Source organism: Fretibacterium sp. OH1220_COT-178 (assembly GCF_003860125.1).
In the GTDB taxonomy this organism is placed as follows: Bacteria; Synergistota; Synergistia; order Synergistales; family Aminobacteriaceae; genus CAJPSE01.
In genome coordinates this window covers 1-56,220 of record NZ_RQYL01000014.1, presented here as the reverse complement: position 1 = coordinate 56,220, position 56,220 = coordinate 1, and the positions used below count along the sequence as shown (strand labels likewise).

At 61.9% G+C, this 56,220-nt stretch carries 56 protein-coding genes (1 of these 56 only partly in view); 21 read left to right on the top strand and 35 right to left on the bottom strand.

Annotation, left to right across the window (positions count from 1 at the left end):
• Both EII26_RS07040 and EII26_RS07035 read right to left on the bottom strand, forming a co-directional pair.
• Positions 1–317 carry the 5' portion of an ABC transporter permease gene (locus EII26_RS07040; RefSeq protein WP_124888442.1) on the bottom strand. 316 nt of this gene lie to the left of the window's left edge, so only the first 317 of its 633 coding nucleotides appear in the window; its start codon is at positions 315–317; the stop codon falls past the left edge of the window.
• Positions 310–1,539, bottom strand: coding sequence for an ABC transporter ATP-binding protein (locus EII26_RS07035; RefSeq protein WP_124888441.1), 1,230 nt, complete (start codon positions 1,537–1,539; stop codon positions 310–312). Before EII26_RS07035 ends, EII26_RS07040 begins: the two co-directional genes overlap by 8 nt.
• Before the next feature lie 53 nt (positions 1,540–1,592).
• On the opposite strand from EII26_RS07035, the gene EII26_RS13120 reads away from it, so the two are divergent.
• Complete coding sequence (locus EII26_RS13120; RefSeq protein ID WP_158612197.1) at positions 1,593–1,745, top strand: hypothetical protein; 153 nt, start codon at positions 1,593–1,595, stop codon at positions 1,743–1,745.
• Positions 1,746–1,911: 166 nt separating this feature from the next.
• On the opposite strand, the gene EII26_RS07030 is transcribed toward EII26_RS13120, so the two are convergent.
• From EII26_RS07030 to EII26_RS06995, 8 genes are all read right to left on the bottom strand, one after another.
• Positions 1,912–2,895: a lipoate--protein ligase gene (locus EII26_RS07030; protein ID WP_124888440.1), complete on the bottom strand. Its 984-nt coding sequence runs from the start codon at positions 2,893–2,895 to the stop codon at positions 1,912–1,914.
• 278 nt (positions 2,896–3,173) lie between these two features.
• Positions 3,174–3,653 carry an Lrp/AsnC family transcriptional regulator gene (locus EII26_RS07025; RefSeq protein ID WP_199735113.1) on the bottom strand — a complete coding sequence of 160 codons (480 nt, stop codon included), beginning with the start codon at positions 3,651–3,653 and terminating at the stop codon, positions 3,174–3,176.
• A gap of 112 nt (positions 3,654–3,765) precedes the next feature.
• Entirely contained in the window at positions 3,766–5,223 is a 1,458-nt protein-coding gene (gene gcvPB, locus EII26_RS07020) for an aminomethyl-transferring glycine dehydrogenase subunit GcvPB (protein ID WP_124888439.1), read from the bottom strand.
• A 2-nt stretch (positions 5,224–5,225) separates the two neighbouring features.
• A complete protein-coding gene (gene gcvPA / locus EII26_RS07015; protein WP_124888438.1) occupies positions 5,226–6,536 on the bottom strand; it encodes an aminomethyl-transferring glycine dehydrogenase subunit GcvPA in 1,311 nt (436 codons plus the stop codon).
• A gap of 20 nt (positions 6,537–6,556) precedes the next feature.
• Positions 6,557–6,964 (bottom strand): glycine cleavage system protein GcvH, encoded by a 408-nt coding sequence (gcvH, locus tag EII26_RS07010; protein ID WP_199735111.1) that lies wholly within the window; start codon positions 6,962–6,964, stop codon positions 6,557–6,559.
• Between the two features lie 118 nt (positions 6,965–7,082).
• Entirely contained in the window at positions 7,083–8,294 is a 1,212-nt protein-coding gene (locus EII26_RS07005) for an aminomethyltransferase family protein (RefSeq protein ID WP_124888437.1), read from the bottom strand.
• 269 nt (positions 8,295–8,563) lie between these two features.
• Positions 8,564–9,763 carry a DUF3798 domain-containing protein gene (locus tag EII26_RS07000; protein ID WP_446718755.1) on the bottom strand — a complete coding sequence of 400 codons (1,200 nt, stop codon included), beginning with the start codon at positions 9,761–9,763 and terminating at the stop codon, positions 8,564–8,566.
• A 144-nt stretch (positions 9,764–9,907) separates the two neighbouring features.
• Positions 9,908–10,873 (bottom strand): type I phosphomannose isomerase catalytic subunit, encoded by a 966-nt coding sequence (locus EII26_RS06995; protein WP_124888435.1) that lies wholly within the window; start codon positions 10,871–10,873, stop codon positions 9,908–9,910.
• A gap of 225 nt (positions 10,874–11,098) precedes the next feature.
• On the opposite strand from EII26_RS06995, the gene EII26_RS06990 reads away from it, so the two are divergent.
• From EII26_RS06990 to EII26_RS06980, 3 genes are read left to right on the top strand one after another with little or no spacing between them, the layout of a single operon-like run.
• Positions 11,099–12,106, top strand: a complete 1,008-nt coding sequence (locus tag EII26_RS06990) for an extracellular solute-binding protein (protein ID WP_199735109.1) — start codon at positions 11,099–11,101, stop codon at positions 12,104–12,106.
• Between the two features lie 24 nt (positions 12,107–12,130).
• Positions 12,131–13,738, top strand: coding sequence for an ABC transporter permease (locus tag EII26_RS06985; RefSeq protein WP_124888457.1), 1,608 nt, complete (start codon positions 12,131–12,133; stop codon positions 13,736–13,738).
• A 5-nt stretch (positions 13,739–13,743) separates the two neighbouring features.
• Positions 13,744–14,475, top strand: a complete 732-nt coding sequence (locus EII26_RS06980; RefSeq protein ID WP_233572651.1) for an ABC transporter ATP-binding protein — start codon at positions 13,744–13,746, stop codon at positions 14,473–14,475.
• A gap of 115 nt (positions 14,476–14,590) precedes the next feature.
• Here EII26_RS06980 and EII26_RS06975 read toward each other — a convergent pair whose 3' ends face one another.
• Positions 14,591–15,538 (bottom strand): Rpn family recombination-promoting nuclease/putative transposase, encoded by a 948-nt coding sequence (locus EII26_RS06975; RefSeq protein WP_124888433.1) that lies wholly within the window; start codon positions 15,536–15,538, stop codon positions 14,591–14,593.
• Between the two features lie 276 nt (positions 15,539–15,814).
• Here EII26_RS06975 and EII26_RS06970 point away from each other — a divergent pair, with 276 nt between their 5' ends.
• Together EII26_RS06970 and EII26_RS06965 are read left to right on the top strand one after the other, a co-directional pair.
• Positions 15,815–17,035 carry a right-handed parallel beta-helix repeat-containing protein gene (locus EII26_RS06970; protein ID WP_158612196.1) on the top strand — a complete coding sequence of 407 codons (1,221 nt, stop codon included), beginning with the start codon at positions 15,815–15,817 and terminating at the stop codon, positions 17,033–17,035.
• Positions 17,036–17,470: 435 nt separating this feature from the next.
• Positions 17,471–17,833 carry a hypothetical protein gene (locus EII26_RS06965; RefSeq protein ID WP_148092550.1) on the top strand — a complete coding sequence of 121 codons (363 nt, stop codon included), beginning with the start codon at positions 17,471–17,473 and terminating at the stop codon, positions 17,831–17,833.
• Between the two features lie 45 nt (positions 17,834–17,878).
• On the opposite strand, the gene EII26_RS06960 is transcribed toward EII26_RS06965, so the two are convergent.
• The 6 genes from EII26_RS06960 to EII26_RS06935 form a co-directional block, all read right to left on the bottom strand.
• Positions 17,879–18,526 (bottom strand): D-sedoheptulose-7-phosphate isomerase, encoded by a 648-nt coding sequence (locus EII26_RS06960; protein WP_124888430.1) that lies wholly within the window; start codon positions 18,524–18,526, stop codon positions 17,879–17,881.
• Entirely contained in the window at positions 18,523–19,512 is a 990-nt protein-coding gene (locus EII26_RS06955) for an ROK family protein (RefSeq protein WP_124888429.1), read from the bottom strand. The genes EII26_RS06960 and EII26_RS06955 overlap by 4 nt, the downstream gene beginning before the upstream one ends.
• A gap of 59 nt (positions 19,513–19,571) precedes the next feature.
• Positions 19,572–20,501, bottom strand: a complete 930-nt coding sequence (locus tag EII26_RS06950) for an ABC transporter permease (RefSeq protein WP_124888428.1) — start codon at positions 20,499–20,501, stop codon at positions 19,572–19,574.
• A gap of 1 nt (position 20,502) precedes the next feature.
• Positions 20,503–21,588, bottom strand: coding sequence for an ABC transporter permease (locus EII26_RS06945; RefSeq protein WP_124888427.1), 1,086 nt, complete (start codon positions 21,586–21,588; stop codon positions 20,503–20,505).
• A complete protein-coding gene (locus EII26_RS06940; RefSeq protein ID WP_124888426.1) occupies positions 21,585–23,147 on the bottom strand; it encodes an ABC transporter ATP-binding protein in 1,563 nt (520 codons plus the stop codon). Before EII26_RS06940 ends, EII26_RS06945 begins: the two co-directional genes overlap by 4 nt.
• 187 nt (positions 23,148–23,334) lie before the next feature.
• Positions 23,335–24,303 carry a BMP family lipoprotein gene (locus EII26_RS06935; RefSeq protein WP_124888425.1) on the bottom strand — a complete coding sequence of 323 codons (969 nt, stop codon included), beginning with the start codon at positions 24,301–24,303 and terminating at the stop codon, positions 23,335–23,337.
• A gap of 268 nt (positions 24,304–24,571) precedes the next feature.
• On the opposite strand from EII26_RS06935, the gene EII26_RS06930 reads away from it, so the two are divergent.
• Positions 24,572–25,018: a flavodoxin family protein gene (locus tag EII26_RS06930; protein ID WP_158612195.1), complete on the top strand. Its 447-nt coding sequence runs from the start codon at positions 24,572–24,574 to the stop codon at positions 25,016–25,018.
• An 84-nt stretch (positions 25,019–25,102) separates the two neighbouring features.
• Positions 25,103–25,813 carry an aspartate/glutamate racemase family protein gene (locus EII26_RS06925; protein ID WP_255415943.1) on the top strand — a complete coding sequence of 237 codons (711 nt, stop codon included), beginning with the start codon at positions 25,103–25,105 and terminating at the stop codon, positions 25,811–25,813.
• 588 nt (positions 25,814–26,401) lie between these two features.
• Here the strand turns inward: EII26_RS06925 and EII26_RS06920 are convergent.
• The gene (locus EII26_RS06920; protein ID WP_124888423.1) at positions 26,402–27,211 is read right to left on the bottom strand and encodes a class I SAM-dependent methyltransferase; all 810 of its coding nucleotides are present in this window, start codon (positions 27,209–27,211) and stop codon (positions 26,402–26,404) included.
• Positions 27,212–27,220: 9 nt separating this feature from the next.
• Positions 27,221–27,619 (bottom strand): PadR family transcriptional regulator, encoded by a 399-nt coding sequence (locus tag EII26_RS06915; RefSeq protein ID WP_124888422.1) that lies wholly within the window; start codon positions 27,617–27,619, stop codon positions 27,221–27,223.
• A gap of 255 nt (positions 27,620–27,874) precedes the next feature.
• Here EII26_RS06915 and EII26_RS06910 point away from each other — a divergent pair, with 255 nt between their 5' ends.
• Together EII26_RS06910 and EII26_RS06905 are read left to right on the top strand one after the other, a co-directional pair.
• Complete coding sequence (locus EII26_RS06910; protein WP_199735105.1) at positions 27,875–28,021, top strand: hypothetical protein; 147 nt, start codon at positions 27,875–27,877, stop codon at positions 28,019–28,021.
• Complete coding sequence (locus EII26_RS06905; protein ID WP_124888421.1) at positions 28,018–29,619, top strand: N-acyl-D-amino-acid deacylase family protein; 1,602 nt, start codon at positions 28,018–28,020, stop codon at positions 29,617–29,619. The genes EII26_RS06910 and EII26_RS06905 overlap by 4 nt, the downstream gene beginning before the upstream one ends.
• 61 nt (positions 29,620–29,680) lie before the next feature.
• On the opposite strand, the gene EII26_RS06900 is transcribed toward EII26_RS06905, so the two are convergent.
• Positions 29,681–30,055 (bottom strand): hypothetical protein, encoded by a 375-nt coding sequence (locus EII26_RS06900; protein ID WP_124888420.1) that lies wholly within the window; start codon positions 30,053–30,055, stop codon positions 29,681–29,683.
• A gap of 179 nt (positions 30,056–30,234) precedes the next feature.
• On the opposite strand from EII26_RS06900, the gene EII26_RS06895 reads away from it, so the two are divergent.
• The 4 genes from EII26_RS06895 to EII26_RS06880 all read left to right on the top strand — a co-directional run bounded on the left by EII26_RS06895 (position 30,235) and on the right by EII26_RS06880 (position 33,746).
• Positions 30,235–30,426, top strand: a complete 192-nt coding sequence (locus EII26_RS06895; protein ID WP_124888419.1) for a hypothetical protein — start codon at positions 30,235–30,237, stop codon at positions 30,424–30,426.
• A gap of 109 nt (positions 30,427–30,535) precedes the next feature.
• Entirely contained in the window at positions 30,536–31,867 is a 1,332-nt protein-coding gene (locus tag EII26_RS06890; protein WP_233572649.1) for an FAD-dependent oxidoreductase, read from the top strand.
• 745 nt (positions 31,868–32,612) lie between these two features.
• Positions 32,613–32,810 carry a hypothetical protein gene (locus EII26_RS06885; protein WP_124888417.1) on the top strand — a complete coding sequence of 66 codons (198 nt, stop codon included), beginning with the start codon at positions 32,613–32,615 and terminating at the stop codon, positions 32,808–32,810.
• Positions 32,811–32,828: 18 nt separating this feature from the next.
• Entirely contained in the window at positions 32,829–33,746 is a 918-nt protein-coding gene (locus tag EII26_RS06880) for an EamA family transporter (protein WP_124888416.1), read from the top strand.
• A 108-nt stretch (positions 33,747–33,854) separates the two neighbouring features.
• Here EII26_RS06880 and EII26_RS06875 read toward each other — a convergent pair whose 3' ends face one another.
• On the bottom strand, positions 33,855–34,697 hold the full coding sequence (locus EII26_RS06875) for an SDR family NAD(P)-dependent oxidoreductase (protein WP_124888415.1): 843 nt from the start codon (positions 34,695–34,697) through the stop codon (positions 33,855–33,857).
• Between the two features lie 117 nt (positions 34,698–34,814).
• On the opposite strand from EII26_RS06875, the gene EII26_RS06870 reads away from it, so the two are divergent.
• Positions 34,815–35,183: a MerR family transcriptional regulator gene (locus EII26_RS06870; protein ID WP_124888414.1), complete on the top strand. Its 369-nt coding sequence runs from the start codon at positions 34,815–34,817 to the stop codon at positions 35,181–35,183.
• A gap of 321 nt (positions 35,184–35,504) precedes the next feature.
• Here the strand turns inward: EII26_RS06870 and EII26_RS06865 are convergent, their stop codons facing one another.
• Positions 35,505–36,929, bottom strand: a complete 1,425-nt coding sequence (locus EII26_RS06865; RefSeq protein ID WP_124888413.1) for a pyridoxal phosphate-dependent decarboxylase family protein — start codon at positions 36,927–36,929, stop codon at positions 35,505–35,507.
• Positions 36,930–37,108: 179 nt separating this feature from the next.
• On the bottom strand, positions 37,109–37,564 hold the full coding sequence (locus EII26_RS06860; protein WP_199735103.1) for a GNAT family N-acetyltransferase: 456 nt from the start codon (positions 37,562–37,564) through the stop codon (positions 37,109–37,111).
• 51 nt (positions 37,565–37,615) lie between these two features.
• Between EII26_RS06860 and EII26_RS13610 the strand changes: the two genes are divergently transcribed.
• Positions 37,616–37,924, top strand: a complete 309-nt coding sequence (locus tag EII26_RS13610) for a methylated-DNA--[protein]-cysteine S-methyltransferase (RefSeq protein ID WP_124888412.1) — start codon at positions 37,616–37,618, stop codon at positions 37,922–37,924.
• 440 nt (positions 37,925–38,364) lie between these two features.
• On the opposite strand, the gene EII26_RS06850 is transcribed toward EII26_RS13610, so the two are convergent.
• The gene (locus EII26_RS06850) at positions 38,365–38,919 is read right to left on the bottom strand and encodes a hypothetical protein (RefSeq protein WP_124888411.1); all 555 of its coding nucleotides are present in this window, start codon (positions 38,917–38,919) and stop codon (positions 38,365–38,367) included.
• Between the two features lie 323 nt (positions 38,920–39,242).
• On the opposite strand from EII26_RS06850, the gene EII26_RS06845 reads away from it, so the two are divergent.
• Together EII26_RS06845 and EII26_RS06840 are read left to right on the top strand one after the other, a co-directional pair.
• Entirely contained in the window at positions 39,243–39,950 is a 708-nt protein-coding gene (locus EII26_RS06845) for a response regulator transcription factor (RefSeq protein ID WP_124888410.1), read from the top strand.
• On the top strand, positions 39,947–41,347 hold the full coding sequence (locus EII26_RS06840; RefSeq protein ID WP_124888409.1) for a sensor histidine kinase: 1,401 nt from the start codon (positions 39,947–39,949) through the stop codon (positions 41,345–41,347). The genes EII26_RS06845 and EII26_RS06840 overlap by 4 nt, the downstream gene beginning before the upstream one ends.
• Positions 41,348–41,518: 171 nt before the next feature.
• Here the strand turns inward: EII26_RS06840 and EII26_RS06835 are convergent, their stop codons facing one another.
• Genes EII26_RS06835 through thrC form a run of 3 tightly spaced genes read right to left on the bottom strand, consistent with a single transcriptional unit; the run spans position 41,519 to position 44,035 of the window.
• The gene (locus tag EII26_RS06835; protein WP_124888408.1) at positions 41,519–41,998 is read right to left on the bottom strand and encodes an ACT domain-containing protein; all 480 of its coding nucleotides are present in this window, start codon (positions 41,996–41,998) and stop codon (positions 41,519–41,521) included.
• Between the two features lie 4 nt (positions 41,999–42,002).
• A complete protein-coding gene (gene thrB, locus EII26_RS06830) occupies positions 42,003–42,989 on the bottom strand; it encodes a homoserine kinase (RefSeq protein WP_124888407.1) in 987 nt (328 codons plus the stop codon).
• The gene (thrC, locus tag EII26_RS06825) at positions 42,986–44,035 is read right to left on the bottom strand and encodes a threonine synthase (protein ID WP_124888453.1); all 1,050 of its coding nucleotides are present in this window, start codon (positions 44,033–44,035) and stop codon (positions 42,986–42,988) included. Before thrC ends, thrB begins: the two co-directional genes overlap by 4 nt.
• 231 nt (positions 44,036–44,266) lie before the next feature.
• Here thrC and EII26_RS06820 point away from each other — a divergent pair, with 231 nt between their 5' ends.
• Genes EII26_RS06820 through EII26_RS06810 form a run of 3 tightly spaced genes read left to right on the top strand, consistent with a single transcriptional unit; the run spans position 44,267 to position 46,981 of the window.
• A complete protein-coding gene (locus EII26_RS06820) occupies positions 44,267–45,232 on the top strand; it encodes a TRAP transporter substrate-binding protein (protein ID WP_124888406.1) in 966 nt (321 codons plus the stop codon).
• Between the two features lie 4 nt (positions 45,233–45,236).
• Positions 45,237–45,710 (top strand): TRAP transporter small permease, encoded by a 474-nt coding sequence (locus tag EII26_RS06815; protein ID WP_124888405.1) that lies wholly within the window; start codon positions 45,237–45,239, stop codon positions 45,708–45,710.
• The gene (locus EII26_RS06810) at positions 45,707–46,981 is read left to right on the top strand and encodes a TRAP transporter large permease (protein ID WP_124888404.1); all 1,275 of its coding nucleotides are present in this window, start codon (positions 45,707–45,709) and stop codon (positions 46,979–46,981) included. Before EII26_RS06815 ends, EII26_RS06810 begins: the two co-directional genes overlap by 4 nt.
• 238 nt (positions 46,982–47,219) lie before the next feature.
• Here EII26_RS06810 and EII26_RS06805 read toward each other — a convergent pair whose 3' ends face one another.
• The 8 genes from EII26_RS06805 to EII26_RS06770 all read right to left on the bottom strand — a co-directional run bounded on the left by EII26_RS06805 (position 47,220) and on the right by EII26_RS06770 (position 55,699).
• Positions 47,220–48,209 carry a dipeptidase gene (locus EII26_RS06805; RefSeq protein WP_124888403.1) on the bottom strand — a complete coding sequence of 330 codons (990 nt, stop codon included), beginning with the start codon at positions 48,207–48,209 and terminating at the stop codon, positions 47,220–47,222.
• A gap of 23 nt (positions 48,210–48,232) precedes the next feature.
• A complete protein-coding gene (locus EII26_RS06800; protein WP_124888402.1) occupies positions 48,233–48,949 on the bottom strand; it encodes a hypothetical protein in 717 nt (238 codons plus the stop codon).
• Positions 48,950–48,973: 24 nt separating this feature from the next.
• Complete coding sequence (locus EII26_RS06795) at positions 48,974–49,681, bottom strand: DUF5058 family protein (RefSeq protein WP_124888401.1); 708 nt, start codon at positions 49,679–49,681, stop codon at positions 48,974–48,976.
• Positions 49,682–49,758: 77 nt separating this feature from the next.
• Complete coding sequence (locus EII26_RS06790) at positions 49,759–50,943, bottom strand: MalY/PatB family protein (protein WP_124888400.1); 1,185 nt, start codon at positions 50,941–50,943, stop codon at positions 49,759–49,761.
• Between the two features lie 41 nt (positions 50,944–50,984).
• Complete coding sequence (locus tag EII26_RS06785; protein ID WP_124888399.1) at positions 50,985–52,376, bottom strand: MmgE/PrpD family protein; 1,392 nt, start codon at positions 52,374–52,376, stop codon at positions 50,985–50,987.
• Between the two features lie 64 nt (positions 52,377–52,440).
• A complete protein-coding gene (gene fumC, locus EII26_RS06780; protein WP_124888398.1) occupies positions 52,441–53,838 on the bottom strand; it encodes a class II fumarate hydratase in 1,398 nt (465 codons plus the stop codon).
• A gap of 304 nt (positions 53,839–54,142) precedes the next feature.
• On the bottom strand, positions 54,143–54,733 hold the full coding sequence (locus tag EII26_RS06775) for a FumA C-terminus/TtdB family hydratase beta subunit (protein ID WP_124888397.1): 591 nt from the start codon (positions 54,731–54,733) through the stop codon (positions 54,143–54,145).
• Positions 54,734–54,808: 75 nt separating this feature from the next.
• Positions 54,809–55,699, bottom strand: coding sequence for a fumarate hydratase (locus EII26_RS06770; RefSeq protein WP_199735101.1), 891 nt, complete (start codon positions 55,697–55,699; stop codon positions 54,809–54,811).
• Positions 55,700–56,220: the final 521 nt, after the last annotated feature.

The following is a 56,220-nucleotide window of genomic DNA, read 5'->3' as shown; positions in this document are numbered from 1 at the left end:
CTGTCCACGCCCTCGATGCCCAGGTAGGTGTTGCGGACGACGGGCAGCAGAGAGTAGACGAACAGCGCCATGACGGCGGGCGGCTTGCCCACGCCCAGGAAGGGGATCATGATGGCCAGCAGGGCCAGGGAGGGGATGGTCTGAAAGATGGAGACCAGGCCGATGACGACCCCCGAGATGCGCCTGAAGCGCGTCAGAACGATGCCGAGCGGGACGGCCGCCGCCGTCCCGGCGAGAAGGGAGGCGCCCGAGATCAGGAGGTGCTCCCAGGTCTTGAAGAGCAGCGCGGAATGGTTTTCCAGGAGGAACTCAAACATCGGAGACCCCCCCCTCCCTGGGCTCCTCCGTCGTCTGGAGGGTGTCCTCGGGGACCGAGTCCTCCGCCCCCCACACGTTGGTGTAGAGGTCCTCGACCAGAACCGCGCGCGTCACGACGCCGATCAGGCGGTTGCCCTCGTCGACGACCGGCAGGTAGCGGTGGTCCAGATGGACGATCCAGTGGAGGGCGTCCCGGATCAGGGTATCGCGGGCGATGTAGGAGGCCGGCTTCATGATCGTGTCGATCCGGTCCTGCATCAGGTCGGGCTGGCCGCCCTCCCGTCCGGCCCGGCGGGCCTGCTTCAGGCTGACCTTCTCGATGTCGAAGATGTCGACCACGCCCTGGATCACCCCGTCCGAGTCGGTCACGAAGAGCGTCTCCGCGCGGTTCCTCCGCATGATCCTCAGGGCGTCCCGGATGGACCGGCCGTTTGCGATCGAAACGGGATCCTTCGCCATGACCTCGTCCACGGTGCGCAGCGCCAGGCGGGCCTCGTTGAGTCGGTCCTCGCCCAGGAGGTCCTCCACGAACGCGTTGGCGGGGTTCTGCAGGATGTCCGCCGGCGTGCCGAACTGCACCACGCGGCCGGCGTCCATGATGACGATGCGGTCGGCCAGGGCCAGGGCCTCGTCCATGTCGTGGGTGACGAAGACGATGGTCTTTCCCAGCTCCTTCTGGAGCTTCTTGATCAGCCGCTGGAGGGAGTCGCGCGTGATCGGGTCGAGCGCTCCGAAGGGCTCGTCCATCAGGATGATCTCCGGATCCGCGGCCAGTGCGCGGATGACGCCCACACGCTGCTGCTGGCCGCCCGACAGCTCCGCCGGATAGCGTTCCAGGAAGCTCTCGTCCAGGTCCACGCGCCTCATGAGCCTCTTTGCCACGGCGCGCCGGCGGTCCTCGTCCCATCCCAGCAGACCGGGGACCAGCGTGACGTTCTCGTAGATGGTCATGTGGGGCATCAGGCCGATCTGCTGGATCACGTAGCCGATCCGTCGGCGCAGCCGCACCGCGTCCATGGACATCACGTCGTCCCCGTTCAGCAGGATCGTCCCGCTCGTCGGCTCCGTCATGCGGTTGATCATGCGCATGCAGGTGGTCTTTCCGCTGCCGCTGGTGCCGATGAAGACGATGAACTCCCCCTCGCCGAAGGTGAGGGTCACGTCCTCCACGGCGGGCCTGGTGCCCTGGTAGATCTTCGATACGTTTTTGAATTCGAGCATATGTCGGTCTCCTTTCCGGCCGGTCCCGGTGGGGGCAAAGCAAGAAGGGCGCCTTGTCGGACAAACGGCCCAGCTTTTTCGAAAGGGCGACGGGAACGATCAATCGTTCGGTTACGGGGGAGGAAGGAAAATTCGAACGGAACGGGACCGTTCGCCTCGAGTCCGTTGGCATGCTGGAGAGCAGCCGGCGCATGGCTGCCGTGTGAAACGCTCTTTCAGTACATCAAAAAGCGCTTGGGCGGAAAAGGGCCGAATGGCCTTGATCTGTTTGAATAAAAATACGGAAATCCTCAAGGGAAAAGGCAAAAGCGAACGGACGGCCCCCGGAGCAGGGGGCCGCCCGTATTTTCACGCAGGGATTTTTTCGGAGGGCTATGCGCCCGGCACGAGCAGCGTCAGAAGGTCCTCGGGCGTCGAGCCCGCGAACATCCCATGGGTCTCGAGCCCGACGAGGGCCGCCTCCAGGGCGGAACGCGTGTAGGGGACGCCGACGATGCGCTCCTGGAGGGGAGCGTAGTCCCCGCTGCCGAAGTAATCGCCGCGCAGCTCGCAGGCGACGATGGTCCCCTTGTCCACCTTGAGGTAGGCCTCTACGCCGCCCCAGGGAAAGCGGGCCTTCTTGAGCTCGGTGAACTCGGGCGATTCGCCGTAGTTCCAGTCCCAGGTGGCGTACTTTTCCCTCATGAGCGCTTCGACCTCGGCCCGGTCCTCGGGCGTCAGTTCCTTCGGGGTGAGCCCCTCGATCCGCTCCTCCAGCATGGCGATGAAGTCCGATACGGACCGGGCCTGAGGCAAAAATTCGCGAATGTTGCCCACCCGGGCGCGGACCGACTTGACGCCCTTGCTGCGAAATTTTTCCTGCGAGACCTTCAGCGCCTGGGACAGGACGTCCAGATCGCTGTCGAAGAGCAGGGTTCCGTGGTGGAGCAAAATGCCGCCCCGCCGGTACTGTGCGCCGCCCGACACCTTTCTGCCGTCGATGGCGATGTCGTTGCGGCCCGAAAGTTCCGCGTTCGCGCCGAGCGAGCGAAGCGCACGGATGATCGGCTCCGTGAAGAAGGCGAAGTTGAACTCCCCCTCTCGGTCCGCCATGACGAAGCTGTAGTTGATGTTGCCGAGGTCGTGGTAGACGGCCCCCCCACCCGAGTTGCGCCGCACGACGTGGATGCCGCGCTCCCGGACGAAGTTGGCGTTGATCTCCTCCAGCGTGTTCTGGAAACGCCCCACGATGATGGAGGGCTCGTTCTGCCAGAGCATGAAAAACTCGCATCCCTCCCGGGCGGCCTTCCGGCAGAGGTGCTCCTCCAGTGCCAGATTGTGCTGAGGGCGGTGGTCGTGGTTTTCGATGACGTACATGGTCTTCCTCCCAGGGGATGAAAATTGGTCCTTGATTTTTCCCGGATTTCCGGCGCGGACGAAGGCGAAACACCGATTGATTCCATTTCCAAATCGTTTGCAGGCGAGGCGGCCTTTGCGAGTCGCGGCGAATAAGCGGACAACCAGTGAACGAAGTGAACTGTGTCGGCCGCTTGGAGGCTTCATCAGACGTACCAAGAGGTTCGTCGGGCCGAAGGTTTGCGCAGCAGCCAAGTTGAGCAAAGACAACGAAGCATACGAATGATTTGAAATTGGAGTTACAGCATGTAGGGCAGGTTGAAGTTGAACCCCTTATACACCACGAAGGTCTCGGTGGACTGTATGCCGTCGGCGTGCGCGGCGAGCTCCGCGTTGAAGAACTCGAGCAGCCCGAAGTTCTCGTCCAGCATCACGAGCAGAAAGATGTCGAAGCTTCCCGTGACGACCATGACGGAGACGACCCCCCTCATGGACTCCAGCTCCCTGGCCTTGGCGACGAAGTTGGTGTTGGTGAGCTTGACGCCCACAAGCAGGGCCATGTGGCCGGGCAGGGCGTCCACGTCCACCAGGCCGCGCCGGCACAGCACGCCCGCCTGCTCCAGCTTGTTGATGCGGTTGCGCACGGTGCCCTCGGAGATGTGCAGCTCCTCCGCGATCTGCGCCAGGGGCTGGCGCTCCCCGCTGAGGCGCTTGATGATCTCCAGACTCGTCTCGTCGATTCGGATTCCGCTCTTTCGGTTGTTCGTCGTCTCGTTCATGTTCGTCTCGTTCGTTTTTTGGAGGAAGGGCGAAGGCCGCATCCTTTTCGCGATACGAAAATGCAGCCGTGTTCCCGGACGAGAACACGGCTGCGCACATGGATAAGATCGGCTACTCGCCCTTCAGAACCAGGTTCCTGGCGGCCAGCGTCTCGTCGGGACGCGCGACCATCGTGTTCTGCGGCGTGTTCGTGACCATCTCCGGATTCGACTTGGCCTCCTCGGCGATCGCCTTCATGGCGTCGATGAACCCGTCCAGGTCGTTCTTGGATTCGGTATCCGTCGGCTCGATCATGATGGCGCCGTCCACCACCAGCGGGAAGTAGACTGTGGGCGGATGATAGCCGCAGTCGATCAGGCGCTTGGCGATGTCGAGCGTGGTCACGCCGTTCTTCTGCTGGATCGCGTCGTTGAAGATGACCTCATGCAGGCTGTCCTGCGGGAAGGGCAGGTTGTAGACGCCCTTCAGGCACGCCTTGATGTAGTTGGCGTTCAGGACCGCGGCCTCGGTCGCGGCCTTGAGGTCGTGCCCCATGGTACGCGTGTAGGCGAGGGCCCGAACCAGCACGGCGAAGTTGCCGAAGAACGCCTGAAGACGGCCGATGGAGAGCGGCGAGTCGGTGCAGAGCGTGTAGCGGTCGCCCTCCTTGCAGATGCGCGGCACGGGCAGGAAGGGCTCCAGGGTCTCGCCCACCACCACGGGCCCCGCGCCGGGCCCGCCGCCGCCGTGCGGCGTCGAGAGGGTCTTGTGGACGTTGAGGTGCAGCACGTCGACCCCCATCTTGTGCACGTCGACATAGCCCATCAGGGCGTTCATGTTCGCGCCGTCTCCGTAGACCAGCCCGCCCTTCTCGTGGATGATCTTGGAGATCTCGGCCACGTGGTGCTCGAAGATGCCCAGCGTGTTGGGGTTGGTGAGCATGATGCCCGCCGTGTCCTCGTCCATGATCTCGCGAATGGCGTCGGGGGTCACGACCCCGTCCTTGTTCAGCTCGACCGGAACGGGCTCGTAGCCGCAGAGGGCCGCGGACGCCGGGTTCGTCCCGTGCGCCGTGCTGGGCATGATCACCTTTTTGCGCTGCCGGCCCTTGTGCGCGTGATAGGCGTGGATCATCAGCATTCCCGTCAGCTCGCCCTGAGCTCCGGCCGAGGGCTGGAGCGAGGCGGCCTTCATGCCGGTGATCTTCAGCAGGTCCTGCTCCAGCTCGTACATGGCCTTGAGGGCCCCCTGGAAGCAGATCTCGGGCATGAGGGGATGGACGTTGGCGAAGCCGGGAAGCGACGCCATGCGGTCGTTGATCTTTGGGTTGTACTTCATGGTGCAGGAGCCCAGGGGGTACATCCCCGTGTCGACCCCGAAGTTCCAGGTGGACAGGCGCGTGTAGTGACGAATGACGTCGACCTCGGACAGCTCCGGCAGCTTGGGTGCCGGTCCCGTCAGGGAGGCGTCCAGCTTGCTCTCCGGGACGTCCTGGGAGGGTACGCTGATGCCCATGCGCCCCTTGCTCGCGCGCTCCCAAAGCAGCGACTCTTTAAAGGCCAGGCCTTTGGTGCCGGGATAGCGGCTCATGATCAGGCCACCTCCTTCAGGAATGCATCGATTTCCTCACGGGTGTGGACCTCCGTCGCGCAGAAGAGCCACGCCCCCTTGTACTCCGGATAGTACTTGCCCAAATCGAGCCCGGCGACGAAGCCCTTCTTGGCCAGATCATCGTAGCGCTTCTCGAAGCCCGCCGGGGCCTTCATGGCGAACTCGTTGAAGAACGGCGCGTCGAAGAGCGGCTTGAAGCCCGCCTTCTCGAGCCCCGCCTTCAGGTAGGCGGCCTTGTCGTGGTTCAGCTTGGCGATGGCGTGGAGCCCCTGGCTTCCGGCGGAGGCCATGTACATCGCCGCCGTCAGGGCGTTGTGGCCGGAGTTGGTGCAGATGTTCGACGTGGCCTTCTCGCGGCGGATATGCTGCTCGCGGGCCGCGAGGGTCAGGACGAAGCAGCGCTCCCCGTTCTTGTCCGTCGTCTCGCCGATCAGACGGCCTGGCATGGAACGGACGTTCTTCATGGTGCAGGCCAGCATGCCCACGCCGGGCCCGCCCGCGTTCAGAGGGATGCCGAAGCTGCTGCCCTCGCCGCTGACGATGTCCGCGCCGCAGCTGCCCGGGTTCTTGAGCAGTCCCCAGGCCATGGCCTCGGAGAAGGAGGCGATCAGCAGGGCGCCCTTGTCGTGAGCGGCCTTGGCCGCCGCCTCGAGGTCCTCGATCACGCCGGCGAAGTTGGGGGACTGGACGATCACGGCCGAGACGTCGTCGGGGATCTTGCCGAGATCCGTGCGCCCGTCCGGCAGGACGGGAAGCTCCACCGCCTCGAAGCCTGCGGGGCGGAAGTAGGTGTCCATCACCTGGATGTAGTGGGGGTGGTTCAGGCGGGAGAAGGCCACCTTGGGCTTTTTCTTGACGCGGATGGCCATGATGGCGGCCTCGGCCAGGGCGTTGGCGCCGTCGTACATGGAGGCGTTGGCGACCTCCATGCCCAGCAGGTTGGCCGTCATCGTCTGGAACTCGAATACGGCCTGAAGCGTGCCCTGGCTGACCTCCGGCTGGTAGGGCGTGTAGGAGGTCAGGAACTCCGAGCGGCTCGCGAGATAGGGGATGTGGGCCGGGATGTGGTGAGGATAGCACCCCGCGCCCAGGAAGGCCACGCTGTCGCAGTTGGACGCTGCCATGGCCCCCAGCTCGGCCGTCAGCTCCCACTCGGTGCGGGGCTTGATGTCGATGGGGCCATCCATGCGCACTGCCGCCGGGATCGACGCGAAGAGATCCTCGACTTTTTTGACTCCGATAACATCCAGCATCGCCCGGAGATCTTCCGGGGTGTGGGACAGGTATCTCATGGGATACGCCCCCCCTTCCATCAATGATCGAGGGTCTTGACGTACTCTTTGTAGGCGTCGACCTTCATCAGCGCTTCAAAGTCCTTGTCGTCGGGCACCTCGATCTCCACCATCCAGGCCGCGCCGTAGGGGTCGGAGTTTACCAGGTCCGGGGAGTCCGCGAGCGCCTCGTTGACCTTGACGACCTTGCCCGAGACGGGAGCGTTGAGGTCGCTGACGGCCTTGGTGGACTCGAGGGAGCCGAAGGCCGCACCGGCCTTGGTGGTGGCGCCGACGTCGGGAAGCTCGACGTAGACGATGTCGCCAAGAGCACCCTGAGCGTAGTCGTCAACCCCGACGACGACTACGTTGCCGTTCTTCTTCGCCCACTCGTGGGTCTTCGTGTAGGACACGTCCGCCTTGAAATTCAGCTCGTCAAATGCCTTCACAGGATATTCCTCCTTTGTGTTTTGGTACTGTGTCTAAGGACTGGAGATGGAGAGCCCCCTCACCGGGAGCTCCGGACAGCCTCGTGCTCCGCGGTGCCGAAGGGGAGCACCCCGATTTTCAGATGGCGACGCGCGCCGTGCGGCCCGGGCGGATGTCGGAGACGATCTCCACCTCGATGCTGCGGCGGTCGTCCTTCAGCGTCACCTTGGTGCCGGGCTCGAGCTTGCGGTCCACCCGGACGTAGCCCGCCACCAGGCCCTTGGGCTTGAAGTCCGCCGGCTTGTCCGGGCTGGCGGTCCCGACGATCTTTCCGTCGACGCGGCTGCACGCGACCTCCAGGCAGCAGGTGGAGACCAGACCGATGTCCTTGCCGTCGAGCAGCACGCGAGCGCCGCTGTGGGCGTCCACCTTGCGCGGGTCGAAGCCGCAGTAGGGATAGGTGTAGCTCTCGGGCGGGTTGTCGTAGATGGTCGAGCCGAGGAACGTCTTGGTCAGCTTGCCCTCCTTGTCGCGGGGCAGGGCGAAGTCCCAGGGGGTGTTGACGAAGGGCCACGGGCCGATGTCCTGCTGGGAGAGCGGCAGAATAGCGCCCATGCGCAGGGAGTCGCGGGAGGCCAGGCCGCAGGGGAGGATGTCGTCCCCGCCCGCCTCGACCAGCATGTTCCACACGTCGACGGTCTTGTCAATCGGGCAGAGGATCTCGAAGCCGAGCTCGCCGGTGTAGCCGGTTCGGGAGAGCAGGACGGGAATGTCGCCGCGCAGGAGCACGTCCTTGTTCTTGGTCCCGTCGTAATCGCCGAGGAAACGGAAGTACTTGAGCCCGTCGAGGGATCCCTTGACCATGACCTTACGGAGGATCTCCACGGACTTGGGGCCCTGGAGGTCGATCTTGCCGAACACGCCGTCCTCGTTCTTGACGTCCGCCTTGAAGGAGCCCATGTGCTTCTTCAGGTGGTCGGCCACGATCGAGGCCCGGCCGGAGTTGACCACCAGCAGGTAGTCCTCGCGGTTCTCGTTCATGTTGTAGACGATGCAGTCGTCGACCACGTGGGCCTTCTCGTCGAGGATCATCGTGTAGCCGCAGGCGCCCTTGGCCAGCTTCTCGATGTTGCGGGTCAGGCAGAGCTGGAGGAGTCCGAAGGCGTCCTTGCCCGTCACGCGGACCAGGCACATGTGGCAGATGTCGAAGATGCCGCACTTCTCGATGACGAAAAGGTGTTCCTTGACGGCCCCGGCCTTGTACCACAGGGGCATCTCCCAGCCGCCGAAATCGGTCAGCTGCCCTTCCAGCTTGCGGTGCACGTCGTTCAAAGGTGTTTTCTTGATCAAGCCAAATCCCTCCTTAAATCAAATGTCGTTCGCCTTCCCGACCGTCACGCTCTTGCCGTTGCAGTCCCGTCCCCGACCACCGCCAAACCCGACCGCCACGCATTCGAAAAGAAGTCTGCGCAAGAAAGCGGAGAATAAATGTTTGAGAAAGAGTAAAGCTGATGGAGCCACGATGATATTTTATCACTAGACCGTCGGAAATGGCGAGGGCAGATTCGCGGGAGCTTGCGGAAAAACATGTTCAATTCAGTCTTTTATGGGCGGGGACGTCACTTGACGCGGAAGTACTTTTCCGGGATCTCCACGTCGGTCATCCCCAGGAAGCCTCGGCCGAAGACGTAGGTGTCCTCGTAGATCATGACCAGTTTCCTGTTGCGCACGCCGCTGCCCGCATCCGTGTAGTGACTGGCGTTCCACTTGACGCCGGGCGTGAACTGCGAGAAACAGGACATGAGGTCCTTCATGCTGCCGATCTTCGCCCTGCCCTCGACGACCTCCTTGGCGAACTCGGCCAGGGCCGCGCTGCACGTGTAGTCGATCGAGTAGGCCCAGCTGGCCATGCGCCCGCTGCCGCCCGCGGCGACGACGGCCTCCTCGACCTTCTTCAGGAGCGCCGGCCAGTTGCCCCGTTCCTTGGACAGGTCGATCCCCAGCGCGCCGGGGTAGGCCATGAGCGGGGAGTCGGATTCGACGAAGTAGCCGCCCAGCTCGGCGATGCGCTTCAGCATTGGCTCGCGCTGCGCGTCGTTGGTGCAGAAGAAGGCCGTGTCCTTGCCGTACTGCTCCAGCCAGGCCGGAACCTTCTCCAGGATGAACTGCTGCGCGCCCGCCACGCCCACGTCGCTCGTCGGGTCCGGGGCCGTCTCGAAGACGAACCGGATCCCCAGGTCCTTGCAGGCCTCCTCCATGATGGCGCGCCTCCGGGCCAGGGTCTCGTAGCTCATGTGCCGCGGGAAGGAGATGTGGACGAAGGTCTTGGCGCCCAGCTTCTGTGCGGCCAGCGGGATGAGGTATCCGCGGCTGATGTCGTCGCCGTTGATGGCGATGTCGGCCGCCGCCGTGATGACGGCGGGGTCCTCCTGGATGTTCCCGGCCAGGAGCAGGATGTCCGGGCGCCTCTCCCGGATTCTTCGGAAGGCCTCGGTGGTGCCCGGGATGGCCTGGTTGACCACGACGGCCTTCATCTTGGGATCGTCGGCCAGCCCCACCAGCTGACCGATGGTGGTCTCCATCTCGGACATGAAATTGTCCGGGTAGGTGACGTGGGTGATCATCCCCCCGCTCGCGCTGTCGCCGTACCTCCGGATCATCAGCTCGGCGCCCCGCAGGCTGTCCTCGCTCTGCGACACCGTCCCCGTCATGATCCCGATGTGGAAGGGCGCCGGATCGGCGGCGCAGGCCGGGCCGCGGCCCCCCAAAAGAAACAGCCCTGCGGCCAAAAGGGCTCCCGTTACGCATCTCAATTTCAATCGTTTCCCCTCCCCACAAAGTGTCGCATCGCCGGTTTTCTCGCGATGCTCCGCCATTATGGCAGATCGCCGCCGCGAAAGCGAGGGGCTGTCCTTTGGGTTGCAGACCTTTTCGAGTGGAGGAAGGGGTGACTGTTGGGGCTTCTATCCCCCCAGCGACGTGATCAGAAAGCGCGCCGTGCCCTCCAGCCCGAAGGGGCCCGCGTCGGCAGGGACGAAGAGGCTGGTGCCCCGATGGGCGCTCAGCTCGGCCGTCCCCGTACGCAGCGTCGCCTCCCCCTCCAGGCAGAGCAGGGAAAGAAAGGTCCGCCCGTCGGCGGCGCGCCCCCATCGTCCGTCCAGGTCCAGGACCTCGGCCCGGAAGTAGGGGCAGTCGGCCAGGCGCTCCAGCGAGCCGCCCGGGACGGGCGACGGGGGTAGGGCCCCCGGTGGGGTCGGGTCGGCGGGGCCCGGCGTCGTGACGTCGAGCGCCTTCTCCACATGGAGCGCGCGGGGCCTGCCGTCCGGGCCGGTGCGGCCGTAGTCGAAGACGCGATAGGTGAGGTCGGAGTTCTGCTGCACCTCGGCGATCAGGATCCCGCCGCCTATGGCGTGGATCGTTCCCGCCGGGATGAAGAAGCGGTCCCCCTTCCGGACCTCCGCCCTGTGCAGCACCTCGGTCAGGGTCCCGTCCGCGATGCGCCGCCGCATCTCCTCCCGCGGGATGTCCCGCGCGAACCCCATGTAGAGGAACGCCCCGGGATCGTGGTCCAGGACGACCCACATCTCCGTCTTGCCCAGGCCGTGCTCCACGCGGGCGGCGTAGGCGTCGTCCGGGTGGACCTGCACGGAGAGGGGCAGACGGGCGTCGATGAGCTTCACCAGCAGCGGAAACGGCTCGTCCGCGGCGTGCCGGTCGGAGACGATCTCCGGGTGCCGACGCACGAGCTCCGAGAACGGGCGGCCCGTCCAGGGGCCGTCCGCCGCCGTGGCGTCCCCCGCCGGGTGTGCGGACAGCTCCCAGCTCTCCGCGACGACGTCCAGGTCGGTCCTCCTGCCCCACTCGTCCTTCAGGCGGGTCCCGCCCCAGAGATAATCCTTGTAGACCGGGTTCAGCGTGAACGGCTGCATCCTGCACCTCCGCATCTCTTCGCCCCGGGCCGTGCTGCCCCGAGGGAGTTTCATCAAGGGGCTCTTATAAGCCTCTCTATCTTATCACCCCCTTATCACCCCGGCATGGTGCGCCGTCTTTTACGGTTGACAAACCGGAGTGTATTTGTACAATTTGAGTTGGGCTTAAAAAACAATTTTCTGCGAGACGCGGAACGTCTCGTCAAAAACAAGGAGGAAGTCGAATTGAAAAAGCTGGGTATCATTCTGGGTGCGGTTGCGGCGCTGGGGTTTCTGGCGGTGCCGTCGGTGCAGGCCGCGGAGGTGCTGAACGTCTATTCCTCGCGGCATTACGACGTGGACAAGCAGGTGTACGCCGACTTCGAGAAGGAGACCGGCATCAAGGTCAACGTGGTCGAGGGTAAGGGCGACGAGCTTCTGGAGCGGCTCACGCGCGAGAAGGACAAGCCCGAGGCGGACCTGTTCCTGACGGTGGGGGCCGAGAGCATCGCGCCCCTCATGGAGAGGGGACTGAGCGAGGGCTTCAGCTCCGCGGCGGTCGAGAAGAACATTCCCGCCCGCTACCGCGGTGAGGGGTGGATGGGGATCACCGCCAGGGCCCGGGTCATCGCCTATCCCCTGGATCGCGTCGATCCCTCCAAGATCACGTCCTACGACGACCTGACGAAGCCCGAGTGGAAGGGCAAGGTCCTGGTCCGCAGCTCGTCGTCGTCCTACAACGTGGCGCTTCTGTCCTCCTTCATTCAGCTGAACGGGGCCGATGCGGCCAAGGCGTGGGCTCAGGGTGTGGTCGGCAACCTTGCCCGGACCCCCAAGGGGAACGACCGGGACCAGGCCAAGGCCGTCGTGGCGGGCGAGGGCGACCTCGCGGTCATGAACTCCTACTACTTCATCCGCATGATGCGCTCGTCCGACCCGGCCGAGGCCGATGCGGCCAAGAAGATCGGGCTGATCTTCCCCAAGCCCGTGCACCTGAACCTGAGCATTGCCGCCCTGGTCAGGGGGGCAGGGAACAAGGACAACGCGGTCAAGTTCCTGGAATTTCTCTCCGGCGAGCACGTGCAGGCGCTCTACGCGGAGGCGAACGGGGAGTTTCCGCTCAACCCCTCCGTGCCCCTTCCCGAGGTCCAGAAGTCTTGGGGCGCCTTCGAGCCCCAGGAGCTGAATTATGAGACGCTGGGCAAGGCGAAGCCCGAGGCGGCGGCCATCTTCGATCAGGTGGGCTGGAAGTAGCCCCGGGACATCCACACGAGTTTGATGAATAAAAGCGCCGTTTCCCGTTTCAACGGGTGGGCCGTCTGCAGCACGATCATCGCGGCGATGATCGTGCTGCCCAATTTGAGCGTACTGCACCACCTCTTCGACGCGCCCACGCAGGTCTGGTTCCACATCCGGCAGCACCTGCTGCGGGATTACGTCGTCACCACCGTGCGGCTCACCCTCTCCGTCCTGGCCGTCAGCACCCTGATCGCCGTTCCGCTGGCCTGGTTCGTCACGGTCTACGACTTTCCGGGCAAGGGGCTTCTGTCCTTCGGGCTGGCCCTGCCCCTGGCCATCCCCCCCTACATCGCGGCCTACACCTACTCCGGCATGCTGGGGTACACGGGGTTCGTCCAGACGTTTCTCCGGGACACCCTCGGCGTCCGCCCGGATCCGCGCTTTTTCGACATCCTGTCCGAGGGCGGGGCCGTGTTCGTCTTCTCCCTGTTCCTCTACCCCTACACCTACATGATCGTCCGCTCCTTCCTGATGCGCCAGTCGGCCCAGCTCGTCGAAGCCGGACGGGTGCTGGGGGCCGGCATGGGCGGAATCTTCTTCCGGGTGGTGCTGCCCCTGTCGCGGCACGCCATCCTCTCCGGGGCGACCCTGGTGGCCCTGGAGACGATCAGCGACTACGGGGTGGTCTCCTACTTCGGCGTGCCGGTCTTCAGCACGGCGATATTCAAGTCCTGGATCTCCTTCTCGGACGTGCCGACCGCGCTGCGGCTCTCGGCGCTGCTTCTCGTCTCCGTGCTGTTGGTGACCTCCGCCGAGAAACGCTTCCGCTCCCTTCCGGTTGGTCCGGCCTCGGCCCGTCTCCGTCCCCTGCGCCCGATTCGAGCCGAGGGGCCGCTGAAATACGCGATTCTGCTCCTGGCCTACGGGGTCTTCGCCCTGGGGGTGCTGCTGCCCGTGGGGCAGATCGTCGTGTGGACCGCCCGGAGCTGGGGGACGGTCCGATACGACAATTTCTGGTCCATGGCGATCAACTCCGCCGGGCTCGCCCTGGGCTGCAGCGCCGTCATCGTGGTCCTGGCCCTGATCGTCGCCAACTACAACCGGCTCTTCAGAAACCGGCTCTCCCGGGCCTGTTCCCGGCTGGCCATCGTCGGCTATTCGATCCCCGGAACGGTGGTGGCCATCACGCTGCTGCTCTTCTTCCTCGACCTCGACAGGCGCCTCTCCCTCAGACTCGGCCGGACCCTGGCGATGGTGACGGCCGGCTACGTCATCCGGTACATGGCCATCGCGTACCAGAACATCGAGAGCGGGTTCGAGAAGATCGGGCTCCGCTTCGTGGAGTCGGCCCGTACCCTGGGGTACGGGCGCCTGGCCTGCCTGCTGAGGGTCGACCTGCCCATGATGAAGGACGCGCTGATCGGCGCCTTCATCCTCACCTTCGTGGACATCGTCAAGGAGCTGCCGCTGGTGCTCTTCCTCCGGCCCTTCAACTTTCACACGCTCTCGACGAAGGTGTTCGAGTACGCGCACGACGAGATGATCCCCGAGTCGTCACCGGCCTCCCTCGCCATCGTGCTGCTCAGCTGCGTGCCGATGCTCGTCCTTCACCGGATGCGCGAGCGGGGGCGGGGAGGGGAGCCGTGAGCGGAATGGGGCGGGTCGGCCGGGAGGCACTCATGGAGTGCAACGAAGACCGGATGTTGGAGAAAGGGGGCCGTACGGTTTTGACGCCGCAGGTCGCGCTCGAGGGAATTCGCTTTCGGTACGATCCCAAAGGGTCCCTCGTCCTGAGGGACCTTTCGCTCTCGGTGGAACGGGAGCGCATCGTGGCGATTTTGGGGGAGAGCGGGGGCGGAAAGAGCTCTCTGCTCCGCATCGTCGCCGGGCTCGAGCGGAGCGAGAGGGGCACGGTCCGAATCGGGGGCCGGCTGGTGGCCTCGGAGGAGGTCTTCTGTGAGCCGGAGCACCGGGGGGTCGGGATGGTCTTTCAGGACTACGCGCTCTTTCCCCACATGACGGTCTTCGGCAACGTGGGGTTCGGCCTGCGGTCGATGTCCCGCGGGGACCGGTCCGCTAGGGTGGCGGAGGTCCTGGAACTCGTGGGGCTGGCCGGCTACGAGCGGCGCTATCCCCACGAGCTGAGCGGCGGCCAGCAGCAGCGTGCGGCCCTGGCCCGCGCGCTCGCGCCGTCGCCGGACGTCCTGCTCTTGGACGAACCCTTCTCCAACCTGGACGCGGCGCTGAAGGAGCGGCTGCGGGGGGACGTCCGCGCCATTCTGAAGCGCTCCGGCGTGACCGCGATGTTCGTGACGCACGACGTCGAGGACGCCCGAACCTTTGCGGACGAGATCGTGCACCTGTCGGACCTTCAGCGGAGCTGATGGACGGAACCGCCCCCTCGGCAGCGCCGGCGGGGAATCCGAATCGACGAATGGACGGCCCCTCGGACAGGGGGGCCGTCCATTCGTCGATTCGGTGTTTTTTCGATGCAAGGAGTTACGGCCGGGTGTCCCTCAAGGCCTCTATCTCGGCTGGCGTCAGGCCGGTCGCCTGCACGATCTGATCGAGAGAGAAGTTCAGCGCCAGCATCCGCCGCGCGGTATCGGCCCTGCCCTCGGCCCTGCCTTCAGCTCTCCCTTCAGCCCTGCCTTTGGCTCTGCCTTCGGCCCTGCCCTCGGCCAGACCCTCGGCCCTGGCCGTGCGACGGATCGTCTCCTCGCTCGTCATCGCGTCCCTCAGCGCCTTGTAGCTGACGATGTAACGCTGGCGCTCCTCGCGACTCTGCAAAAACAAAGCCTCCAGATTCAGAGCCTCACCAATCATTGGATCTCTGATCATCGGGTCCGGCATCCTCTTCGCCTCCATTCCTGCCAGATACAAAAGCCAATACTCCAAACGATTTCGAGGTGCTCTGTGCTTGACGAACTTCGGAATTTCGAGGTAGACCAGCGTCAAATCGTCGCACAGCGTCTCTCCCGTCTCCTTGTCGCACAGACAGAACTCGCGGCGGAATCGTTCCCCCAAGAACAGGTTGAATGCCAGTATGTGAATGGATATCGTCCGTTTCAGGTCCAGGTAGGATCCACCGGCATTCATCTGGGAGGCATGCAGCGTGCTCAGGTAATAGGCGGAACGCTGGGGGTAGTCTCTCCGGTTCTTTACCTGCACCTCGACCTCCACCTGGGAGCCGTCGGCCATATTGGCGACGATATCCAGGTAGCATTCCTTGCCGTCCTCCCGCGAGGGGGAGCGTTCGCAATTCGTGTATTCAAAGTCGGTAAACCCCACACCGCCTTCGGGGAAGACAAGGGCGTTGACGAGATCCAAAAACAGGTGTTTTCGGTCCTCCCGTCCGAACAGAAATTTGAAGAAACGGTCGTTCAGACGGTAGACCCGTCCTCTGTCCAGCTCCTCTTCCAGCTGCCTGTCCGTGAGCGGCACCATTGCCGGATAAAACGCATCCTCGTGCCCCGTCCTCCTCGCCCCCCTCCGTCCCTGACGCCATTATAGCAAAAGGACCGGTTCCGCCGGCCGGTGTAGCACCCGTTCAAAACCACCCCGGCGGGGAAGGCGGATTGGAGCGATGCGTTCTATAATTTATCCGGGGAGGCGCTTTCATGGCGGTCCCTGTTTCGATGCGTCACGCTGCATCCGTGTGAATTCAGTCGAAGACGGAGGTGGAAAGGGGAGGGTGTGATGCGCTGCGTCAGTCCAGTCCGTTTGTGGGGATTGCCGGGCGTCTGGGGTCTTCTTTTCTGTGCGCTCGGCATGGCGTTCCTGGGGGCGGGGCGCACGGAAGCGGCGTACTTCGTCAGAGAGGACGGCCGGGGCGACGGCACGAGCTGGGAGAACGCCGGCAACCTTCAATCAATGCTGAATGCGGCCTCCGCGGACTTCGGCCGTGACCCTGCCCAAAGGCCCGTGGACGTCCACGTGGCGGCGGGAGCGTACAAGGGAACGACGCTGGTTTTGCCGAGGGGCGTGAAGCTGTGGGGCGGGTACCCGGCGACCCTCGAGGGGACGTCCGTCGCCGGCCGCGACCGAAAGGCGAACGTCACAATTCTGGACGGCGAGGGCAAACGCCGCGTCGTCGCGTGTCTCGGCAACGGGGCTCAGCCCGGGGACACTCGGCTGGACGGCTTCACGGTCACGCGCGGCCATGACGACTTCGGCGGCGGGATGGTCCTAGGGGGCTCCAGTCCGACGGTGGCGGACTGTACCTTCTCGGAAAACACGGTTTGGAACGGAGGCGGGATGGCCCTCTGGAAATCCAGCCCGATGGTGGAGCGCTGTACCTTCTTGGGCAACACGGCCAGCAGCAACGGAGGCGGAATATCCCTCTACGAATCCGCCCCGACGCTGGCGAACTGCACCTTCTCGGGCAACACGGCCAGCTACGGCGGAGGAATATCCCTTTACGAATCTGCCCCGACGGTGGTGAACTGCACTCTCTCGGACAACGCAGCCGACAACGGCGGCGGAATGCTGCTCAGGAACTCCAGCCCGACGGTGGTCAACACGATCCTGTGGGGGAACGGGGCGGACACAGAGGGGGCTGCGCTGTTCTTGTACAACCTCTCGGTCCGTCCGCCCGTGCTGCGGAACTGCGTGATGCCGTTGGGCGGGATCGCATCCGGCGATGGCAATGCCGTCGGGGTGGACTCGGCCGATCTCATCGGGGAGGACCCGAAGCTGGTCCCGTGCGACGCGGAGGGTGCCGAAACGCACGACCCCTCCAAGATCCGGTTCTACGCGCTGGGCACGGGCAGTTCGGCCCTTGGCCGGGGCCAGCCGGTGGGGAGCCGGATTTTGGGGGATTCCGGCAACGCACGCACCGTGGTTGTCCCCTCAAACGACCAGCGTGGATACGTCCGCCCGCAGGGCGGCAACACGGACATCGGTTCCTGGCAGGGGAACGATCCGGAGCCGGACCGAAGGTGAAAGGGGAGCCTCCCGCCGCTATAGGAGGGCCGGGCGCTCCGGCCGGCGCCGTTCGGATACAAGGAAATTTGCCGCATACGAACGGACGACTCGATTGCGGGCTGCGCGCTCAACTCCCACTCCAAAGCGTTTGTCCGCTTAAACGAAGTGTGCGGTTGATCACTAACGTGCGAGGAGGGATGCCGCGGGAGTCCCTTTGGATTGCCCCTGGTGCTTCGTCCTCCTTGAGAATGGACGGTTTGGGCTATTGCGCTCGTGAATGGGGAAACAGCCGGGGAACTTTTGTTTTGAAGGGAGAAGAGCATGAAAAAGAAGGCGTTTTTGGGCTTGTTTGTGTGCGTGGCTCTCGTGCTTGTGGCGGTTGGGGCGTCCCTTGCCGGGGAAGGCCGAACCCCCGCGAAAAAAGACGGCCCGGCCGGAGGAGAGGCCGAGCCCTTGGTGCGCGTACAAGAGGCGGAGGCGGTGCTCTCCGGCTATGCCGAGTATGACGAGTTCGTTGCCGATACGACCGAACCGCAGGTCAGAGTCGCATTTCTGGCCGAGGGGGACGTGAGGGAGTTCAAGGTGCTGTCGCTCCACCTCAAGGATGTGGACAGCAACGGCAAGGCGGACTTTCTCGTGGATACGCTGTATGCCCTGGACAGGCTGAAGCCGGAGCGTCCTCTGGTCGTTGCCTTGACGTTTTATGGTTCCACTCCCCATCACGGCATCTCCTACCTCGACTCGAAGGGGAAGACACGGTACTTCACCTTAGGGGAGAGCGGCATGGACGGCTCTCTTGAGTTGACGGAATTCTGAGGACCGGCTCGGCCCGCTGTCGGGGACGAAATTTTTGGCGGAGGCTCATTCCTCGAAAAACTCGGACTCGGCTGCCGCGCAGAGCAGGTGATAAAAGGCCAGGTGATACTCCTGGATGCGGAAGGTTCGGCGGTCGGGGGCGATGAGGGCGCAGTCGGCGAGCGCCGCCGCCCGCCCCCCTCCGCCGCCGGTCAGGACCAGGGTCGCGAGCCCGAGGACGCGGGCCGTCATCAGGGCGCAGCACACGTTGGCGGAGTTCCCCGAGGTGGAGATCCCAAGGAGCAGGTCCCCCGGCCTGCCGTACCCGAGCACCTGCTGGGCGAAGGCCAGCTGGGGATCGGCGTCGTTGGCGAAAGCCGAGAGGAGCGAGGTCTGGGACCCCAGGGAGATGGCCGGCAGTGCGCCCTGCAATCCCCGTCCGATGCGCTCGCCCTCCTCCCCGAACCGCTCCGACAGGCGCTCCCGAAGCCCGGCCGGCAGGGGGCGCCTCAGCATGAAGCCCTTCATCAGCTCGCCCACGATGTGCTCGCCGTCGGCGCAGCTGCCCCCGTTGCCGCAGATCAGCAGCTTGCCGCCCCGGCGGTAGGTCTCCGCAATCAGCCCCGACGCGTCGAGAAGCGCGGCGCGCAGGGGCTCCAGATCGGGATGTTCCTCGAAAAAGCGCCGGAAGAGCTCCTGCGTCCGGTCCTTCATGGGCGTTCATCCTCCCGTTCCCTGTTCCCGTAATAATAGGCCACGGTGAGCGCGGCGACGTCCCCCACGGCCTCGCCCAGCCGGCTGGGCACGACCTCGCAGGCGTCGCGTGCCGACGGCAGCGCCTCCGCATGCAGCACCTCGCGGGCCGAGGGCCAGATGTGATCACGGCAGCGCGCAAAGATGCTCCCGATGACGATTTTTTCGGGGTTCAGCAGGTCGACGATCACGGCCAGCCCCTGGCCGAGCCTGCGCCCTGAGACGGCCAGAATATCGCGGGCCAGCGCGTCGCCGGCGTCCGCCGCACGGCCCACGCGTTCGGCCGTCAAGGAACCCAGCGCGTCGCGGTCGGGGCACAGGGCGGGACGCTCCCCCGCCTGCAGGCGCTCCAGCACCATCGCGCGGGCCAACTGGGCGATCCCGCCTCCGCTGCAGAACCCCTCGAAGGAGCCCGCCTTGCCGAACCCGACGGGCCCGAACGGGGCCAGGCGGATGTGTCCCGCCTCGCCCGCGCTGTCGGATGCGCCGCAGTAGAGCCGTCCGTCCAGGACCAGGCCGGCACCCAGGCCGGTGCCGAAGGTGAGGAAAATCATGGAGCGGCAGCCCTGCCCCGCACCCCAGAGCCACTCGGCCAGGGCCCCCGCGTTGGCGTCGTTGCAGAGCCATGCGGGGAGCTGCGTCCGCCCGGAGAGCTCCGCGACGATGGGGAGCTCGTCCCAGCCCGGCAGGTTCGGGGGCGAGAGCACAAGGCCCCTGCGGCCGTCCAGCGGTCCCCCGCAGCTGATCCCGATTCCTGCGGGCTCGGGCCCCTCCAGCCTGCGGCAGGTCCCGATGTCCTCGGCCAGAGCACGCAGCATGTCGAGGGGCGTGTGGTCCGCCGTGGCGCGGGGGGGCGTCCGATGCCGAACGACGACCCCGTCGGCCCCCAGGTCCCCCACGCAGACCGAGCAGCTCGTGCCGCCGATGTCCACGCCTATCGCCCTCATGGCTTTCCCCTCTCCTTTCTTTGTCCGCGGTACCGAACGAGTGCGCCGCTCTTGTGAAGCTACCCCCGGTTCTCGCGGTCGTAGGGCTTGCCCAGCGCCGCGGGCTCCACCCGGCGGCGGTTGGGGGAGAGGGCCAGCACCAGGATGACCAGCACGTAGGGGACGATCAGGGCCAGCTCGTAGGGGAAGTCGATGCCGTAGAACTGAATCAGGCGCTGTGCCGCCGCCGCGATGCTGAACAGCACCGCGCCGCCCGTCACGCCCCAGGGCGACCAGCGCCCGAAGTACACGAGCGCCACGGCGATGAAGCCCCGGCCTGCCGTGATGTTGTCGGCGAACATCTTGGCGGAGCAGACGGACAGGTACGCGCCGGCCAGGCCCGCGAAGGCACCCGCCAGGACCACGCACTGGTACCGCACTCGGGAGACGTCGATTCCCAGTGTGTCCGCCGCCCGGGGCGTGGTGCCCACGGCACGGACCTTCAGGCCCCACGACGTGCGGAAGAGCAGCCAGCTCGACAGGGGGATGAGCGCGAAGGCGACGTAGTCCATCGGGCTGAGCGTCGCCAGGACCGAGCCGACCCAGGGGACGTTCTGCAGGGCGGCCACGTTGAGGGCGGGGATGCCGGTCACCGGGGTGGGGCCCCCCACGTAGACGCGGAAGAGCGTCCCGGAGATCCCCCAGCCCAGCATGTAGAGCCCGATTCCGGCGATGCCCTGGCGGGACTTGAAGGTGACGCAGACCAGGCCCAGGAGCAGCCCGAGAAGCGCTCCGACGGCCAGGGCCGCCAGGAGGCCGATCCAGGGGGTCTGGAGCTTCAGGTCGATGTAGAACGCGACGAAGGCCCCCATCATCATGATGCCCTCGGCGCCGAGGTTGAACATGCCGGCCCTCTGGTTGAACATCTCGCCCAGGGCGACCAGCAGCAGGGGCACGGCCATGGGAACCGCGGCCGCGAGCATGACGGAGAACAGGGATTCCCAGCTCATGTCAGGCGTCCTCCTCTCGTATGAATCGGGACAGAATCCGGGCCCGGATGTGCCGGCTGGAGATGAAGACCGCCGAGGAGACCACCGCGAGAATGATCAGCCCCTGGATGGCCAGGATGATGTGGGCGGGGATGGTGACGGCCCGCTGCATCATGTCGGCGCCGACGATCAGGAGTCCGAAGAGCATCGAGGCGGGGATGATCCCCAGCGGATGGAGACCGCCGAATAGGGCCACGACGATGCCGCTGAATCCGTAGCCCGCGGAGAGGGCTTCCAGGGCGCGGCGGTGGACGCCGCAGAGCTCCACGGCCCCGGCCAGCCCGGCCATGCCTCCGGCCAGCAACATCGCCAGGACGAGGTGGCGCTTTACGCTCATGCCCGCGTAGCGGGCGGCCAGGGGCTGAGCCCCGCAGGCCCTCATGCGATAGCCCAGGGTCGTCTTCCAGAGCATCAGGTAGACCAGCACGGCGATGAGGATCGCGTAGATCAGGCCGGAGTGCAGCCGCATGGGGGGCATCAACCGGGTCAGCCACGCGTTGGGGGAGAGCTGCGCCGTCTGGGGGATGCCCGTGCCGTAGGCCAGCTCCTGGGGGTCGATCATCGGGGCGCGGAGCAGGTAGGTGTAGATCTGGCTCGCGATGTAGTTCATCATGACCGTGCTCAGGATCTCGTTGACGCCCAGATAGGCCTTGAGCCATCCCGCGATGCCGCCCCACAGGGCCCCGCCCAGGAAGGCGGCGGCGAAGATCAGGGGCAGCAGGAGGAATTTGGGCAGGTCGGGCAGGGAGAGGCCGAAGAACGCGCCGACGACGGCGCCGATCAGAATCTGGCCCTCTCCGCCGATGTTCAGGATCCCGCTGCGGAAGGAGACGGCGACCCCGACGGCGACCAGCATCAGCGGCGTGGCGCGCACCAGCAGCTCGGAGATGCCGAAGGCGTCCTGCAGGGGCTGGGTGAACATGACGGCGTAGGCGGTCAGGGGGTTGCCGCCGGCGACCGCGAAGAGGACTGCCCCCAGCAGAAGCGCGCAGAGGAGGAAGGTCAGGATGACCGTTACGTTGTAGATCAGGATCGTGCTCTTTTTCATGCCCGTACCTCCTCGGCCTTGGCGGCCGGGTCCCGTTGCGGGGCGTCGATGCCCGCCATCAGCAGGCCCAGCTCCTGCTTGTCGGTCTCGGCGGCGTTCAGGATCTTCATGATGCGTCCCTCGTAGATGACGGCGATCCGGTCGCAGAGGTCAAGCAGCTCGTCCAGCTCCTCGGAGATGAGCAGCACGGCGGTTCCGGCCTCGCTGATCTTCAGAAGCTGCTTGTGCACGTGTTCCGTGGCTCCCAGGTCCAGGCCCCGGATGGGGTAGACGGCGATCAGCACCTTGGGCTTTCGGGTGATCTCGCGCGCTAGGATGACCTTCTGGATGTTGCCGCCCGAGAGGGTGGCGCAGGACGTCTCGATGTCCGGGGTCTTGATCTCGAAGGAGAAGACCAGGTCGGACGCGAAGCGCTTGGTCTTCTCGCGGTTCAGGAAGCCGCGGCTCGACAGCGCGGGCGTATCGTAATCCTTCAGGATCAGGTTCTCGCGGACGGAGAAGGAGGGGATGGTTCCCTCGTGGATCCGGTTCTCGGGGATGTAGCCCATGCCCTGCTCGATGATCTGCAGGGGCGTGTGGTTGGTGATGTTCCAGTAGTCGATCAGGATGTTGCCGCTGTCGACCTTCCGAAGGCCGTTGATCGCCTCTGCCAGCTCGCGCTGCCCGTTCCCGGAGACGCCGGCGATGCCGAAGATCTCGCCCTTGCGGACGCTGAAGGTGGTCCCGTCCAGGGCCGGCTTGCCCAGGTCCCCCTTGACCCGCACGTCGACGACGTCCAGGGCCACCTCCTCGCGCAGGGCCTGGGGCGTTCGGGACGAGGCCTGGCCCAGGGTACGGCCCGCCATGCGGTCCGCCAGCTCGCGGTCGGAGAGCTCCTGGGTCGGGCCCTCGTAGACCCGCTTCCCGGCCCGAAGGACCATCACACGGTCGCTGACCCGACGGACCTCGTTCAGCTTGTGGCTGATGAAGATGACGGAGCACTCCTTGCGGGCCATGTCGCGGAGCAGCTCCAGAAGCTCGTCCGTCTCCTGGGGCGTCAGGGCGGCGGTGGGCTCGTCCATGATCAGGAGGTTGGCGCCCAGGACCAGGGCCTTGATCAGCTCCACCCTCTGCTGCTCGCCCACCGAGAGCTGCCAGATCAGGGCGTCCGGCTTGACCTCCAGATCGTGCTTTCGGGAGACCTCCAGGATCTTGTAGCGCACCTCCTCCAGGTCCAGGGAGAAGGTGTGCTTGTGGCAGAACCCCAGCGCGACGTTCTCCGTCACCGTGAGGTTCGGGACCAGCATGAAGTGTTGGTGCACCATCCCGATGCCCAGCCGGAATGCGGCCAGGGGGCTGCCGATCTCCACCTCCTGCCCGTTCACCTTTATGCTGCCGCTGTCCTGACGGTAGAGGCCGTAAAGGACGTTCATCAGCGAGCTCTTTCCCGCACCGTTCTCCCCGAGAAGCGCCAGGATCTCGCCCGAGCGCAGCTCCAGGTCCACGGAGTCGCAGGCGACGACGCCGGGGAAGCGCTTGGTTATCCCCCTCATCTCGAGGGTCTCGATCAATTCTGCCATGGACATCCCTCCATTGTTTTCCGAGTCGTGAACCGGTGGTGATGACGGCTTGCCCCGGGGCCGCCCGGGGGAATAAAAGCCCCCGAGAACACGGGGAGGGCGGCCTTGCCGCGCTCCCGGGCACGGGGGCGATTCCTTTCGGTACGATGCTGTGTCGGTTTCAGGTGCGGTTCTCCCGCACCGGGGGCTACTTCAGCTCGATCTTCAGCTTGCCGCTGGCGATGTCCGCCTTCACTTCCTCCAGCTTCTTGGCGACCTCGGGCGGAAGCTCGTGGTTCACCTGGATGTCGATGTTCCCGTTGGCGAGGGAGAGCGGGATGGCGCGTCCGCCCAGCTCGCCCTTGGCGCGGGAGTCGATGATCTCCTTCACGACGTTCTTGAAGAGGTAGACCTGCGCCATGAGCACGGAGTCGGGGGCGACGTCCTTCATGTTGAGGTCGGTGGAGATCCAGTGGACGCCTTTATGCTCGGCGACGGCCTTCAGCGCCCCGACGCTCTGCTGGGATGAGCCGCTCAGGAAGTCCGCCCCGGCCTTGATGGCGGTACGGGCGATCTCGCCGGCCCCCACCAGGTCGTTGAAGGAGCCCGTGTAGGCGATGCGGACGACGGCCTTGGGGTTCACGGCCTTCACGCCCATCTCGAAACCCTTGTTGTACTTGATGGCGTCCCCCGCCTCGACGGGGCCGACCAGGCCGATCACGCCGCTCTTGGTCATCATGCCCGCGATCACGCCGCCGAGGTAGGCGCCCTCCTGGGCATGGGGATCGTAGGCGAAGATGTTGGGAAACTTCGCGGCGTAGCCGGTGCCGTAGGCAAAGCTCGTCTTGGGGAAGTCCGGCGCGATGTCGTTCAGAAGGCTCTGGTACTGGGCTCCGTGGGCGATGATGATGTCGTAGCCCTGCGAGGCGTACTGGCGGATGGCCGCCGCGGCATCGACGGGGTTGCCCAGGCGCTCGCTGATCGAGAGCTCCAGCTTGCCCTCGCCTAGCTCCTGCTGTACGGCGACGATGCCCTCGTACATTGCCTGGCTCCAGGCCAGGTCGTCGCGGGTGCTGGGGACGACGAAGCCGACCTTGATGGGCTCGCTCCGGGCGGCGGAGGCGCCCAGGACGACGAGGAGCAGCGCAAGGACCAACAACGACAATCTCTTCTTCATGACAGCAATCCCTCCAAACAATGGTGTCGAAACTGATGCGATACGCTCATTATGACATATTCGGGGCAAACTGGGTAAGAAAAAATTAACAAGATGAAAGGATATTTTTATTTTGCATCGGGTTCCGCCGGGAGAAGCATCTTATCGTGCGACGTGCGGGGCGTTTCGGCCCTCCGGCCGTCAGCACGATGGCCGGAAATGGCTATAATGAATCCGAAGCGCGCGGCCCATAAGCTTGGGACCGATGGAACGGAAAGGGGCGAATGTCATGGAGACGAAAATCGCGATCGTGTATGTCTCGACGCATCATGGAAACACCAGGAAAGTTGTGGAGGCCATGGCGGCGGAACGGGAGTGCGATCTGTATCCCGCGGATCGGGCGAAGGATGCGGAGCTCTCGAAATACGACGTCGTCGGGTTCGCCTCGGGCGTGTATTTCCAGTCGTTGAGTCCGCTCATCGTCCAGTTGGCGAGGGACCTCGAACTGAGCGATCGTCAGAGGACGTTCATCGTCTACACGGCCGGGATCAACTACAAGAACTACGCCGCACCCGTCGAGAAAATCCTGAGGGAGAAAAACGGCACCTACGTCGGCCGGTACTCCTGCAGGGGCTACGACACCTGGGGACCGCTCAAGCTGATCGGGGGGATCGCCAGGAAGAACCCGACGGAGCAGGAGCTCCGGAGGGCGAGGGAATTCATAAGACAGATTTGAATTTGACGACGACACGATTGGGGCCGGGCGCCTTTATCCTGCCCCGATCGTTTTTTGACGCTCGGAGAAGGAGGAGCGAGTTTGTTGACGAAGCCTGAAAAGACCCTTGGGATTCTGGGCGGGATGGGCCCCGCCGCGGCGGCCGAGTTTTTGCGGCTCCTGGCCGCGGGGGCTCCGGCCCGGAGCGACGCGGAGCACCCGCGCCTGATGATGTTCTCCGATCCCGACATCCCGGACCGCAGCGACGGGATTCTCGGGACGGGGCCGGACCCCGCGCCGGCGATACGCCGGGCCCTGCTGCGCCTCGCCGAGTGGGGTGCGGACCTGCTGGCCGTCCCCTGCAACACGGCCCATCACTTCATCGACCGTTTCCGGGCGGACCTGCCGGTGCCCCTGGTCCACATCGTCGAGGCCACCGTGGATGCCGCTCGGCGGTGCAGTCCGGAGGGGGCGTGGCTCCTCTCCACCTCGGGGACCCGCGCCAGCGGGATCTATCCCGCCTGCGCCGAGGACAGGGGGTATCGGTTTTTTCATCCCTCGGAGGCGTGTCAGGAACGGGTCCAGCGCTGCCTGCGCCGGGTGAAGTCCGGGGACATGACGGAGGCGGCAGGGCTGATGCGCGAGCTCGTGGAGGAGCTTTGGTCCGAGCGGGACTGCCTGGTCGTCACGGCCTGCACGGAGCTGCCCCTGGCCTACGCGGCGTCGGGCCTGCCGAAGGATCGGGAGGTGTCGAGCCTCCAGGCGCTCTGCGACGCCTGCCTCGACGTCCTCTACGCGAGGGGAAACGGAGAATGACGTTCGATCTCGTCGTCAAGGGCGGGTTCGTCGCGGACGGGACATTCGACATCCCACGCGGCGAGCCGGGAGTGTAAGGAGGTCGAGAGTTATTTACAAAATCCCGAGAGAAAAAGCATGAACGGAGCTTCTCACCCGGCGTCAAATTTCCGAGAGACTTGTGAGGCTTGGCCCAGTTGTGGCCATCGGCGGAACGGACCAGTGATTTTCTGCGAAGCTCCGGTGACTCGAAATGCTCCTTATCATCGTGCCGCATCTCCATTAAGGTTCGTATGACCCGTTCCGCCTTGACGGTTGTCGTGCCTGAATGGGTTGGGTGCCCCGAAGTCACCGCCGCTCAAACGGATGACCGGGCGCGCCGCCGGTTCGGCGCACACCCCGGGAGAGGCGGACGACACGATCGCAGCCACCAGCGGAAAAGCACCGCACAGGCGGGAGAATGTTCCTGAAGCCATTGCGTCTGACGTCCATCGATAAGCCTCTCTTTTCGCGTCGAGAGTGCGGTTCATGGAAATGCACGCGAAAATATCGATCGGCCAAAAATTTTTTTAAAGAGGCAAAATTGGGTCCGCTCGGCCTCCGGGGTGCTTAGCGGTAACGGCGCCGCTCCCGGACGTCCCAGTACAAGGTGGCTTTGAGGACGTGAACGTCGCTGCGGATCGATCCGTTCTCGGAGCGTTCCCGGAGGATCCGGCGGATCCTCTCCCTTTTCTCCGCGTTGCAGTCCTTGACATTGCGTTCGTAACGCTTCATCAGGGCATCGGCACTCAGTTCGAAGGTTTCGCTGCGGGCGTGGATCTCAAGCTGCGGACAGTACCCGTCCTCCCACAGCAGGGTCCACAGACGCTTCGTCCGTTCCCCCTGGTTGTGGGGGTCGTCGCGAACGTCCATGCCGACTGCCTCGAGGATTGACGCCTTCAGCTCGTCCTGTTCCTCCAGAAAACGGTCGACCATGCACCATCCTCTGGAGCACGCGCTCATCCGGCGCAAGTCCTCCAGATCCTCGACTGCCGGTGACATCGAGGCGAAGACGAGGTCGAATCCTTGGGCGAGCAACGTCTCGAGAGCGGCATCGGGATTTTTGAAATCACCGACTTGCAGGATGATGTTGGCGTGTTGCCTCAGGTTTTCCGCGGCGAACTCCAGCATGCGTGCGGAGATGTCCACCCCCACCGCCTCGCCGGCCGTCGGAGCGAAGGCTCCAAGGTGGCGCCCCACGCCGCAGCCCACATCCAGCACTCTGGCTCCGGGGCCGAGCGCCCCGATCCGCTTCAGAATTGCCAGTGCCGGATCGCGTTCGAGGTTCCAGCCGTGTCCCGCGACCCTGCGTTGAAAATCCTCCGCCGAACTGTCCCAGTACGCCGAGTCCTTTTTGCCTTTCTCCACGATTTGCATCATCCGTCCTCCTCATTCCGCCCTGAAACGGCCGGGATTCCCCTCGCCTTCCCGGCGAGTTTCTTCTCCCTTGTCTTTCAACGCCGCATACCGTCGGAGGAACGTGTCGAAATGCCGTTTCCTGACGGCAATATCCTCTTCCCATTCCCTCAGGTCGGCGTACCCGGACTCCGTCAGGCGGTATCTCTTCTTGGGGTCGCCGCGATCGGAAAAGACCCATTCGAAGCTCAGTGCTCCCTCTTCGACAAGCGTGCGGAGGCAACGGTAAACCGTGGAGGAATCCCTCCTGAATCCGGGGAAAGACTCCTCGAGGCGTCGATGGATCTCTCTTCCGTACCCGTTCTCCTCGGCAATCAGAAGCAGGATGAATGCACATAGGTGCCTGTGCCCGTTGCGTTCGATGATCCCCATCACCGTGCCCCCCTCCCGCACTTCGTCCTCCCTCGTCGCTACAGTCCATCATGGTGTGCATTATACACCATGATGCGCCATGTCTCCCAATGCGATTTCAGAAGCGTCCTCCGAGGCGCACCGCAGCAGAAGACGCCGGCGATCCGCGGCCTGCGGTTCGGGAATTCGGTGCTAAACTTGACGGGAGTTGGGGGACGTGCTTGCGCCAATCTTTGCGTTCCCTATCGCGGAACCGGGAAGGAGCCTCTTTCGATAATGTCTTTGGAATTCAGTGCTGCTTCGATTTTCGAGAAAACGGTCTACGCGGCGTCGGGCCTGCCGAAGGATCGGGAGGTGTCGAGCCTCCAGGCGCTCTGCGACGCCTGCCTCGACGTCCTCCACGCGAGGGGGAACGGGGAATGACGTTCGATCTCGTCGTCAAGGGCGGGTTCGTCGCGGACGGGACGGGGGGCCCGTGCTTCCGTTCGGACGTCGGCGTTTGCGGCGACCGGGTCGCCGCCCTGGGGCGCCTCCCGGACGGGAGGACGACGGTGGACGCCTCCGGGATGGTCGTGGCGCCGGGATTCGTCGATGCGCACAATCATGCCGACCACGGCATCCTGCGCTGTCCGGACGCGCAGAACTTCCTCGCTCAGGGCATCACGACCTCCATCTGCGGAAACTGCGGCCTGGCCTTGACGCCCCTGTCGGACGCCCACCGCGAGGGGCTCGCCCGCTATATGGCCCCTTTCGTGGGGGCGGCCCAGGAGTACGACTGGGCGTGGGACGACCTCGCCTCCTTCGTCCGAAGGATCGAGGCGGCCCGTCCGGCCCAGAACCTGGCGCTCCTGGCGGGGCACGGCACGCTGCGAGCCGCCGTCATGGGCTTCGAGGACCGGGCTCCCACGGACGGGGAGCTGGAGCGGATGGGGCTGCTGCTGGAGCGCGAGTTCGGCCAAGGGGCGTTCGGGCTCTCCTTCGGGCTGGCCTATCCGCCCGGGAGCTACGCGAGACGCCGGGAGCTCGCCGCGCTTCTGTCGGCCGCTGCCCGGCACGGCCGGCGCTGTGCCTTTCATCTGGAGAGCGAGAGCACCGCGGTCGTCGGGTGCGTCGAGACGGTGCTGGATCTGGCGCGGGAGACGGGGGCCGCCGTGGAGATCTCGCACCACAAGGCCATCGGGCGGGAGAACTGGGGTAAGGTCTTCGAGACCCTGCGCGCGATGGAGCGGTCCCGTGCGGAGGGCGTCGACGTCCTGTGCGACGCCTACCCCTACGTGGCGGGGAGCACGACGATCCTGTCGCTCCTGCCCGCATGGGCCGCGGAGGGCGGAGTGGACGCGCTGCTCGCACGGTTGCGGGACGACACGCAGAGGGACCGCATCGCGGACGCGATCCTGAAGGACGACGTGCCGGGCGACAACCTGATGCTCCTTCAGGGATGGGAGCGGGTCCTGATCGGCGACTGTCCGGGGGACCGGGCGTGCGAGGGGCGCACCCTGGCGGAGATACTCGAGAGGCGCTCCGTGGATGCGGAGTCCATCGGCCTTTTCATGGACTGGCTCCTGAGTGTCTCCGGCCGCGCCCTGATGGTGCTGCTGGACGAGCAGAGCGAGGACGACCTGCGGCATGTGCTCGCCCATCCCCTGACCGCCCTGGGGTCGGACGCGTGGGTCGTCCGGGACGGGGAGGGCTGTCCGCACCCGCGTGCGTACGGGACTACGGCCCGTTTCCTGGGGCGGTTCGTCCGGGAGGGGCGGCTTCTGAGTCTGGAGGAGGCGGTGCGCAAAATGACCTCCGCGCCCGCCCGCCGCTACGGTCTCGCGGGGCGCGGTCTGATCGCGGAGGGGCTCTTCGCCGACCTCGTCGTCTTCGATCCCGCTGCGGTCCTCGACCGGGGGGACTTCCTCGACCCGCACCGCCGCCCGGAGGGGATCCGGGCCGTGGTCGTCAACGGGACGCTCGCGGTGCGGGACGGACGCCAAACGGAAAACCGTTCCGGAAGGGTGCTTCGGGCGGTGTGAAGCAATTATCGGAACCCAAACAGAGACGATATGTGGACGGAGGGCACTAAAATGCCGCCGCCTACGGCTGTGGCTCCACCCCCGCGGGATGGAACTTGAGCAGCTCCTTCTGTTCGTCCAGGAGGGCCCTCAACTCCTCGATCGTCCAGTCGAGAGAGTTCAGGATCAGCTTGTCCGCCACGTTCTCCTGTCCCCTGCGCTGAATCCGCTTCTTCTCCCGAACGTATTTCCTCCACGTCTGAGGGGTGGCGTCCAATCCCCTTTCGAGGCGCCAGAGGGTGTAGCCGGCCTGGTACTGCCAACCCAGGGGAGGGGAGTTCTTGAGATATTTTTGTTTCTTTCTGTTCGGCGCCGCATCCGAGCCCATGACCAGAAGGCTGCCGAACAGGGCGGCCAGCATGAGGATGGACCCCAAACGCTTCAGGTTGCTCTTCATGAAAAATTCGTCCTCCTTGCTGTCGGGGTGGCTTTACACCTTTGTCTTCTATTGTACAATGAATCGTGGCCTACGATGGTTGATCAGTGGAGACGCACCGCAAAATTCGGACGGCGAGGGGATGTTTTCGTGGTCGCCGTTTCGGCAGGAGGCTTTTTCGACGCAGGGAGGCGGATATCGTGCGCATAGTACAGACGAACACCATCATCAACACCGACGGCTTTGTCGATCGCCTGGAACGGGGGTACGCCGTGCGGCGGGTCAACGTCGATTACGAGCACGTCAAGGAACCCGTCATCGTCCCCCGTCCCCAGATAGAGGACTTCAATTCGCTCGTCGTCGTCCACGACAAGATCGAGCAGTACGGTTAAAGACCTCCTTCGGGGGGCGTTCCACGGGGGCGGGCGCCGCGATTCCGTTCGGGGTGCGGGGCCTTTCCCTGCGATGCTGCAATTTGAGGAGGAGAGGACCTTGAAGGTTGTGGTCTTGGGCTGTACCCACGCGGGGACGGCGGCGATATTGAACACGGTGGCGCTGCACAAGGACGCGCAGGTGACGGTTTACGAGCGAAACGACAATATCTCCTTTCTGTCGTGCGGCATCGCGCTGCACGTTCAGGGGGTGGTGAAGGATCCCAAAGGGCTGTTCTACTGCTCGCCCGAAAAGCTCGCCGAGCTGGGCGTCGGGACCTGCATGAAGCATGAGGTGACGGACGTCGACCTCGCGGCGAAGAAGCTCCGGGTCCGCGACTTGGACTCCGGGCGCGAGTTCGAGGACGCCTACGACAAGCTGATCGTCGCGTCGGGGTCCTGGCCCGTCGAGCCGCCCATAGAGAACTCGAAGCTGGAGAACGTCCTGCTCTGCAAGAACTACGGCCATGCGATGGAGATCGTGAAACGGTGCGCGTCCGCGCGCAGCGTCGCCATCGTCGGGGCGGGCTACATCGGCACGGAGCTGGTGGAGGCCTTCGAGACCCAGGGCAAGTCGGTGACGTTCATCGACCAGATGAGTCAGGTGCTGCCCCGCTACCTGGACCCCGACGTGGTCGACGTGGTGGAGCGGCTCTACGTCGAAAAGGGCGTGAGGCTGGCCTTCGGCCGGACGGTGAAGAAGTTCGTGGACGACGGGCATGGAAAGGTCGCCGGGGTCGTGACGACGGACGGGGAGTTCGAGGCGGACCTGGTGATCCTCTGCGTGGGTTTCCGTCCCCAGACGGCGCTCTTCAAGGGGAAGCTGGAGATGCTTCCGAACGGGGCCATCCGCGTGGACGAGTTCATGCGGACGTCCCACCCGGACGTGTTCGCGGCCGGCGACTGCTGCGCGGTCTACAACAACGCCTCCCGGCAGTACGGCTACATCCCGCTGGCGACCAACGCCGTCCGCATGGGAACGCTCGCCGCGCGGAACCTCAAGGCGCCCACGACCAAGCATATGGGGACCCAGGGGACGTCCGGCATCAAGATCTACGACTGGAACATCGCCAGCACCGGCCTGACCGAGCTGGTGGCCAAGGATTTGGGGCTCGACTACTCCGTCTCCGTCCTCGAGGACAATTATCGGCCGGAGTTCATGCCCTCCACCGAGCCCTTCCTCCTCAAGCTGGTCTACGAGAAGGGGACGCGCCGCATCCTGGGTGCCCAGGTTCGTTCCCGGGAGGACCTCACCCAGTCGATCAACACCCTGTCCGTCTGCATCCAGAACGGGATGACGGTGGACGAGCTGGCGTTCGTCGACTTCTTCTTCCAGCCGCACTACAACAAGCCCTGGAACTTCCTCAACACCGTGGCGCTCCAGGCCCTGCCGCCGGTCTAGCGACCGGGAGGAGGCACGTCCGGAGCGGCGGTGCGCCCTCAAGGATAAAAAAGTTGCGCACGACGGATGGAGACGCCCCCGACCCTGCGGGGCGTCTTTGTCGATCCAGGGGCGCGCTCCGCCCGGAGCGGGTGCTCCCTTGTTCCTTCGAGGGGATTGGGGAGTCGCTTGCACACCGCTCGTCCGTCTCGTCGAACGCCTGGATCGAGACCGCTGATGAGGTTCTGCGGGATCTCGCGGAGCGGGAAGGAAACGTTTTGGAATTGGCTCTTCACTTTTAATTCGGCCTTTGCGATACCCTAGAACCCCAAAGTTTTGGCTTGAGACGATGGGACGGGTCCAGGAGGTTCCGAAATACCGTTCATACGGATCATCTCAGGCTTTTTGCGGGAAAGAGGCCGGGAGTTCATGAAGACCTCAGGTATCGCGCTCCGGCCTTCTTGCGGCGGATGCAGTTTCTCCGGATAAATGGTCGCCCCATGCCCTTATCAGAGGCTCAAAAGCCTCCAGCGCGTCATGCCCGCAAGTTTGTACCGGATGCAATAAAGCGTGATTTTTCAGCCGAAAGCTTGCCGTCATCGATTCGATTCGGGTACGCCAGATCGCGTGACGCACAAACACCATGAGACCTGCGGTGCTCATCGCTTCGTAACCGAGGGCACAACCATGAGGCGCACGGCAAGCGCGCCCGGGCACAGCCCGACCAAGGGGGGCGACGCGAGTATCCGTGCCGCTTCTTTTCGGAGTGGAGGTCGGTTTGAAGGCTTTTGAGGAGGGGCTTGCCCATGGAGGAGATTTTGCCCTGGACCTCGTCCTTGGTCTTGATGACGGTGGTTTGTGCTATGCTTTGCGCGGCATGCTCCGAGAATTTGCAGTTTGTCCGATACAAATCCACGCCGAAGGGAACGCGGAGCTGCAGATAGACGGTTTTTCTGCCCCTTGATGGAAGGAGGGCGACAGGATGAAGAAGCGCGACGTATTGCTGTTGCTGACGGTCGCGGTCGTCTGGGGCGTCAACTTTACGGTGATAAAAATCGGGTTGCAGTCGGTCCCGCCCCTTTTTCTGGTTTTTTTGAGGTATCTGTTCGTTGCCTTCCCCTTGATCTTTTTTGTGAAGAGCCCTGATGTGTCGTGGAGGGTGATTGCGGGCTACGGGCTGTGTATCGGGGTGGGACAATTTTCGTTTCTGTTCTGTGCGATTCGTGCCGGAATGCCTGCAGGATTGGCCTCGGTGGTCCTGCAGGCTCAAGCCATCTTCACCCTTATCCTGTCGTCGGGGTTCATGGGGGAGAGAATGGGAAGGATTCAGATTGCTGGAATAATGCTGGCCGTTTTCGGACTGGGACTGATCGGTGGTTTTTGGGGCCCCGGTTCCGATTCGATCCCGACGATAGCCTTCCTGATGTGCCTCATGGCCGCCTTCTTCTGGGGCTGTGCGAATGTTCTTGTCAAAAGGGCGGCCAAGGAGAGCGAGCGAAAAGGAGCTCCCCTGAATATGATGGAAATGCTCGTCTGGTCCTCGGTTTTCGTTCCTCTGCCCATGCTTGGCATTTCCCTGGCCGGAGGCGAGGCGTCAGCGGCCTTTCGTGTGCTGACCCGCTTGGACGGGACGGCCGTCTTCTCCGTTCTGTACCTCGTCGTTCTGTCCACCCTCTTCAGCTATTACGTCTGGAACAAAATGATTGCGGTCTACTCGGCCGGAAGAGTCGCTCCCTTTTCGTTCCTGGTGCCCATTACAGGGCTATTGAGCGCGATGTTGGTCCATGGTGAGAGGGTGGCTTCCTCTCAGTGGATCGGAATAGCGGGGGTCATCGCCGGGCTGGTCGTCTTTCAGTTGGGAAGCCGCATCCAAGGCGGTTTTGCGCGCACAGGAACGTAGGTTGAGTCCAAGGTTCGCCGTGGACCGTAAAAGCATTCCCGATTTGATTTTTCCCCTGAGTTTCGCTACGGGATTTTAGGAACGGTATGGAGGGGTGGCCCCCCGGCATCATTCCCGTCGAGAACACCGTGATTTTTCTTCCCGCTGTCCGTCGGCCTCTGCAGCGGTTTTTTGATTGTGTTTCGAGCTTCCCGCATAGCTCAGCAGGGGGTCGTGCAGCGTGAACTCGAAAGTCTCCCGGTCCACGGCTCCGACCGTCTTGTCGCTGTCGTAGAGCTCCAGCAGAAATTCGGCTGCCTGCCGGCTCGTGTGGTAGGTTCCGAAGGCTTTGTCGTAATCGTATTCTGCCGCGTCGTTTGCCACCTTGCCGAATTCCGTCTGGGTTGCGGCCGGTGCGAACACCTTTGCCCGCATTCTGGCTCCGGTCTCCTTCAGCTCCCGTGCCAGTCCTTCGGTAAAGGCGCTGACGAAGAATTTCGTTGCGCAGTAGGCGACGGCTCCGGGGACGAGCGTGTAGCCCCCCGCGGAGGAAATGTTGATGAGCTGGGTTCCCTCCACGTCCTTGTAATCGCTGACGAACAGGGAGGAGAAAAGGGTGGGCGCTTCCACGTTCAGGCGGAGCATGGCTCCGATCTTGTGCAGGTCCTGATGGGCCGCGCTGCCGTAGTGTCCGAAGCCCGCATTGTTTATCCATGTCTCCAGCGCATAGCCCTTCAGGTCCGTATAGAGTCGGTATACGTTTTCCGTGACGGACAGGTCCGAGGCTTTGATGACGACATCCAGCGTGGGGTATCGAGCCAGAATCTCGCTCTTCAAGGCTTCCAGGTTGTGCCTGCGGCGGGCGGCGACGATCAGATTTTTGCCTCGGGCGGCAAACGCCCTTGCCGTTTCATAACCGATGCCCGAGCTGGCCCCCGTGACGACCGTGTATCTTTCTGTCTTCCGCGCCATCTGAAATCCCTCCATATCATGGCCATTCGTCCATAATTTTTGCGACGACCGGGTCGCATATAATGAGACCATACGATGTGGAGCGGACTCTATGTCAAGGGAGTGGAGGGACTTTCTTTGGATTATTCGATCGGCGAATTTTCGAAACTTACGGGGCTTGGAATACACACCCTGCGCTATTACGAGCGGGAGCATCTGCTTGCGCCGGAACGCAATGCCGGAAACCGACGCCGCTATTCCGACAGGGACATGACGTGGGTCGATTTCATAAAGCGCTTGAAGGATACGGGTATGCCCATCAGGGAGATCAAGCGTTATGCGCTGCTGCGGGCTGCCGGAGAATCGACGCTGAACGAGCGGCTGAAACTGCTCCTGAGACACCGGCGGGCATTGAAAGAGCAAGTGGCAAAGCTGCAGGAACATCAGTCCAAACTGGACGACAAAATTCAATTTTATCGTGAGGAAATTGAAAGACGGACGGATTAGGGTGTCTCCATGCCGACCCTTCGGCTGTGTGCCGCGCAGGAGCGCGGGCTGATCTGCGCCCCCAAGGTCGAGACAAGGAACGGATCCTCTCCCTCGACGCACAAAGTTCCCCTTCCGGCGGGCAAAGGCCAACACCGAGCCCTAACCGCCTCCGGTTCTTGCATCGGCCTCGATCGGCTCCATGAGATCCTGCCGTGAGGCCCTGTGCCGACCTCGAGCTGTAGTGGGGAAAATCATGACGGGGCCGAAGGATCCGTTTGGCCCGCCGCTAAGCGGGCTTGTCCCCTCCGGGCCTGTATGTGCAGAAACAGGCCGGTTTTTTCACGGCGCTCCCCCTCCGCGCGGCGCATTCCGTACTTTTTGCAGGGCCGCGCTGAAGGAGGCGGCGCTTCGGTCGACGTCCTCGCGGGTCGTCGCATGAGAGCAAACGCTGACGCGTATCACGGGCTTTCCCTTCCATCGGCTCCCGCTGCACCAGCAAACGCCGCCGTCCTGTATCGCCCGCAGCACGGCCTCGGTCTCGGCCTCCGTATCGCACGCCACCATAAACTGATTGAAGAAAACGGGGTTGATCAGGGTGAACCCGGCCTGCCGCAATCGGGAGGCAAAGAGCTCCGCGTTGTCGCAGAGCCTGTCGATCAGCTGTTCGACACCCTTTGCGCCCAAGCATTTCAGCAGCGCCCAAAGCGGGACCGCCCTTGCCCTGCGCGACATCTCGGTCGTATAGAGCATCCCGTCGCGGCGGTCCCCATATTGGATGTAGGAGCCGCTGGCCTGCAGAGCGGCAACCAGCGCGTCCCTGTGCCGGCACAGGACAATGCCGCAGTCGTAGCCGACGTTCAGCGTCTTGTGGGCGTCCGTCGACCAGGAATCGGCCCTCTCCATCCCGGCCACGTGATGGCGATGCCGCTCCGAGGCGGCCGCCCAGAGCCCGAAAGCGCCGTCGACGTGCGTCCAGGCCCCTGCCGTTTCCGCCAGACCGCACAGCTCCTCGAGCGGGTCGTAGCTGCCGCCGTTGACGTTCCCGGCCTGCAGGATCAGGAGGGTCCTCTCGTCCAGTTTTGGGACCGCTTCGGCCCGGATCCGGCCGAGCTCGTCCGTCGGAACACGCTCGATCTCCCGTGTCCCGAAGCCCAGAACGGAGAGGGCGGCCCTGATGGACGAGTGGGCGTCCTCTCCCAGCACGATGCGGATCGGCGGGGCGTTGCGCAGTCCGTCCTTTGTGATGTCGTAGCCGAGCCTTCCCAGGAGGGTGTTTCTTGCGGCGGACAAGGCGCATATGGCGGCGTTGGATGAGCCGGTCACGAGACCCATCGCCGTGCCCTTCTCCAGGCCCAGCAGCTCCGTTATCCAGAGCTCGCAGATCTCCTCCAGCTCCGCGGCGACAGGGGACATGACCGCAAGGGCCCCGTTCTGATTCCACGTGTCCGTCAGCCATCCGGCCGCGTGAGCGACGGGGAGCAGGCCGCCGTTCACAAACCCGAAACAGCGTCCTCCGATCTGGGCGGTCGTCCCGGGGGAGCCGATCCTGTGGAGCAGTTCGAGGACCCGCTGAGGGTCCGTCCCCTCCACGGGCAGAGGGCCTCCGAGCCTCTTCAGGTTTTCCAGGCTGTCCCCTTCGGGATACGGCGGGCGCTCATCGATGTGCCGGATATAGTCGAGCGCATACCGACCGGCTTTTTCCAACAGGGTTCCGTATGCATCGATTCCATCGAGCTTGTCCGCCGTCGCCCTTCTCGTTTTCATGTTGCACTCTCCTTCGCTGTCGGACAAAATATCCTGTCCTCTCCCGGGCTTTTCCGTGACCCTGCTTCGGCGGAGGTCGTCCGTACGGCCGTCGAAACGCGCGAAGCGGCGGGACCGATCGGCCCGTGATGCGGCAGGAGGAAGCGCCGCGCCCCTTTGCGCCAGCGGGGGCTACGCGCTCACAGGTCCAGGCGGTAGCGGCATGCTTTCCGCTTCCCCTCGGCGTACATCTCGTGCCACTCGGGGATGTCCACGACGTCCATCAGCCGGGCTCCGGCGTAGAGGCAGGTCCTTCGCGAGGGCTCGTTCTCCGGGGCGCAGGCGATGAAGAGCGCCCTCATGCCATGTTTGCGCGCGAGCTCCGGAAGGAGGCGGCAGGCCTTTCCGGCGAAGTGATTGCCCCGAAAGGGCTCGTAGACCGCGTAGCCGATGTTGCCGCCGAAGGCCGTGCTGCGGTTGTGCCCGATCCGGAGGTCGATCCAGCCCAGCTCCGCATCGCCCTCGATGCGGCAGATCTTGAAGTGGTAGACCGGGACGTAGCCCTTTTCCGGATCCGCCTCCGAGGTGCGGTCCAGCCTCAGGAAGATCTCTCCGTCCCGCAGCCTCTTGTTCAACATGGATGCGCCGTAGAACATGATGTCCATGCCCCCTTTGCGCTATTGTGGCGCAAGGCGGAGGTTTTGGCAATGAGGGACGCAGCGGCGGACGGGAGCGGGAATCCGTTCGAAAACGCGTTGCCCGTGGGGATCCATACCCTCGCATCCGACGGGGACAGCCTGGTCGGCCTGTGCCCGAATGGGCAAAAACATCACGGGGCGAGCCGGGCGGTGGGACACAACCCCATATCCGTCATCATTCCCTGCCATCGGGTCGTGGGGGCGGACGGCAGCCTGACGGGATACGCCGGCGGCATCCCGACGAAGGTGAGGCTGCTGGATCCGGAGGACGTCGGCATGGACCGCCTGTTTGCGCCCCCAAAAGGGACCGCTCTGTAGGGGAAGGGCCGTACCTGGACTGTCGCTGTAAAACGCGCATATTGCCCGACGACTGCGGGATCATTCCCTCAGTGCCGTGATCGGCATCACAAACAAGCCGTCCGGGCCAGCCGCCGCGAATCATCGGGTCGATGAGCCTCCCCATTCCCTGGGATTTTGGAATTTCATTCCATCAAATTTTTGGTTTTCGATCCGCGTGTTTTTGGAGCGTTGTCGGGTGTCGGTTCGTCAGGTGGACGTGCACGATCTCAAAGCACCGTTCCGCACGCCGGCTCCGGTCGTCCATGGCGAGATGCCCCATTGGGGCTGCTTCGGCGGGGACTCCATCAAGAAGCCGAAGGAGGACGACAAGATATTGTCGAGCGTTCCGGCCAACCAACAACCCCGCCCTCAAAGGGCGGGGTTGGCTGCAAGGTGCGTCTTTGTCGGCGGGGAAGGAACTAAGGTTTTGCCGGGTCGGCCTTGTCCGGCGCGGCGGGCTGGCCGGGGGGGACGGCCCGATTCAGTTCCTGCTGCCTGCGGAAGCTGTCGATGGCCTCGAGCCTTTGGGCGAAGCGCCAGGCCCCGATCTCCTGGTGGATCTGCACGATCCTTCCATGGAGCTCCAGGGCCTTGTCCCGGTCGATGGGCGTACGGGACAAAACATCCCGCAGCTCCACGTGCAGTTTCTCCATCTCTACGGCCTTCGCGCGGAGCGCCTCCGGCATATCGACGGCATTCCATCCCATCCTGCCGTCCCAGCCATGGCCCCTGTAACCCCGGCCGTTCCGGCCATGCACCTGATGCCCTCGTCCGTGTCCCGGACGATGCATCCCGTTCCGTCCGGAGAACACGGGACACTCTCCTGCCCACGCAGGTCCGCCTTCCCGGTACGTCTGCGGACAGGCACCGTTGGGAGGGAAAACCCCCTTTTGTCCTCTGTTGTTCTTGGCCATCGCCGTTCCTGCGATGCTCAGCAGTCCTACGACCAATACCGCGATAACGACCTTTTTCATCTGAACGACCTCCTCATGATCTGCCGGGGGATCGTTTTCCCCCGGGTAAATACAGGATAACCGCCCAATGTGAAGAGAATATGAACGCAATGAGGATATCCCGTGGAGACGCCTGTCCCTTTGGAATGTAAGGGGAGGGAAAGGGGGCTTCTTCACGGGAAGGTTTCAAGGGGCGATATGAAGATCATATAAGGTCAATTGTTTTATGCGCTAAAATTACTGAAAAAGAGGGGCTTTCCCCTCGACTTATTTTCTCCGCATTTGTGCTCTATCATTGAGAATCGACATGAGGTGCGTGACGGGACGCAGAAGGAGGGGGAACGATGAGGCTTTTGATCGTCGAGGACGAGCCGGCGATCGCAGAGGTGGTGGTGGCGTACGCGGCTCGCGAGGGGTACGAGACCCTGTGGGCCGCGGACGGCGAGGCCGCGATGTCTCACTGGAAGAGTGAGGGGGCCGACCTCGTGGTTCTGGATCTGATGTTGCCCAAGCTGAGCGGATTGGAGGTGTGCCGGCGCATCCGAGCCCGCTCTTCCGTGCCCATCGTGATGCTGACGGCCAGGGGCAGTGAGGACGATGTCGTTGCAGGGCTCGATGCCGGAGCGGACGATTATGTCGGCAAACCCTTCAGTCCCCGGGTCCTCATGGCTCGGATCCGTGCGCACCTCCGCCCGGCGCGGGAATCGAGGGAGGCCGTGGGCAGCGGCGGATTGGTGAGGGTGGGCGGGCGCATCGAGGTCGACCCGCAGCGGGTGGAGATCCGAAAGGACGGCTCGGCGGTCCCCGTCACGCGCAGCGAGTTCCTGGTCTTCTCGACCCTGGCCTCCCGGCCCGTGAGGACCTGGTCGCGGGACGACATCATCCGCGTCGCTCTGGGCGACGATTACGAGGGGTTCGACCGCACGGTGGACACCTACGTCAAGAACCTCAGGCGCAAGCTGGCAGAGCCGGGGCACGAGAACGGCTGGATACGCACCGTCTACGGTTTCGGCTACAGGATCGACGACGCCGATCCGGAGGAGCGGTCATGAAGGGGCGCTCTCTCCGGGTTCATCTGATGTCCCTCTACGTCCTCCTGGCGGTGCTGAGCGGGGCGATCGTCCCGGCCCTGGGGATGCGCCTGACCCTTTCGGGGTTCCGGGAGTATCTGGAGCGTCGGCGGCTCTCCGACCTGGAGGCCCTGGGGCAATCCCTGGAGGCCCTTTATCGGGAGGACGGAGGCTGGGACCGAAGGCGCGTCATGGACGTCATGCGTTCCTCCCCGCGTTGGGGAGTCCCGGATATCGCCCTTTGGGATGCGGACGGGAACAGGCTTCTGCCCCATGGGCCCGGTCGGGGGCACGGAGCGCACGGGAGGAAAGTCGGGGGCGGCAAACTCGCCGTCGTCGAGCTGAACTCGGGCGACCGACGGATCGGTCTCCTGGAGGGGAGCCTCCAGGCTCTGCCCAGTCGTTTTGACCGGGATTTCGTGTCGCGCCTCGCCCGGAACACCTTCCTGGGGGCGCTGGTGATGATCGCCGTGGCCTGCGGGCTGGGGTATTTCGTCGCCGGAGGGTTGAGCCGGCCCGTGGTACGGGCGGCCGAACGGGCACGGCGCATCAGCCGGGGGGAGTATGAGCTGGATCCGGAACCTCCGAGCGGCATCCGGGAGATGGACGTGCTGTCCCGCGGGGTGGAGGATCTGGGGCGCTCCCTGGCCGGACAGGAGCGGCTGCGCAGGCGGCTGATGGTGGACATCGCGCACGAGCTCAGGACCCCGCTGACGGTGGTGCGCTCTCAGCTGGAGGCCATGGCGGACGGGATCTGGGAGGCGAGCCCCGATCGGTTGGCGCTCTGCGTCTCCGAGGTGGGGCGTCTGAGCGCCCTGATAGGGGAGGTGGAAACCCTGACGCATCTGGAGGGCGAGGTTCTGTCGGTCCGCGTCGAGGATACGGACCTCGCCGAGTTCTTGCGGGCTCTTCTGGATGCTCTGGAGCCGCTCTTCGAGGGGGCGGAGGTGGCGCTTTGCCGCAGCCTCGAGCGGGACGTCCGGGCGGAGATCGATCCCGAACGGTTTCGCCGCGTGATCGACAACCTGCTCTCGAATGCGCTGCGCTATTCGGACCCCGGGGGACGCGTGGAGGTGCGGCTGCTCACCCGCGACGGCGAGGCCGTGATCGAGGTCGAGGACTGGGGGACGGGAATCGCCGCATCGGACCTTCCCCACGTCTTCGACCGCTTCTACCGATCGGACGCGGCCCGAGCCCGGGCGACCGGGGGCCGCGGCGTGGGGCTCGCCATCGCGAAGGCGATGGTGGAGGCCCATGGCGGGACGATCGCCGTGTCCAGCACGGAGGGGCATGGCAGCCGGTTCGCGGTGACGCTGCCCTTGGCGGCGGATGCAAGAGAAATGAAGACTGTCAAAAAAGACGACAAATCAATTGATTAATATTGACCTTTGAGTGCGATCCCCTTGCTCTTGCCTTTGCAGCTTGTGGGAGAGAGCTTGATGGCGGGGGCTCGTTTTTGCGTCGTGCGAAAGCGTCGGAAGCGCAGCATTCGGGGCCCCGGACGGTAAAGTCCGGGGCCCCGACTTGATCTGTCCGGGAAGGGCCGGAGGCTACGCGGGTTTGACCCCGAAGGTCCCCTCCAGGGCCTCGACGGCCCGGTCCACGGCGGTGGCGTCCACGACGCAGGTGACCGCGAGCGCGCTTGAGGTGATCATCCCGATGTTCACGTTCACCGACGCCAGAGTGGCGAACATCTTTGCGGCGATCTCCGGGCTGGAGGACAGGTCCCGGCCCTGGATGGAGACGCTGGCCACCTCCGTGTTGAAGGAGACGCCCTGGGCCCTGATCGACTCGGCGGCCGCCCGGCAGACGGGGATGGCGTCGTCCAGACGGTCCTTGCGGATCAGGAAGGTCATGTCCGTCATGCCGCCGCGCATGTTGTTCTGGACGATCATCTCCACTCCGACGTTCTTCTCGGACAGGGACGAGAAGACGGTGGCCGCGACCCCCGGGAGGTCGGGGACGCCCAGCAGGATGATGCGGGCGCACCCGCGGTCGATCCGGATGCTTTCGATCGTCGACTTTTGCATGGTCTCAGCTCCTATCCCGAGAAATGAAATTTTTCCCCGCGCCTCCGGCCGGCGGCAGGCCGCCGGCGGCGCGTTCGATCGCCGCTCCGGTGGAGGAGCCGCGAAGGACGAAGAACTGCGAGGGCACGTCGTGCTCGGAGAACGTGCGGCACATCGCCGAGGCGACCGCGCCGGGCGAGCCCCGCACCAGCGCCACCATCGTGGGGCCCGACCCGCTGATCGCGACGGCCACGCAGCCGGGAAGCTCCCGGATGCGCTCCAGGATGGCCTTGCCGCCGGGGAAGAGGGAGCTTCGGTAGGGCTGATGCAGGCGGTCGTCCATCCCCCAGGACAGCAGGTCCCATCGGCCCGTCGCCCAGGCGGCGCAGAGCAGGGAGGCGCGCCCCAGGTTGAAGACGGCGTCCCCGAACTGGACCAGCTCGGGCAGGACCTGGCGGGCCTCCTGGGTACGGACCCGGACGTCCGGCACCGCGGCCACCACGTGCATGTCGTCCGGCAGGGGCGGAAGCTTCACGTAGCGCAGGTCCCGGCCGTCCCAGCAGCAGACAGTCATGCCCCCGACGTAGCAGGGTACGACGTTGTCCGGGTGCCCCTCGATCAGGGTCATGACGCGCAGCAGCTCGGCCTCGTCCGCCCCCTTGCCCGAGACGGCGTCCGCGAGCGCCACGCCCGCCACGACGGCGGTGGAGGAGCTGCCGAGCCCGCGGCAGAGCGGGATGACGTTGTGGCACTCCAGGGCCAGGCCCCGGGCGGGGAGCCCCCACTCCGCGCAGGCGCGGAGGTAGCTCCGAACCACCATGTTGGAGGCCGCGTCGGTCAGCTCGTACGCCCCCTCGCCGATGACGTCGCAGGTGAACTCCCCCTCGGGCAGCAGCTCTCGGACGTTGAAGACGTTGCAGAGGGAGAGCGCCATGCCCAGGGTGTCGAAGCCTGAGCCCAGGTTCGCGCTCGTGGCGGGGACGCGCAGGGAGAGGAGGGGGGCGCCCTTCATGACGGGGTCCCCAGGACGTCCATCAGCGCGTCGAGGGAGTCGTCGATCTCGACGGGGCGTCCCGTCTGGGAGAGCGCCGTGTCCGGATCCTTCAGGCCGTTGCCCGTCAGGACCATGGCCACGGTGATGCCCTTCGGCAGGCGCCCGGCGCGTTCGAGCGCGAGGAGCCCCGCGAGGGGAGCGCAGGATGCGGGTTCGGCGAACACTCCTCCCTCGGAGGCCAGAAGCCTCTGGGCGGCCAGGATCTCCTCGTCGGAGACCGCGTTGAACTCGCCGCCCGACTCCGACACCGCCGCTCGGGCCAGGTGGCCGCTGACCGGGCTGCCGATGCGTATGGCCGTGGCGACCGTCTCGGGGTTCGGGCAGGGGCGCCCCGTGACGAGCGGCGCGGCCCCCGCCGCCTGAAAGCCCATCATGCGGGGGGCGCGGGGTATCCGGCCCAGGCCGAGGTACTCGGAGTAGCCCGCCCAGTAGGCGCTGATGTTCCCCGCGTTCCCGACGGGGATGGCGTGCCAGTCCGGGGCCCTGCCGCCCAGGGCCTCGCAGATCTCCCAGGCGCCCGTGCGCTGGCCGATGAGCCGGTAGGGGTTGACGGAGTTGACCATGGCGCAGCCGGTCCTCTCGGCCGCCGTGCGCGCCAGTTCCAGGGCGCGGTCGAAGTTGCCCCGCACGGCGATGACCTTCGCCCCGTACATCAGGGCCTGGGCCAGCTTGCCCAGAGCGACCTTGCCGGCCGGGAGCAGGACGAAGCAGGGGATGCCGACGGAGGCCGCATAGGCGGCCGCCGAGGCGGAGGTGTTGCCCGTCGAGGCGCAGATCAGGGCGCGCTTGCCCTCCTCCAGCGCCTTGGCGACGGCCAGGACCATGCCCCTGTCCTTGAAGGAGCCCGAGGGGTTGCACCCCTCGAACTTGCCGTAGAGCGTGATGCCGAGCCGTGCCCCGATGCGCGGCAGGGCGATCAGCGGGGTGGAGCCCTCCTCCAGGCTGACGGGCGGCGTCGCGGACGTCACCGGAAGCAGCTCGGCGTAACGTGCCAGAATGCCCATGCTCTGTCCCTCCATCCCTTGGGCGGGGGTTGCCGCATGAGCGCCCGCGCCCTTTTTTGGAATTTTTCACGGTTATACACTGCAGGAAAAGGGATGTCAAGGCCGATGCGTCGTAAAAGGTTTTCTTTTTTCTTGTAACGTGTAAAATGAAACTTGTGTGTCAATCCGATCGCCCCTCTTCCTTGCGGAAGGGAGCGCGGATACGTCGAATGTCGGGAGGGTATCGAGAGGATGAGGAAATTCGGGTTTGCGGTTGTTGCGTTGCTGCTGCTGGCGGTGCCGGCGTTTGCGGGCACGACGATTCGGGTGGGCCACGTGCTGAATCCGGATCATCCGTGGAACGTCGCATTGGAGGGCCTGGCGTCCGATCTTGCCGGGGCGACGGAGGGCCGGGTGACGCTGAAGGTCTTCCACAGCGCCCAGTTGGGGAACGAGAAGGACCTGATCGAGGGGCTGAAGATGGGGACGATCGACGGAGCCCTGGTCGGGGGGTCCTCGTTCCAGTCCCTGGACCCGAAGTTCGGCATCGAGGAGCTGCCCTACGCCTTCGCGTCCCACGAGCAGGCGTACAGGGCCTTCGACGGCAAACTGGGGGAGGTCCTGTTCGGAATCCTGAAGGGAAAGGGCATCGTCGGCCTGGCCTGGTGGGAGAACGGGTTCCGCCACATCTCCAACAACAAGCGCCCGATCGACAAGCCCGAGGACCTGGCGGGCATCAAGATCCGGGTGACGCCCCAGAAGATGCGCCTCGACACCTTCACCGCCCTGGGCGCCTCGCCCATGCCCATTCCGTTCGGCGAGCTCTACTCCGCGCTCCAGCAGGGCGTCGTGGACGCCCAGGAGAACCCGCTGGTCATCTTCGTCTCCAACGCGTTCTCCGAGGTGCAGAAACACCTGTCCCTGACGGGGCACATCTGGACGTCGGCCGTGCTCTGCGTGGGGACGGACGTCTGGGACCGAATCTCCGAGGAGGACCGCAAGGCCTTTTTGACCCTGGCCGCGAAGTGGCGCGACGAGGAGCGGAGGATGATCCGCGAGGCGGACGCCGCCCTGGTGGAGGAGATCCGCAAGAAGGGCGTCGACGTGCGCGAGGTGGACAAGGCCCCCTTCCGCGAGGCGGTCCAGGGCGTCTGGAAGAGCTTCGAGCCGACGTTCGGAGAGGAGCTGATGAAGCTGGTCCGGGAGGCGGGCGAGTAAGGGCATGAGGATATTCGATCGGCTCCTCAGGCCCTTTCTGATTCTTGTCGTGCTTCTGATCTTTCTCGAGGTCGTGCTCGAGGTCGCGTCGCGCTTCATCTTTCACAATCCCCTGCCCTGGGGCGCCGAGGCCAGCCAGACGCTGCTGGTGTGGATGACCTTCGTGGGCGCCGCGGCGGCGTTTCTGAGGGGCGAGCACATCGGCATCGAGATGCTGGTCGAGCGTCTGCCCCGCACCGCCCGCAAGGTGCTGATCCGTCTGAACGTCCTGATCATCCTGGCGTTCCTGGGCTATGGGATCCGCAGCGGCTGCAGGGTCGTGGCGCGGGTCTGGGACGACGTCACCGCATCCCTCCAGATCTCCGCGGGCATCCTCTATCTGGCGCTTCCCGTGGGGTTCGGCCTGATGGCCCTCTTCGGCCTCTGGATGCTGATCACGGGCAGGGAGGGGCTGGAGACGGAGAGGCACCCGTCATGACGCTGCTGCTGGGCTCCATGCTCCTGCTGATGGCGATGGGCATACCGGTCGCCTTCGCCATCGCCGTCTCGGGCGCGTCGTACCTGTTGATCTTCGAGTCCGTCCCCATAACGGCCATCGCGCAGCGCATGGTCGTGGGGGTGGACTCCTTCACGCTCCTGGCGATCCCGCTCTTCCTTCTGGCGGGTACGCTCATGGCCAAGGGCGACATCACGCCCAAGATCATGCGGCTGGCCTCGATCCTGGTGGGGCGGATCCCCGGGGGGCTCGCCATGGTGCTGGTGGTCTCGTGCATGCTGTTCGGGGCCATATCGGGGTCGGGCATCGCGGACGTGGCCGCGATCGGCTCGATCGTGGTCCCCATGATGCGCCAGCAAAAGTACAACATGTCCTTCACCGCGTCGCTCCTGGGCTGCGCGGGCTCGCTGGGGACCATCATCCCGCCCAGCATCGTCATGGTCGTCCTGGGCGTGACCATGGGCGTCTCCATAGGAAGGCTCTTTCTGGCGGGAATCCTGCCGGGCATTCTGCTGGGCGTGGGGCTGATGGCGCTCTCCTGGTACTTCGCCAGAAAGGAGGGCTATCCCTGCGGGGCCAAGCCCACCTGGCCGGAGGTGGCCCAGACCCTCAAGGAGGCCGTCCTGCCCATGGGGGCTCCCCTCATCATCGTCGTGGGGTTCCGGAGCGGGATCTTCACCGCAACGGAAACGGGCGCGATCGCGGCCCTCTACGCCCTCGTCCTGTCGGCCTTCGTCTACCGCAAGCTCTCGCTTCGGGACTTTTGGGACGTCTGCCATTCCGTGGCCCTCACCAGCGCCGCGGTGCTCCTCATCATCTCGTCGGCCTCCCTCTTCGGGTGGATCCTGGCCCTGGAGGAGATCCCGCAGAAGGTGGCGCAGACGATCCTGTCGATATCGGACAACTATTGGGTCGTGCTGCTCTTCTTCAACCTGCTGCTGCTGGTGCTGGGGACGTTCATGGAGTCCATCGCGATCATCATCATCATCGTCCCCGTCTTCATGCCGGTGATGAAGCAGCTGGGCGTGGACCCCATCCACCTGGGCGTCATGATCGCGGTGAACCTGGCGATCGGCGCGAACTCGCCCCCGCTGGGCGTGGACCTGATGACGGCGTGCAAGATCACGGAGACCCGGTACTCGGACTCGTTCCGCTACATCTATCCCTTCCTGGGGGTGATGGGGCTGGTTCTGCTGCTCATCATCCTCTTCCCCGGGGTTTCCACCTGGATCCCGAACGCCGTGATCCGTTAGTGCAATGGTCGAGGTCGCTGTAAGGCGACCTCGACCCATATCCATTGTGGAAGTGGTACTTACGACGTTTTTGTCGGCTTCGCTTCCCATTTGGATTGCATGTTATTCTGGAGAGTCTTGGATAGTTATTTGTGTTTCTCTGCCGTTATGTTTATCAAATGTATTCTAAAAAGCTTCTAAAGGAGCCTTGCTTGGTTGTATGTCTATTATTTGTATCCTGATCAATGTTGAAAATAAATTATTTCATGCACTGCAATATAATTCGAGAGACGTTTTTCCAAGCGATCTTTTCTATTTCATCTAAGGAAAAGCCGTTTTCTTCCATGGCTTGAAACAGAGTGCTCATGTGAGAGACATGGGGAATATCAAAAGATCCATGGATGCCATCGAAATCGGAGCCTAGTGCAACACTTTCAATTCCCGCCAGATTTTTTATCCGCTTCATGTGAGCCACAATGCTATCCGTGCTGCTGTGTTTGTTCTCTTGGTCTTTATTGAGAAACTCTGGCCCGAAGTTGACCCCTATAAGGCCTCCCGTTCTGCCGATCTCCTTTATCATTTCGTCTGTAAGGTTGCGAGGATGCGCAGCCAATGATCTGCAATTGGAATGAGAGGCAACAAAAGGGATCCCCTTCTTTGTGCTTATAGCCAAGACGTCATAAAACCCTCCGTCCGAGAGATGGGAGACGTCCACCAGAATTCCGTTATCCATCATCCAGTGAACGGCCTCTTTTCCGAATGCAGTTAAGCCTTCTGCCATGATATTGGCGTCCCTGGAATTAGGAGCTCCCAGACAATTTCGCTGATTGCCGGTCAGGGTGATCAGACGAACTCCTAAATCATAAAACTCTTTTAGTTTTTGGAGCTGCCCATTGATAAGACGTCCGTCCTCTACCGTAAGAAAGGCGGATAATTTCCCCATCGCTTCATTGTGTGCCATGTCCTTGGCGTTTCCGGCAAAGGCGATGAGTTCTTCGTGACGTTTGAGAGTATTTTTGAAAACCGTGTAGAGTCGATCAAAATACTCTTGATCGGTGATGGGTTGAATCCTTGCAAGGCGAGGGGAAGTGGGAGCCAGGAAGAAAATGGCAAAAAACTGTCCGATTCCTCCAGCGGCCCTGCAGCCTTTAAGGTCAAACATATGGGGATTTTCATAAAGATCTCCCTTGATATCGTTGGGCTCGCAATATTTCAAGAGAATATCACAATGCATATCGATGAACTTCATGAAGCACCCTTCCCCTCTTAATTTTATTTGCCATCGGCCTCCAATTTAGAACGTTCCTTGGTAAAGAGCAGGTATGCGAAAAGAATTGTTCCTGCAATACAAATGGCCAGGGTGTAACGCTTTAGAGGAGCTATGTTTTTTGCGACATAGAACAGAATGATGGTCACAGGCATATAAGAAAGCGCTCTCTTGGGGTTATTTACAGTGCGCATGGTGATCATTGAGGCGTAAAGAGCTGCCAGAGTGTAAGCGAATGCGTCTAACACATCCTGAGGAAGGACTTTCAACAGGTACGTTCCGCCATAAATGATCGCTGCTAGGATGATGATATTGACAAATACGGAGATCGCTATTGTTATGATTGTCCCGATATTTCCCCGTGGCGTGGTAACCTCTTCCTTCATGCTGCTCTGAACGGCCATAGCGACAGGGGCTCTCATATTGCCCACATTTCCGGACAGGTAGGCCATATAAGTTCCTGCGGAGCCCAGGATAGGGTAATAGGAAAGAGGCTCCGTTAACCATAGACTCAATCCGTAGGCCACGACAGCAAATATAACCTGAAAATAACTGCTGGCGTCCGCACGGTATCCTTTAAAAAAATAAAGGTAGATGACCGGCAAGAAAGAAAGCAGCAGGCCAATCACCATAGAGCTACGTCCCACAAGGTGCACTCGTCTCATAAAGATATCCTGATACTCTTGTTCCATGATGTTATTATTCTCCAGGATGTCAGACATTGAATATCATCTCCTCAGCTGAGTCTACATATATTTTTTTGTCAGGACAGCAGCAGTCATGCCCGCGATGAGACATATTACGAGGATCCAGTTGTTCAACCCTTTCTTTCCGGTTCTCTTGATATAGCTTTTCATGAGTAGTGTCAAAATCACTGAGACTACGATGGCCACGACGTGCGGCGTGCTCTTCATTTGATTTAGCGTATTTCGCCCAATCAAACCAACGGCTGCGGCTAGGCCTATATATGTAGTGAAAGAAATTTTCTTTGAAGCGGCTTTCTTCATAGCCATGTCGAGAGGTTTCAGGCTAATGAAGCAGTTGAGGAAATATGGGGCGGAAGCAAGGATCATACCGAATAGACAGAGGGTAAAGACCGATTCCGTAACGGCCTCTGTCCCCAGCGAAACTCCGATGGCATCTGCTGCCGTATTGGCTATGTTGAGTTCATAGGAGGCGGATCCTATTACCCCTACTCTCATAAAAGTCGTTGCTGGTCCTACGAAAGTGATCAGGGTCATAGCAAGAAGAACAACGCTGAGCGCTGGACCGATAACAGATACCGCACCTGTTTTAACGGCGTCTTTAACCTCCTGAGACGTGAGTACGTGATGCTTTTTGTTGAAGTTTAAAGCTATTTTCAGGAAAACTGCTGCCTGAAGGACCACAAAACCAATAAGAACGATCGCGAAGATCCAAATTTTGGGATTGATTCTCTGGATTGTTTCTGTCATAAAGAGCCCTCCCTTATAATAACGGATGTGCGATTTCCTGCTTTAACTTAATAGTGCGTTGTAGCTTGGGGCCAAAATTAGGCAACGGTGGCTTGGCTTATACCATCTTCAAAACAATCTTGAATACGTCGCAGTGCGTCGTCCAGAATCGAGTGTGGACATGCGATATTTATTCTCACGAAACCTCTGCCCTCCTCTCCGAAATCGGTCCCGTTCTGGACTCCTACCTTTGCTTTTCGAACAAAAAACTCCATCAGCTTATCCGGGTCCTCCGTCACCTCCCGACAATCCAGCCATAGGAGATAGGTGCCTTCTGGATTGACAAGTCGAAGTTTCGTTTTTTTCAGCTTTACTTTTGCCAGATCAAGGTTTTTTTTGAGGTAGCGCACCAATTGGTCCGCGTAATCTGTGCCACTCTCGAAGGCAACACAAGACGCTAGGGTCCCCATAATGTTTTGTCCGGTAGCCTTATTCGCAGTCAACACATCATGAATTCGTGACCTCAAAATGGAGTTGGAGGCTATTGTGACTGCCGTTCGGAATCCCGGGAGATTGAAGGTCTTGCTAGCACTGATAAAAGTGACACAATAGTCTGCGATTTTGGGGGACAATGATGCCATGGGGATATGCTGTTGGGGTGGATAAACGATGTCACAATGAATTTCGTCACTGAGTATCAGGATATCGTTCTCCATACAGATTCGGGCCATTTCTCGTAACTCAAATTCTGAAAAAACACGTCCGGTTGGGTTTTGTGGGTTGCAGAGGATGAAAAGACGGGTTTGAGAATCTTGACATAGCCTTTCAAAGTGCCCGAAGTCGATTTCGTAGCGCTCTTCCTTTAGCAGAAGAGGGTTGCAAAGAACTCTGCGGCCGTTATTCTCGATACTTGCAGCGAAAGGTGGGTAGCAGGGGGTCTGAATCAAGACTTTATCTCCTGGACGACTGAATGCGCGAATCGCGCATACGAGTCCTCCTACAACTCCGGGAATGAAAGTTACCCAATCCGGTGTCACCTCAAAAGCATGTCGCTTTCCCTCCCAAAGGGAAACGGCCTTCTTAAGTCTTTGGCTTTCCGAGGGATAACCGAAAATGCCATGTTGCAGTCTTTGAGCAAGGGCGTCGATAACCGCTTGGGGACTCTTAAAATCGGAGTCGGCTATCCACATCGGAATGACGTCCTTGGGATAAAGCCCATACTTTTTAGAGTCCGTCCCCCAACGTATCGTGATGTCATCAAAATCATGAAACAAGATGGCCATCTCCTTATCGGGTAGAATAATCCTCTATTGTTTTTAGAATTTCAGAGAAAGAATTTCTGAAAAATATTGATGAGGCTATCGCGATTTTCTATAGATTTAATTTGCTGCAACAAAGAATCGGCTTTGGATCGTTCCATTCTTAAAGCAGTCAGGCTGAAGTATTTTTCCTCAATCTCAGTGTCTGACATCGTATTTTCAGGGTCTCCCTTTGGGTAATCGATAAAAATATCGTAAGAGTTGCCTTGATTTGTTTGAATTACGACTCTAGAAGCCCATTTTAAAGGGTATAGAGCGTTCAATTCTTCAGAAGATTTGAGTGTAACGCTGAAGGCTAGTTTTTTGAAGCGCGGGTCCGTGAGATATTCCTCTCGAAAGGCATCGACTCCAACCTGTCCTAGTATAAGAGCGCTGGCTAAACAATAGGGGAGGCAGAACTTGGCTGCCGCAGGGGTAGAAAAATCATAGTTGTCCACGAGAGGAAGCGCAACATCGTAAGTTTCCACGGTAATGCTTTCTACATTTTCGTAAGTGATGTCTTCCCGTTGACAAAGATTCAGCACGGCATTGATCGGGCCATGAGTATGGCGACAGGATGCGTAGGGTTTAAATGCCGTCTCGCGGATTTTATAGTGGATTCCCCAATCCTTAAAGCTTCTCTCGAAGTTTGTTTCCTGCGAGTAAGCTTTGAAAAAGCCTCTTGGCCCCTCAAGAATTTGGCTTGCCCCCGTAAACCCCTTTTGAGCCAAGAGGGAGGATACAAGGCCGTTGTAAGCGGCCTTCCCACAGTGAAGATATTTGGTCATTGCGTTGTCGGATGCGAATTCCCATAGGCCTGCCGCTTGTGAGCCGGCGTTGCCCAGGGAGTGGAGTACACTTTGTTCGTCGAGATGTAACAGTTTAGCGCTTGCTGCTGCCGCACCAAAAGTACCACACGTGGAAGTTGTGTGCCATAGGGTATAGTGGGAGGGGGATATTGCCTCTCCAATCCGTATCATAACCTCGTAGCCGGCCACAATTGCCTCTACCATCTCCTTTCCTGAACTGCCTAAATGCTCTGCGAGAGCAAAAGTAGTCGATATCACCGGAGCAGCGGGATGGGAGATCGAGCTTTTATGTACGTCGTCCATCTCAAGGATATGACTGTTGTAAGCATTGACCATTGCAGCTTGAAGAATCGTCGTTTTGTTGAAGTTCCCTAGCAGTGTGGCCTGAGGCTTGCCCCCCATATCCATGACGAGGGATTCGACGATTTGCGCAGCAGAAGTGGAAGAGCCCCCTATAGCGCATCCCATCCAGTCTATGATACATTTTTTGACGATCGACAAAGTTTCTTGATCCAGATTGCCAAAGGAAAGATTCTGGATAAATCTTGCGCATTGTCTGCTTATTCCATCTGAAATTGTAGTCATAGCTATTTCCTTCTTATCCAGCACTGCAGAAAAAATGTCTAGAGGTTGGTAAAAGCATTGTTTCTATTTCTGTGTCACTTACTTGGATTCAGAGTCCTCTCCTTACGATATCTGGTCCGCACATAGCGCTGAGATCCATGTGCTTGTCGAACTCCTCCCCGGTCAGATACCCCAGGGCGACGGCGGCCTCCCTGAGCGTCACGTTCTCCGCGAACGCCTTTTTGGCGATCTCCGCGGCCTTGTCGTAGCCGATGTGCGGGCTCAGGGCCGTCACGTTCATCAGGGAATCGTTGACGAAAAGGCCGATCCTCTCCGTATTGGCCTGGAGTCCGGAGGCGCAGTGCTCGTCGAAGGAGCGCATACAGTCGGCGAGAAGGCGCGAGGATTGCAGAAAATTGAAGATCAGGACCGGCATGTAGACGTTCAGCTCGAAATTGCCCTGGCTGGCCGCAAAGCCGATCGTCACGTCGTTGCCCATCACCTGAGCCGCGACCATGGAGACCGCCTCGCATTGGGTCGGGTTGACCTTGCCGGGCATGATGGAGCTCCCGGGCTCGTTGTCCGGGATGAGCAGCTCCCCGAGCCCGCACCTGGGGCCGGAGGCCAGCCAGCGGATGTCGTTGACGATCTTCAGAAGGTCCGCGGCCAGTGCCTTCAAGGCGCCGTGAGCGAAGACGAGCTCGTCCTTGCTGGTCAGGGAGTGAAACTTGTTGGGCGCGGTCGCGAAGTCCTTTCCCGTGAGGGCTCCGATCTCCGCCGCGACCGCGGCGTCGAAGCCCTCCGGGGCGTTGAGCCCGGTTCCGACCGCGGTTCCTCCCAGGGCCAGGTCCTTCAGGAAGGAGAGCCCCGACAGGATCATCTCCTCGTCCCGGGCGAGCATGCGCGCCCATCCGCCGATCTCCTGTCCCAGGGTCAGGGGAGTCGCGTCCTGAAGGTGCGTCCGGCCCGTCTTGACGAGATCGGCGTATCGCCTTGCCTTCGCATCCAGCGTCTCCTTCAGCTGCCTCAGGGAGGGGAGGAGCCGGTCCTCCAGGGCGAGGACTGCTGCGATGTGCATCGCCGTGGGGAAGGCGTCGTTCGAACTCTGGGAGCGATTGACGTGATCGTTGGGGTGGAGCGGACTGTCCGAGCCCTCGAGGAGCTGGTTTCCTCTGTTGGCGATGACCTCGTTGACGTTCATGTTCGACTGCGTTCCGCTTCCGGTCTGCCATACGGCAAGCTCGAAATTCCCGTCGTGCCTGCCCTCCAGGATTTCGTCCGCCGCCCTCGCGATGGCGTCCGCCCGCACCGCGTCCAGGACCCCCAGCTTCCTGTTCGTGAGCGCCGCCGCCTTCTTCAGGATGGCGAAGGCGGCAATGATCTCCTTAGGCATCTTCTCCACGCCGATCTTGAAGTTGTCGATACTGCGCTGGGACTGGGCCCCGTACAATTTGTCCGACGGAACCCGCACCTCCCCCATGGAATCCCTCTCGATTCTGTATTCCACGGTTTTTCCTCCTTGATGAATAAATATTTAGAAAGTTATGTGGAATAACAAGGATGGGCTCCGAAGATTCTGCTCTGGGTAATGCCCACCAACTCAAAGGTTGTTTTGAATTTTGCTATAAAACTCAAGAAGTCTACCGCCTACTAAAATTTTTGATCTCATTCTTCACCACTTTTTTCGGAATCTATTTTCGAGCAGGCGCTTGAGCCTAGCCATCGTCTTTTTCTTTATTGCTGATCGGGTTGTTTCTGTAAGGTCGTGCTTGCACAGAAAAAGTAAAATTTAAGGCAACGAGGTTTCCGATTCAGCAGCCATAGAGAGCTTCCTTTTTTCTCTCCGCTTTTTCCCGGAGTTCCTGATAAATGCTTTTTCCGTGAGAGTCCATACCGACCACAAGGGGGCCGAACCTTTGAGCTTCAAGTATCCATAAAGCCTCAGGCACACCAAGCTCCAGCCAATGGACTTCTTTGATCTCAGAGATACCCTCTGCGAGAAGTACGGCACAACCCGGTGCGGCCTGAAAATAGACCTGTCCGTATTCCGCAAAGTCTTTCAGGCTATCCTCGCCCAGTCCTCCTTTACCTATGATCCCCTTAACTCCCAGATCCGCTACCATTCTGTGATAAGGTTCCATGCGAATACTCGTTGTGGGACCGATAACCACTAAATCATATCCTCCTTGTCTATTCATGTTGACGACAGGCCCGGCATGGAGAATAACAGATCCGTTAAAATCTAAGGGGAGATTTTCCTTGTTATCCAAAAGTTGCCGAATTTTCAAATGACCCATGTCCCGAGATGTCATAAGAGAGCCTTTGAGAAAAACGACATCTCCGATTTTTAGCCGTCTGATATCGGTTTCTTTGAGCGGTGTGTTTAGAAGTATCTCGGTCATCTCAAACACCTTTTTCCAAGCATTTCGCGATGTCAATTGCCGAATAGAGATACGAACAATTATGCACAAACAAGATTAAAACAGGATTTCCCTTTGTCCATCGGGATGAAGTCTTATGTAAGTTCGTCGTGCCGCCCAACAATGGAAGGTGATGGCCGCTGGAGCGATAGCTGTGTGTGTAGAGACGGAGTCTATTTTTACTGCAAGAAGAGTTGTATCTCCCCCGATACCCGCAGCTCCCAAGCCAAGACTGTTAATGTTTTCGAGCAGTTCTTTTTCAAGATCTGCGTATCGAGGATCAGGGTGAGTATCGTCCCAGCGCCGCGTGCTTACGGTTCTTCGAGCCAACTTACAGGCGACATCCATCTGGCCTCCCAAGCCTATGCCTATTGCGCCCGGTGGGCAGAATTTGCCTCCTCCTTTTATAACTGTATTCAGAACCCATCTTTTTAATCCGGCAAATCCCCTGTCTTTCTCAAGCTCTGCAACTGTGAAAATTTTCATGGCATTAGCCAATTCTGCCCCACATCCTTTAAAGCTCACCAACATGTCAAGATAATTCTGTGCAGGATGGTAGTCAAACTCGAAATTAGGAACCCCTAGACCAGAGTTATCCCCAGGATTTGCTCGTGTTAATGTATCAACCATACTGGGGCGCAGAAGATGTTGATTTGTTCCTTCGATTAACGCATCTCTCCACAGCTGCTTGATATCCTCAAGAGGCGAAGAGGAATCTCCAAAGCTGATGTAGACGGTGGGAAAACCCGGCGATTGACATAGGGGCCTGAGTTTTTCTCCCGAAAGTCTAACGTTGTCCAACATGGCTTGCATAATACTTTTTGCTGTCGGATTGCGCTCTTTTCCGATCGCCTCTCTCATGATCTTTACTGCATCGGGTGAGATAGATGTGGTTGCGCGGTAGATCATGTCATAGATTTCTTGGTAAAGATGGGGATATCGACTCAATTTTTTCCCTCCCGTATGGCAAGAAACGCGAAAAATAGTTCTTTCTCGATTACGCGTAATCCGAATACGGACAAAGGTAAAAATCGAAAAAATGCATCTGCTTCTGAAGCGCTTGAAGGTAGCAAGGTAACGGACTGATTTCGCAAATTACTTTGTGTTTATCCGCCCCATATTTTTGATGGAAAATACCAAGTCTATTGGGGTGTCAGAATCATACAATGTCGTTTGGAATTCCATCATTGTTTTTTCATGTCATGTATGCCTATGAAATGTATTATAGATCTCCCCTGAAAAAATGTAAATAGCTTAATAACATTCTTTATTTCGTGTTGTGTTGCTTGTTGTTTGGCCCCGAGTGGCAATTTTTATTCATTTTGTTGTGGGTATCGCTTCAGTGCACACCCCTAATAAGGCGTGAAAGTCTAGATAGTGTCGTCAGGAGAGGTTAAAAGGTTTAGAATATCCTCCAGCAGAATCATTCAGTCAGGGGGAAGTCACTATGGACCAAGGGCACAGAAGGC

Coding starts and splice junctions, on each gene's coding strand:
- EII26_RS06945 (WP_124888427.1), bottom strand. CDS start 21,588: ATGAAAAAGAGCACGATCCTGATCTACAACGTAACGGTCATCCTGACC.
- EII26_RS06820 (WP_124888406.1), top strand. CDS start 44,267: ATGAGGAAATTCGGGTTTGCGGTTGTTGCGTTGCTGCTGCTGGCGGTG.
- gcvPB (WP_124888439.1), bottom strand. CDS start 5,223: ATGAGCCGCTATCCCGGCACCAAAGGCCTGGCCTTTAAAGAGTCGCTG.
- EII26_RS06995 (WP_124888435.1), bottom strand. CDS start 10,873: ATGCAGCCGTTCACGCTGAACCCGGTCTACAAGGATTATCTCTGGGGC.
- EII26_RS06845 (WP_124888410.1), top strand. CDS start 39,243: ATGAGGCTTTTGATCGTCGAGGACGAGCCGGCGATCGCAGAGGTGGTG.
- EII26_RS06920 (WP_124888423.1), bottom strand. CDS start 27,211: ATGATGCAAATCGTGGAGAAAGGCAAAAAGGACTCGGCGTACTGGGAC.
- EII26_RS06985 (WP_124888457.1), top strand. CDS start 12,131: ATGAATAAAAGCGCCGTTTCCCGTTTCAACGGGTGGGCCGTCTGCAGC.
- EII26_RS06915 (WP_124888422.1), bottom strand. CDS start 27,619: ATGGGGATCATCGAACGCAACGGGCACAGGCACCTATGTGCATTCATC.
- EII26_RS06880 (WP_124888416.1), top strand. CDS start 32,829: ATGAAGAAGCGCGACGTATTGCTGTTGCTGACGGTCGCGGTCGTCTGG.
- EII26_RS06795 (WP_124888401.1), bottom strand. CDS start 49,681: ATGACAGAAACAATCCAGAGAATCAATCCCAAAATTTGGATCTTCGCG.
- EII26_RS06975 (WP_124888433.1), bottom strand. CDS start 15,538: ATGGTGCCGCTCACGGACAGGCAGCTGGAAGAGGAGCTGGACAGAGGA.
- EII26_RS13610 (WP_124888412.1), top strand. CDS start 37,616: ATGAGGGACGCAGCGGCGGACGGGAGCGGGAATCCGTTCGAAAACGCG.
- EII26_RS06955 (WP_124888429.1), bottom strand. CDS start 19,512: ATGAGGGCGATAGGCGTGGACATCGGCGGCACGAGCTGCTCGGTCTGC.
- EII26_RS06900 (WP_124888420.1), bottom strand. CDS start 30,055: ATGAAGAGCAACCTGAAGCGTTTGGGGTCCATCCTCATGCTGGCCGCC.
- EII26_RS06980 (WP_233572651.1), top strand. CDS start 13,744: ATGGGGCGGGTCGGCCGGGAGGCACTCATGGAGTGCAACGAAGACCGG.
- EII26_RS06775 (WP_124888397.1), bottom strand. CDS start 54,733: ATGACCGAGATACTTCTAAACACACCGCTCAAAGAAACCGATATCAGA.
- EII26_RS06810 (WP_124888404.1), top strand. CDS start 45,707: ATGACGCTGCTGCTGGGCTCCATGCTCCTGCTGATGGCGATGGGCATA.
- EII26_RS06790 (WP_124888400.1), bottom strand. CDS start 50,943: ATGGCCATCTTGTTTCATGATTTTGATGACATCACGATACGTTGGGGG.
- EII26_RS06905 (WP_124888421.1), top strand. CDS start 28,018: ATGACGTTCGATCTCGTCGTCAAGGGCGGGTTCGTCGCGGACGGGACG.
- EII26_RS06910 (WP_199735105.1), top strand. CDS start 27,875: ATGTCTTTGGAATTCAGTGCTGCTTCGATTTTCGAGAAAACGGTCTAC.
- EII26_RS06930 (WP_158612195.1), top strand. CDS start 24,572: ATGGAGACGAAAATCGCGATCGTGTATGTCTCGACGCATCATGGAAAC.
- EII26_RS07035 (WP_124888441.1), bottom strand. CDS start 1,539: ATGCTCGAATTCAAAAACGTATCGAAGATCTACCAGGGCACCAGGCCC.
- EII26_RS06960 (WP_124888430.1), bottom strand. CDS start 18,526: ATGAAGGACCGGACGCAGGAGCTCTTCCGGCGCTTTTTCGAGGAACAT.
- EII26_RS06940 (WP_124888426.1), bottom strand. CDS start 23,147: ATGGCAGAATTGATCGAGACCCTCGAGATGAGGGGGATAACCAAGCGC.
- EII26_RS06800 (WP_124888402.1), bottom strand. CDS start 48,949: ATGTCTGACATCCTGGAGAATAATAACATCATGGAACAAGAGTATCAG.
- EII26_RS06835 (WP_124888408.1), bottom strand. CDS start 41,998: ATGCAAAAGTCGACGATCGAAAGCATCCGGATCGACCGCGGGTGCGCC.
- EII26_RS06840 (WP_124888409.1), top strand. CDS start 39,947: ATGAAGGGGCGCTCTCTCCGGGTTCATCTGATGTCCCTCTACGTCCTC.
- EII26_RS06850 (WP_124888411.1), bottom strand. CDS start 38,919: ATGAAAAAGGTCGTTATCGCGGTATTGGTCGTAGGACTGCTGAGCATC.
- EII26_RS06865 (WP_124888413.1), bottom strand. CDS start 36,929: ATGAAAACGAGAAGGGCGACGGCGGACAAGCTCGATGGAATCGATGCA.
- gcvPA (WP_124888438.1), bottom strand. CDS start 6,536: ATGAGATACCTGTCCCACACCCCGGAAGATCTCCGGGCGATGCTGGAT.
- thrC (WP_124888453.1), bottom strand. CDS start 44,035: ATGGGCATTCTGGCACGTTACGCCGAGCTGCTTCCGGTGACGTCCGCG.
- thrB (WP_124888407.1), bottom strand. CDS start 42,989: ATGAAGGGCGCCCCCCTCCTCTCCCTGCGCGTCCCCGCCACGAGCGCG.
- EII26_RS07030 (WP_124888440.1), bottom strand. CDS start 2,895: ATGTACGTCATCGAAAACCACGACCACCGCCCTCAGCACAATCTGGCA.
- EII26_RS06860 (WP_199735103.1), bottom strand. CDS start 37,564: ATGTTCTACGGCGCATCCATGTTGAACAAGAGGCTGCGGGACGGAGAG.
- EII26_RS06935 (WP_124888425.1), bottom strand. CDS start 24,303: ATGAAGAAGAGATTGTCGTTGTTGGTCCTTGCGCTGCTCCTCGTCGTC.
- EII26_RS06815 (WP_124888405.1), top strand. CDS start 45,237: ATGAGGATATTCGATCGGCTCCTCAGGCCCTTTCTGATTCTTGTCGTG.
- EII26_RS06950 (WP_124888428.1), bottom strand. CDS start 20,501: ATGAGCTGGGAATCCCTGTTCTCCGTCATGCTCGCGGCCGCGGTTCCC.
- EII26_RS06875 (WP_124888415.1), bottom strand. CDS start 34,697: ATGGCGCGGAAGACAGAAAGATACACGGTCGTCACGGGGGCCAGCTCG.
- EII26_RS07025 (WP_199735113.1), bottom strand. CDS start 3,653: ATGAACGAGACGACGAACAACCGAAAGAGCGGAATCCGAATCGACGAG.
- EII26_RS06805 (WP_124888403.1), bottom strand. CDS start 48,209: ATGAAGTTCATCGATATGCATTGTGATATTCTCTTGAAATATTGCGAG.